The sequence below is a fragment of the Kitasatospora sp. NPDC088391 genome, assembly GCF_044753345.1.
GTDB lineage: Bacteria > Actinomycetota > Actinomycetes > Streptomycetales > Streptomycetaceae > Kitasatospora.
This window is the reverse complement of record NZ_JBIVNB010000002.1, coordinates 94,577-152,247: the sequence shown is the minus strand read 5'-3', so window position 1 is coordinate 152,247 and position 57,671 is coordinate 94,577. Positions and strand designations below refer to the sequence as shown.

Annotated in this window: 33 protein-coding genes and 1 pseudogene (2 of these 34 running past the window's edge); 13 read left to right on the top strand and 21 right to left on the bottom strand. The window is 76.0% G+C overall.

Annotation, left to right across the window (positions count from 1 at the left end; translation table 11 throughout):
- The 5 genes from ACIQBJ_RS05335 to eccD form a co-directional block, all read right to left on the bottom strand.
- Nucleotides 1–45, bottom strand: partial view of a hypothetical protein gene (locus ACIQBJ_RS05335; RefSeq protein ID WP_400703866.1) — the beginning only. 387 nt of this gene lie to the left of the window's left edge; 45 of the gene's 432 nt are visible here — the first part of the coding sequence; it begins with the start codon at nt 43–45; its stop codon lies off the left edge, out of view.
- 5 nt (nt 46–50) lie between these two features.
- On the bottom strand, nt 51–356 hold the full coding sequence (locus ACIQBJ_RS05330; RefSeq protein WP_400703863.1) for a hypothetical protein: 306 nt from the start codon (nt 354–356) through the stop codon (nt 51–53).
- 92 nt (nt 357–448) lie between these two features.
- A complete protein-coding gene (locus ACIQBJ_RS05325) occupies nt 449–805 on the bottom strand; it encodes a WXG100 family type VII secretion target (protein WP_400703860.1) in 357 nt (118 codons plus the stop codon).
- 118 nt (nt 806–923) lie between these two features.
- Complete coding sequence (eccB, locus tag ACIQBJ_RS05320; protein ID WP_400703857.1) at nt 924–2,357, bottom strand: type VII secretion protein EccB; 1,434 nt, start codon at nt 2,355–2,357, stop codon at nt 924–926.
- Between the two features lie 89 nt (nt 2,358–2,446).
- Entirely contained in the window at nt 2,447–3,820 is a 1,374-nt protein-coding gene (gene eccD, locus ACIQBJ_RS05315; RefSeq protein WP_400703854.1) for a type VII secretion integral membrane protein EccD, read from the bottom strand.
- Between the two features lie 168 nt (nt 3,821–3,988).
- Here eccD and eccCa point away from each other — a divergent pair, with 168 nt between their 5' ends.
- Entirely contained in the window at nt 3,989–8,083 is a 4,095-nt protein-coding gene (gene eccCa / locus ACIQBJ_RS05310) for a type VII secretion protein EccCa (RefSeq protein ID WP_400703851.1), read from the top strand.
- A gap of 115 nt (nt 8,084–8,198) precedes the next feature.
- The gene (locus ACIQBJ_RS05305) at nt 8,199–11,042 is read left to right on the top strand and encodes a hypothetical protein (protein WP_400703848.1); all 2,844 of its coding nucleotides are present in this window, start codon (nt 8,199–8,201) and stop codon (nt 11,040–11,042) included.
- A gap of 65 nt (nt 11,043–11,107) precedes the next feature.
- On the opposite strand, the gene ACIQBJ_RS05300 is transcribed toward ACIQBJ_RS05305, so the two are convergent.
- The gene (locus ACIQBJ_RS05300; RefSeq protein WP_400703845.1) at nt 11,108–12,130 is read right to left on the bottom strand and encodes a hypothetical protein; all 1,023 of its coding nucleotides are present in this window, start codon (nt 12,128–12,130) and stop codon (nt 11,108–11,110) included.
- 339 nt (nt 12,131–12,469) lie between these two features.
- On the opposite strand from ACIQBJ_RS05300, the gene ACIQBJ_RS05295 reads away from it, so the two are divergent.
- The 3 genes from ACIQBJ_RS05295 to ACIQBJ_RS05285 are packed head-to-tail and all read left to right on the top strand — an operon-like array spanning nt 12,470 to nt 16,212.
- Nucleotides 12,470–15,007, top strand: a complete 2,538-nt coding sequence (locus ACIQBJ_RS05295; RefSeq protein WP_400703842.1) for a BTAD domain-containing putative transcriptional regulator — start codon at nt 12,470–12,472, stop codon at nt 15,005–15,007.
- Nucleotides 14,964–15,602 carry a ClpP family protease gene (locus ACIQBJ_RS05290; RefSeq protein WP_400703839.1) on the top strand — a complete coding sequence of 213 codons (639 nt, stop codon included), beginning with the start codon at nt 14,964–14,966 and terminating at the stop codon, nt 15,600–15,602. Before ACIQBJ_RS05295 ends, ACIQBJ_RS05290 begins: the two co-directional genes overlap by 44 nt.
- 1 nt (nt 15,603) lies before the next feature.
- Nucleotides 15,604–16,212 carry a ClpP family protease gene (locus ACIQBJ_RS05285; RefSeq protein ID WP_400703836.1) on the top strand — a complete coding sequence of 203 codons (609 nt, stop codon included), beginning with the start codon at nt 15,604–15,606 and terminating at the stop codon, nt 16,210–16,212.
- Between the two features lie 45 nt (nt 16,213–16,257).
- Here the strand turns inward: ACIQBJ_RS05285 and ACIQBJ_RS05280 are convergent, their stop codons facing one another.
- Both ACIQBJ_RS05280 and ACIQBJ_RS05275 read right to left on the bottom strand, forming a co-directional pair.
- Entirely contained in the window at nt 16,258–16,716 is a 459-nt protein-coding gene (locus tag ACIQBJ_RS05280) for a helix-turn-helix domain-containing protein (protein ID WP_400703833.1), read from the bottom strand.
- Nucleotides 16,717–16,894: 178 nt separating this feature from the next.
- Nucleotides 16,895–20,548 (bottom strand): ricin-type beta-trefoil lectin domain protein, encoded by a 3,654-nt coding sequence (locus ACIQBJ_RS05275; protein ID WP_400703830.1) that lies wholly within the window; start codon nt 20,546–20,548, stop codon nt 16,895–16,897.
- A gap of 610 nt (nt 20,549–21,158) precedes the next feature.
- On the opposite strand from ACIQBJ_RS05275, the gene ACIQBJ_RS05270 reads away from it, so the two are divergent.
- The 3 genes from ACIQBJ_RS05270 (at nt 21,159) to ACIQBJ_RS05260 (ending at nt 24,876) form a co-directional block, all read left to right on the top strand.
- Entirely contained in the window at nt 21,159–22,718 is a 1,560-nt protein-coding gene (locus ACIQBJ_RS05270) for a Re/Si-specific NAD(P)(+) transhydrogenase subunit alpha (RefSeq protein ID WP_400703827.1), read from the top strand.
- Nucleotides 22,719–22,724: 6 nt separating this feature from the next.
- Nucleotides 22,725–24,158: a Re/Si-specific NAD(P)(+) transhydrogenase subunit beta gene (gene pntB / locus ACIQBJ_RS05265; protein ID WP_400703824.1), complete on the top strand. Its 1,434-nt coding sequence runs from the start codon at nt 22,725–22,727 to the stop codon at nt 24,156–24,158.
- 121 nt (nt 24,159–24,279) lie between these two features.
- Entirely contained in the window at nt 24,280–24,876 is a 597-nt protein-coding gene (locus ACIQBJ_RS05260; protein ID WP_400703821.1) for an O-methyltransferase, read from the top strand.
- Nucleotides 24,877–25,028: 152 nt separating this feature from the next.
- Here the strand turns inward: ACIQBJ_RS05260 and ACIQBJ_RS05255 are convergent, their stop codons facing one another.
- The 3 genes from ACIQBJ_RS05255 to ACIQBJ_RS05245 form a co-directional block, all read right to left on the bottom strand.
- Nucleotides 25,029–25,295: a hypothetical protein gene (locus tag ACIQBJ_RS05255; protein WP_400703818.1), complete on the bottom strand. Its 267-nt coding sequence runs from the start codon at nt 25,293–25,295 to the stop codon at nt 25,029–25,031.
- Nucleotides 25,295–32,794 carry an RHS repeat-associated core domain-containing protein gene (locus ACIQBJ_RS05250; RefSeq protein WP_400703815.1) on the bottom strand — a complete coding sequence of 2,500 codons (7,500 nt, stop codon included), beginning with the start codon at nt 32,792–32,794 and terminating at the stop codon, nt 25,295–25,297. Before ACIQBJ_RS05250 ends, ACIQBJ_RS05255 begins: the two co-directional genes overlap by 1 nt.
- A gap of 393 nt (nt 32,795–33,187) precedes the next feature.
- Nucleotides 33,188–33,421: a LuxR C-terminal-related transcriptional regulator gene (locus tag ACIQBJ_RS05245; protein ID WP_400703812.1), complete on the bottom strand. Its 234-nt coding sequence runs from the start codon at nt 33,419–33,421 to the stop codon at nt 33,188–33,190.
- Between the two features lie 245 nt (nt 33,422–33,666).
- Between ACIQBJ_RS05245 and ACIQBJ_RS05240 the strand changes: the two genes are divergently transcribed.
- The 4 genes and pseudogenes from ACIQBJ_RS05240 to ACIQBJ_RS05225 form a co-directional block, all read left to right on the top strand.
- Nucleotides 33,667–36,072, top strand: coding sequence for an ATP-binding protein (locus ACIQBJ_RS05240; protein ID WP_400703809.1), 2,406 nt, complete (start codon nt 33,667–33,669; stop codon nt 36,070–36,072).
- Between the two features lie 195 nt (nt 36,073–36,267).
- Entirely contained in the window at nt 36,268–36,639 is a 372-nt protein-coding gene (locus ACIQBJ_RS05235) for a hypothetical protein (protein ID WP_400703806.1), read from the top strand.
- Between the two features lie 88 nt (nt 36,640–36,727).
- Nucleotides 36,728–37,594, top strand: a complete 867-nt coding sequence (locus ACIQBJ_RS05230) for a hypothetical protein (protein ID WP_400703804.1) — start codon at nt 36,728–36,730, stop codon at nt 37,592–37,594.
- 116 nt (nt 37,595–37,710) lie between these two features.
- A pseudogene (locus ACIQBJ_RS05225) lies at nt 37,711–38,832 on the top strand (condensation domain-containing protein); the annotation flags it as partial.
- 45 nt (nt 38,833–38,877) lie between these two features.
- On the opposite strand, the gene ACIQBJ_RS05220 reads toward ACIQBJ_RS05225, so the two are convergent.
- The 10 genes from ACIQBJ_RS05220 to ACIQBJ_RS05175 form a co-directional block, all read right to left on the bottom strand.
- Nucleotides 38,878–40,704, bottom strand: a complete 1,827-nt coding sequence (locus tag ACIQBJ_RS05220) for a hypothetical protein (RefSeq protein WP_400703801.1) — start codon at nt 40,702–40,704, stop codon at nt 38,878–38,880.
- The gene (locus ACIQBJ_RS05215) at nt 40,701–44,513 is read right to left on the bottom strand and encodes a DUF5682 family protein (RefSeq protein ID WP_400705795.1); all 3,813 of its coding nucleotides are present in this window, start codon (nt 44,511–44,513) and stop codon (nt 40,701–40,703) included. The genes ACIQBJ_RS05220 and ACIQBJ_RS05215 overlap by 4 nt, the downstream gene beginning before the upstream one ends.
- 34 nt (nt 44,514–44,547) lie before the next feature.
- The gene (locus ACIQBJ_RS05210; RefSeq protein WP_400703798.1) at nt 44,548–45,684 is read right to left on the bottom strand and encodes an AAA family ATPase; all 1,137 of its coding nucleotides are present in this window, start codon (nt 45,682–45,684) and stop codon (nt 44,548–44,550) included.
- A 49-nt stretch (nt 45,685–45,733) separates the two neighbouring features.
- Nucleotides 45,734–50,845 (bottom strand): hypothetical protein, encoded by a 5,112-nt coding sequence (locus ACIQBJ_RS05205; RefSeq protein ID WP_400703795.1) that lies wholly within the window; start codon nt 50,843–50,845, stop codon nt 45,734–45,736.
- Nucleotides 50,842–51,696, bottom strand: coding sequence for a DUF4132 domain-containing protein (locus tag ACIQBJ_RS05200; protein ID WP_400705792.1), 855 nt, complete (start codon nt 51,694–51,696; stop codon nt 50,842–50,844). The genes ACIQBJ_RS05205 and ACIQBJ_RS05200 overlap by 4 nt, the downstream gene beginning before the upstream one ends.
- Nucleotides 51,697–51,853: 157 nt before the next feature.
- Nucleotides 51,854–53,131: a JmjC domain-containing protein gene (locus ACIQBJ_RS05195; protein WP_400703792.1), complete on the bottom strand. Its 1,278-nt coding sequence runs from the start codon at nt 53,129–53,131 to the stop codon at nt 51,854–51,856.
- Entirely contained in the window at nt 53,128–54,363 is a 1,236-nt protein-coding gene (locus tag ACIQBJ_RS05190) for a hypothetical protein (protein ID WP_400703789.1), read from the bottom strand. The genes ACIQBJ_RS05195 and ACIQBJ_RS05190 overlap by 4 nt, the downstream gene beginning before the upstream one ends.
- Nucleotides 54,360–56,792: a DUF4135 domain-containing protein gene (locus tag ACIQBJ_RS05185; RefSeq protein WP_400703786.1), complete on the bottom strand. Its 2,433-nt coding sequence runs from the start codon at nt 56,790–56,792 to the stop codon at nt 54,360–54,362. The genes ACIQBJ_RS05190 and ACIQBJ_RS05185 overlap by 4 nt, the downstream gene beginning before the upstream one ends.
- 71 nt (nt 56,793–56,863) lie before the next feature.
- Complete coding sequence (locus tag ACIQBJ_RS05180) at nt 56,864–57,031, bottom strand: hypothetical protein (protein WP_400703783.1); 168 nt, start codon at nt 57,029–57,031, stop codon at nt 56,864–56,866.
- A gap of 127 nt (nt 57,032–57,158) precedes the next feature.
- On the bottom strand, nt 57,159–57,311 hold the full coding sequence (locus ACIQBJ_RS05175; RefSeq protein ID WP_400703780.1) for a hypothetical protein: 153 nt from the start codon (nt 57,309–57,311) through the stop codon (nt 57,159–57,161).
- A 290-nt stretch (nt 57,312–57,601) separates the two neighbouring features.
- Here ACIQBJ_RS05175 and ACIQBJ_RS05170 point away from each other — a divergent pair, with 290 nt between their 5' ends.
- Nucleotides 57,602–57,671 carry the start of a hypothetical protein gene (locus ACIQBJ_RS05170; protein ID WP_400703777.1) on the top strand. It continues 200 nt past the right edge of the window, so the window shows 70 of its 270 coding nt (coding positions 1–70); it begins with the start codon at nt 57,602–57,604; its stop codon lies off the right edge, out of view.

The window sequence follows — 57,671 nt, the reverse complement described above, 5'->3', positions numbered from 1 at the left end:
GACCTTGCCGCCGCCGTGCTCGTCCTCTTCGTCCTTCTTCGCCACCGCGATCAGCCCTTGGCGTGGTCGAAGTGGGTGCTGGCCAGCATGTCGGCGTCGCGGATGGTGTCGCGCATCTCGCCGAGCTTGCCCTGGGCCTCGCCGATCTTGACGCCCATGTTGGTGTCCGCGTCGCTGAGCTTGCGGGAGAACTCGTCGGCCGCGCCGGAGAACTGGCCGATCAGCTCGACGCCCAGGTGCTGCTTCAACTGCTGCATGGTCTGCTCGTTCTGCTCGACCATGTGCCGGAAGCTGGTGCCCAGGTCTTCGATCGCCTTGTCGAGGTTGGCGTAGTGGAGCTCCATGTCGCCGCTCATGGTCCGGCCCTTTCGTTCGAGGTGCTCGGCCGCCGCCCGTCGCGGCGGCCGGTCCGACGGTGGATCAGCGGCCCGTCGCCGGGCCGGGACTGCTACGGGTTCAGCACGCCCTCGATGTAGCCGGGCAGGGTGCTGCCGCCACCGCCGTTGCCGATGCCCATGGCGAGCTTCAGGCTGTGGTCGCCCGCGTTGGAGAGCTGGCTCTTGCCGGCGTTCAGGCTGGCCTCGAACTCCCGGTACGCGGCGGTGACCTTCGCGTACTCCTCGCCCCACTCGCGCATCTTGTCCTGGAAGACGGTGCTGGCCGCGCCCTGGAAGCTGTCCCGGACGGCGTCGGTGATGCCGTCGATGTGCATGCGGGTCTGCTCCATCGCGGTGTACTGGCCCTCGACCCAGGCCACCACCTTGTCGATGGCGGCATCGGTGTTCTTGAACGTCGGCGTGCTCAACGCTGTCCCTCCTCGCGTGGCGCCGGCCCGGGCGGGCGGCTGGACGTGTCGCGGGGCCGCGCCGGAACCCGGCCCGCCAGGGTGAACGGCCCGCCGCCGCCGGGCGGTTCACCGCCGGTCACTTCGCGCAGCGGCCCTCCGCCGCCGCCGGCGGCTGGACCACGCCGCCCGCCAGCGGGCCCGGGTCGAGGCTGGGTCCGGTCGGCAGCAGCGACAGCAGGCGGGACGGCACCCCGGGCGGCGCGGCCTTGCCGTAGCCGAGCTGCTCGGCGACCGCCGGCGAGGCCAGCGGGTACTTCACGCCGGTGTCGGTGACCAGGTACAGCGTGCTGCCGTAGCCGCCACCGGCCAGCGCCCGCACCAGGGCGCCGCCGCCGGGCCGGACCGCGATCCGGTCGGCGGGCGTGCAGGACGGCAGCACGCCCGGCTGGATCGCCGGGGGCAGGCCCAGGACGGTGGCGGAGTCCGGGACGGCGAGCGCGAGTTCGCCGTCCTCGCCGGGGCGCAGCGCCGCGCACAGCGCCCGGTCGGCGGCGGGCGCCAGCAGCTCCGGGGGGCGGGCGGGCAGCCCGGCCGGGTCGGCGGCCTTCGCGGCGGGCGCGGAGTGCGCGGCCAGGTCGGCGGCGCCGACGGAGGCGGCGGCGACCCGGCCGCCGCCGTAGGCGTCGCGCTGGGTGCGCGGGTCGCCGAGCAGCAGGGCGAGCTGGGTGGCCGTCAGCGGGGCGAGGCCCTGCTCGGTGAGCAGCCAGCGCTCCTCGCCGAGCCCGGCGAAGAGCTGGCCGACCCGGGTGGGCTGCCCGGACAGCACCGGCCCGGTGCCGCCCCGGCCGGGCACCTCGGGGGCCCGCAGGTCGGGGCCGGGAGGGAAGGCGGTGAGGAAGGCGGCGGTGACCGGCACCGGTGTGGCGGCGGCCCAGCCGAGGGCGTGCACGGCGGCGGGGTCGACGGCGAAGCGGCGGCCGTGCCAGAGCAGGTGCAGGCCGCCGTCGGGGGCGGTGGCGAGGACGCCGCGCTCGCCCGCGTCCCGGCCGGCCTGCCGCAGGCCGACGCCGACGGACAGCAGCGGGGCGGCGGTGGCGGTCCCGGCGGCGCGGACGCTGCACACCTGCCAGTCGGCGCCGCCGACCGCGTCGGCGGCGGGCAGGCCGTCGGGGGCGCCGACGATGCCGACCGGGACGCCGCGGCCGGCCCCGGCCAGCGAGTGCTCGGAGACCTGCTCGACCCGGAGCCGGTCGCCGGCCAGCAGCCGGGCGCTGGCCTCGTTCAGCACGGGGTGCAGCAGGCCGTCGGCGTACAGGTAGCGGGCGCCGCTCTCCTTGGCCACCACCAGGGTGCCGGGCTGCTTCCAGCCGGTCGCGCCGCCCGGCTTGACCAGGCCGTAGACCCCGGCCCCGGCGCCGATCAGCAGGGCCAGCACCAGGCCGGTGGCGGCGCCCCGGTTGGTGCGGCCGACGGGCGTGTCGGGGGCGTCGGGCTCGGCCCGGAGCACGCCCGCGGCGACCCGGCCCATCACGAAGAGGTGGGCCTGCACCTGGTCGCGTCGGGACTGCATGCGCTGCTCCTCCTCGGTTCCTGGGGGACGACCGGTCGGGGACGGCCGGTCGGGGACGGCTGCTGACGGGGACGGCTGCTGACGGGGCGTCAGCCCGCCAGGCCGCGCATCCGCGCGTAGAAGCCGAGCACCTGGAGCGCCAGCGGCAGCAGGGCGAGCGCGGTCAGCGAGTGCAGCAGGTCGCCGGCCCGGCCCCAGTACGGGAGCAGCCGGCGGCCGGGCACGGTGCGGGCGACCACGGCGAGGACGGTGGCGACGGCCAGCAGGGCCGCGAACAGCACCAGCCGCCCGGCCGGGTCGGTGTCCCGGCCGACGTGCAGGGCGAGCAGGGCCAGGCCGAGCGCGCCAGGCAGCAGCAGGGCCAGGCGGTGCCGGACGCCGCCGATGTCGCGGGCGTGCAGGAGCAGCAGCACCGACAGGTCGGCGGCGGTCGCGGGCACGCCCCAGCCGCCGCCGCGCGAGGTGGCGAGCAGGGTCAGGGCGGCGGCGCAGACGGTGCCGACGGCGAGCAGGAACCCGGCCAGGTAGCCGTCGGCGACCAGGCTGCGGGAGAGCACCTGCTCGGCCGGGAACGGCTCGATCTCCTCCTGGAGCTCGTCGGCGTTGCGGGGCAGCGCGGGCAGCCGCAGCCCGGCGAGCTTGAACGACAGGCCGGGCACGAACGCGCCGAGCAGCACCGCGAAGGCGGCGGTGACGGCGGCGGCGTGCGTGACGGGGGCGCCGGAGGCGGCGACGGCGCCCGCGACGCCGGAGGCGACGGCGACCACCAGCAGCCCGGCGAACACCGGTCCGGCGCCGACCAGGGCGACTGCCAGCACGGTCGCGCCGGCCCCCGCGGAGCCGCCGGCCAGCAGCCGGGCGGTGCCGGTGACGCCGGGGACCAGGGCGGCGGCCGCGGCGGCGTGCGCGATGCCGGCGACCGCCAGGGCGAGGCCCGCGGCGCGGTCGCCGACCAGCCGGGCCACGGCGGCGGACCCGGCGAGCAGCAGCACGGCGGCGGCCGCGGCGGCGGCGCAGCGCGGGGCGGCCGGGCCGGGCCGGGCGAGCAGCAGCAGGCCGCAGGCGAGCGCGGCCAGGGTCAGGGCGAGCGCGAAGCGGTGGGTGGTGGCGGGGCGCCAGGAGTCGCCGCGGGCGGTGGTGCCGGTGCGGACGCCGTCGACCAGGTCGTCGAAGTGCACCTCGGGGAGTTCGCCGAGGCCGGGGCGGAGGAACAGTTCCTCGCCGTCGTGCAGGCCCAGCGCCTCCAGGGTGCGCTCCTCGTCGAGCGGCGCCCCGCCGGCCCGCTGGAGCACCCAGCCGCCGTGGTCGCCGCCGCTCTCCTCGGCGGCGGGCCCGGCGTGGCCGAGCACCGCCGGGAGCAGGTCGGCGAGGACCACGTCGCCGGGCACCGCGAGTTCGAACGCCGCGTCGGGCGCCCGGAACCTCAGTCGGACGAGTCCTTGGGCCGCCGTGCCACCGCTCACCTGTTCGTGCCCTCCCGCGGAGTCCGGACCGCCCGGCCTCCCGTGGGACCAGTACGGACGGCGGGCCCCGGACGGTTCACCGGGCCCGGCTGAACCGTCCGGGGCCCGCGGCCCGTACGCCTGGGTGGGCCCGGCCGGTGGGCGGGCCCGGTGAGAGGAGAGCCCCCGTTGAGCGTGGTCCTGGTCGACCGTCCGCCCCGGCGTCCCGGGCCGGCGATGCCGGACGGGGAGCTCCAGTTGCAGGAGCCGCCGGTGCTGCCGGAGCAGCAGAGCGGCATGTCCAACATGATCGCGATGGCGCCGATGGCGCTCAGCTCGCTGTCGATGGTGATGATCTTCCTGAACCCGCAGTCCGGGGGCGGGCCGCTCACCTACGTGGCGATGGGCATGATGGGCCTGTCGGCGGTCGGCATGCTGGTGACCCAGCTGATCCGGGGTGCGGGCGACCGCAAGCGCCAGCTGCGCGCCGAGCGCCGCGACTACCTGCGCTACCTGGCCCAGATGCGCCGCCAGGTCCGCCGCCACATCGGCGGCCAGCGCAAGGCACTGGCCTGGCGGCACCCGGCGCCCGGGGCGCTGGCCACCATGGTGCGCTCCTCCCGGCTGTGGGAGCGCCGCGCCTCCCACCCGGACTTCGGCGACGTCCGGATCGGGGCGGGCCCGCAGCGCCTGGCGGTGCGGCTGGCCCCGCTGTCCACCCAGCCGGTGGAGGACCTGGAGCCGCTGTGCGCGCACGCGCTGCGGCGCTTCATCCACGCCTACGGCACCATCGACGCGCAGCCGGTCGCGGTGCACGTGCGCGGCTACGCGCACGTGCTGCTGCGCTGCGAGCGGCCCGCCGCCGAGCCGTCCGCGGAGGGCGCGGCGGTGCCGGAGGCGGAGCCCGCCGACCCGGGCCCGGCGCGGGCGCTGGTCCGCGCGATGCTGGCCCAGCTGGCGTTCTTCCACGCCCCCGACGAGCTGCGGATCGCCGCCGTGGTCGCCCCCGGCCTGCGCGCGGACTGGTCCTGGCTGAAGTGGCTGCCGCACGCCCTGCACCCGACCGAGAGCGACGGCGCGGGGCCGGTCCGGCTGGTCGCCGACTCGCTGCTGGAGCTGGAGCAGCTGCTCGGCCCCGAGTTCACCGACCGGCCGCCGTACGAGCCGGACACCCAGCCGGGCCGCGACGAGCCGTTCACCGTGATCGTGCTGGACGGCGTCAAGCTGCCCGCGGGCAGCCGGGCCGCGCTCGCCGGGTACCGCAACGCGGTGCTGCTGGACCTGGCGGGGGCGCTGGAGTGGAAGCACGCCCCGCACCGGCTGCGGCTGCGGCTGACCGGGGGCGACGGGGCCGCGGAGCCGCTGCTGGAACTGGTCGCCGCCGACCGCAACCGGCAGGACGGGGCGACCGCGCTCGGCCGCCCCGACGCGCTCGCGCCGCCCGCGGCCCGGCGCTTCGCCGCCGTGCTCGCCCCCTACCGGCTGGGCGACGCCCGGGACACCGCCGAACCGCTCGCCACCGACTTCGACCTGACGGCGCTGCTGGACATCAACGACCTGTACCGGCACGACGTCGCGGCCCGCTGGGCGGCCGGGACGGGCGGGCGCCGGCTGCGGGTGCCGATCGGCCTCGGCTCCGACGGCACCCCGGTCGACCTGGACCTGAAGGAGTCCGCGCAGGGCGGCATGGGCCCGCACGGCATGCTGATCGGCGCCACCGGCTCCGGCAAGTCCGAGCTGCTGCGGACCCTGGTGCTGGCGCTGGCGCTGACCCACTCCTCGGAGACGCTGAACTTCGTCCTGGTCGACTTCAAGGGCGGCGCGACCTTCCTCGGCCTGGACGACCTGCCGCACACCTCCGCGGTGATCACCAACCTGGCCGACGAGGCCGCGCTGGTCGACCGGATGCGCGACGCCCTGCACGGCGAGCTGAACCGCCGTCAGGAGCTGCTGCGGGCGGCCGGCAACTACAGCTCGCTGCTGGACTACGAGACCGCCCGGGCCGCCGGCACCCCGCTGGACCCGCTGCCCACGCTGTTCGTGGTGGTCGACGAGTTCAGCGAACTGCTGTCCGCGCACCGCGACTTCATGGACCTGTTCATCATGATCGGCCGGCTCGGCCGCTCGCTGGGCGTGCACCTGCTGCTGGCCTCGCAGCGCCTGGACGAGGGCCGGATGCACGCCCTGGAGTCGCACCTGTCGTACCGGATCGGCCTGCGCACCTTCTCCGCGATGGAGAGCCGCGGCGTGCTCGGCGTCCCCGACGCCTACCAGCTGCCCTCGCAGCCCGGCAACGGCATCCTGCGCAGCGACACCGCCACCCTGACCCGGTTCAAGGCCGCCTACGTCTCCGGCCCGTACCGCCGCCGGCGCGGCGCCGACCGGCAGGCCGTCGCGGCCGGGCAGGTCGTCGCCTACGGCACCGAGTACGTGGTGCCGCGCCCCGCCGAGGCCGAACTCCCGGCCCCGGCGGCCGAGGTCGAGGACGAGCCGACCGAGACCCTGCTGGAGCTGGCCGCCGACCGGATGCGCGACGCCGGACCGCCCGCGCACCGGGTCTGGCTGCCGCCGCTGGAGACCCCGCCCACCCTGGACGAGCTGCTGCCGCCGCTCACCCCGACGCCCGCGCACGGCCTCGCCCCCGACGGCCGCCCGCCGGTCGGCGGCCTCACGGTGCCCGTCGGCGTCGTCGACAAGCCGTTCCAGCAGCAGCGCGACCTGCTCACCGCCGACCTGTCCGGGGCCGGCGGCCACGTCGGCATCGCCGGCGGCCCGCAGAGCGGCAAGAGCACCCTGGTGCGGACCCTGGTGGCGGGCCTGGCCCTCACCCACTCGCCGCGCGAGGTGCAGTTCTACGGCCTCGACTTCGGCGGCGGCACGCTCTCCGGCCTGCGCGGCCTCCCGCACGTCGGCGGCATCGCCGGCCGGCACGAGCCCGAGCGGGTCCGGCGCACCATCGCCGAGGTCGCCGCCGTCATCGCGCACCGCGAACTGCTGTTCGCCCGGCTGAACATCGACTCCGCGACCACCTACCGGCGCCGCCGCGCGGCCGGCGACCCGGCGCTCGCCGAGGAGCGGCACGGCGACGTCTTCCTGGTCGTGGACGGCTGGAACACCGTCCGCGAGGAGTTCTCCGACTGCGTGCCCGCGCTCGCCGTGATCGCCGGGCGCGGCCTCAACTACGGCGTCCACCTGATCGGTTCGGCCGCCCGCTGGACCGACTTCGCCAGCGGCCTGCGCGACCAGCTCGGCACCCGCTTCGAGCTCCGGCTCGGCGACCCCACCGACTCCGCCATCAACATGCGGGCCGCCCAGGGCGTCCCGCGCGTCCCCGGCCGCGGCCTCACCCCCGATCGGATGCACTTCCTCACCGCGCTGCCCCGGATCGACGGCCTCGGCGACAGCGACAGCCTCAGCGACGGCGTCGCCGACCTGGTCGACGCCGTCGACGACCACTGGGACGGCCCGCGCGCCCCCCAGGTCCGGATGCTCCCGGTGCTGCTCGACGCCGCCGAACTCCCCGCCCCCGAGGGCCGGCTGCGGGTCGCCCTCGGCCTGGAGGACACCGCGATCTCGCCGCTCTGGCACGACTTCGAGGAGTCCCCGCACCTGCTGGTCGTCGGCGACAGCGAGAGCGGCAAGACCAACCTGCTGCGCCTGGTCGTCGACGCCGTCACCACCGCGTACACGCCCGCCGAGGCCCGGATCATGCTGGTCGACTTCCGGCGCGGCCTCTACGAGAGCGTCCCCGAGGAGTACCGCCTCGGCTACGCCGTCGCCGTCGACGTCCTCAAGCAGGTCGTCACCGGCGCCGCCCGGGCGATGACCGCCCGCCTGCCCGGCGAGGAGATCAGCCCCGCCCGGCTGCGGCTGCGCGACTGGTGGACCGGCCCCGAACTGTTCGTCCTGGTCGACGACTACGACCTGGTGCCCGCCCAGCCCGGCGGCGCCCACCCGTTCGCCCCCGTCCTGGACTTCCTCGCCCAGGGCGCCGAACTCGGCCTGCACCTGATCGTCGCCCGTTCCGCCAACGGCATCGGCCGCGCCTACAACGACCCGCTGCTGCGCCGCCTCCAGGAGATCAACACCCCCGTCACGCTGCTCTCCTGCCCGCCCAGCGAGGGCACCCTGTTCGGCAGCGTCAAGCCCCGCCAGTTCCCGCCCGGCCGCGCCCTGCACGTCACCCGGCGCCGCACCGTGCAACTCCAGACCGCCCTGCTGCCGCCCCCGGAGTCCGAGGACGACCCCGACCCCGCCACCACCACCGGGGCGGGCGCCCGGTGACGCCCCGTCAGGGCCGCTCCGGCACCGCTCCCGGCACCGCTCCCGCCGCCGTTCCCGGCCCGGGCGGCGGCCCGCCGGTGAACCCCCGGGCGGTCCTCGGCCGTAGAACCCGGCGATGAGCCTCTCCCGTTCCGGCTCCGCCACCGGCGGCGCCCCGCAGCCCGCCCCGCCCCACCGACGGTTCGGCCGCCGGCGGGCCACCGCGGCGGCCGCGCTGCCCGCCGGGACCGACCCGGCCCCCGCCGCGCCCCGGCCCGCCGCCGTGGCCCGCCGGTCCGAGCTGCGCGAACTGGGACCGCACATCGTGATCGCCCCGGCCTCCGCCGGGTACGACGAGCTCTGGGCCGCCCTCGGCGCGCTCCGGCCCGTCCCCGACAGCCTGGTCGTGGTGGCCGCCGCCGACGACGCCGCCCCCGTGCTGCGCGACCGGATGGGCGAGCTGGGCGAGCTGGCCCGGGCCCGCGGCGCCGGCGTCCTGGTGCTCGCCGCCTCCGGCCTGGCCGCGCTCGCCCCCAACGGCCGCCGCCCCGCCGAGGTGGTCGCCGCCCGGGCCGGACTGCCCGTCATCGCCCCCGACGGCCTGGTCGAGATCACCGCCGACGGCGACCTCGACGTCCTCGCCCCCGACGGCGCCGTCGAAGCCGCCTCCTGGTGGTACTGCGCCCCCGGCGCCGAACCCCGCCGGGCCCGCCGGGCCGCCCGCGCCCCCTCCGCCGTCCCCGCGCCCGCACCGGCCCCCGCCGTCCCGCCGACCGTCCGGGTCCGCCGCCTGCCCGCCGGCTACTGGCTCACCCACGCCGCCGCCCCGCCGCCCGGCCCGCTCCCCGGCCTCGCCCTGGCCGCCGGGCCGCCCGGCGGCACCGTCCTGGTGGTCGGCACCCCCGCCGCGCCCGTACTGCTCCCCGAGGACTTCGTCGCCGCCGCGACCGCGCTGCCCGTCGACCCCGACCGCATCCTGGTCAGCGCCCCCTGGGCCGCCCCCGACGAACTCGCCGCGCTCACCGCCGCCCTGACCACCCGGCTCGACCGGCCCGTGCACGCCGCGGTCGGCGTCCCCGTGCTCGGCTCCACCGGCCCCACCTCCCGCATCCTCGACGCCCACGGCCACCCCCGCTGGGAGCCGTTCCTGCTCCGCCTGGCCGCCGTCCCCGGCGACGCCGTCTCCCCCGCCGCCTGGCACAACGGCGGCGCCGACTGGCGCACCGAACGGCCCGCCGTCTTCACCGCCTTCCCCTACTGGGCCCTGGAGGCCGTCCCCGCCGGCCTGTGGCTGCGCCCCGAACCGCCGCACGTGGTCACCCCCCGGTTCCGCCGCCCCGAGACCGCCCGCCCGCTGCTGATCGTCGGTGAACGCGACCGCCCGGTCGCCCCCGACGTGTTCGAGGAGCTCGGCTGCCTGCTCGACCGCCTGCCCGCCGCCGGCGTGCACGGCTTCGGCCTGCTCGTCCACGGCCTGCTCGACCCCGCCGCCGCCAGCGTCGCCCGGTTCGTCGCCCGCACCCACGACCTCGACTGGCTCGGCCCCGAACAGCCCGTCGGCGCGCCGCCCCAGCCCGCCCCCGTCTCGTACGGCACCGTCGCCCCGCCCCCGCCCCGCCACCACTACCGCCCCGCTCCCCCGCCCACCCTCCACCCGCACCCGCACCCGGCCGCCGTGCCCGGCCCCGGGACGGACCCGGGCCCCGGGGCGATCGAGGCCCCGGTGTCGGCACCTGACGCCTTGTCGGGCCCCGACGGCGTCGCCCCCATCGGCCCGCCCACCCGGACCGCGACCTCCAGCGGCCCCGACCTCGGCGGCCCGGCCGCACCCGCCGTCACGGCGACCGCCGCCGCCCCCGAGCCGTACCCGTCCACTCCCCCGTGGGCCGACGCACCGTCGGACCCCCGCCCCGACGCGCCCTCCTGGGCCGACGACCCCGACCTCGCACCCCGGCCCTACCCGACGCCCGAACCGGACGACGACCCGGACCTCGCACCCCGGCCGTACCCGACCCCGGAACCGGACGACGACGACCCCGACCTCGCGCCCCGGCCCTATCCGACGCCGGAGACCGAGCCCGCCCCCTGGCCCGACGAGCCGTCGGAGCCCTCGCCCGACCCGGACGCCGCTCCGGACACCGGTTCGGACACCGGCCCGGCCCCGGTCGCCCCCGCCCGGCTGCGGCTGCTCCGGCCCGCGGACCTGCCCGCGCCCGCCGCCGCGACCGTCAGCACCCCGGCGGAGCGGGACGCCGTCCGGGCGCTGCTCGGCGAGCACTACCACCGGTGCGCGGGGCGGGTGGACCAGGTCTCGACCCGGCTGCCGGGCGTCCGGTCGACCGCCAAGGACGACATCAAGCCGGACCTGGCCGCCGTCCTGCTGCACCACACCGACGCGGGCGTACCGGTCGACCGGGACGAGCTGGTCGCAGCGGCCCGGTCCGGCGATCCGCTGCTCGCCCCGTACCTGCGGTGCCTGGGCTCGGGGCTGCGCCGGCTGCCGAGCCACCACGGCGCGGTCCTGCTGGGCGCCCCGCCCGGGCCCGACCCGGAGGACCTGCTGGCGCTGTACCGGGTCGGCGAGCAGCTGACGGAGCCCGCACCGGTCACCGGCCTGACCGCCTCCTCGGTCGAACTGCCGGGCACCCGGCTGGAGTTCGTGATCTGGTCGGTCACCGGTCGGCGCACCGCCGCGTTCTCCGCCGGTCCGGACGAGGCCCGGGTCACCTTCCCCCCGGGCAGCGTGTTCACCGTCCTCGCGGCGCTGTCCGGCGAGGCGACGGGCAGCCCGGCCCGGGTGCTGCTGCGCGAGTCCGGCGGGCCCGCGGACGCCGATCCGGCCACCCGCGACCGCAACACCCTGACCCGCCTGCGCTCCTGGCTGGACCGCCGGGACCGGCTCGGCCCGGCCGACCGCCGGACGATCGAGCACCCCGAACGCTTCCACCTCACCCCCGGCGTCGAACTCCTCCCCGCCTGACCCCCGCCGGCCGGGGCGGTCCCGGACAGCACCCGGAACCGCCCCGGCCCGGCGGGCCGTACGGGTCAGCCCTGCGGGTAGCCGTGCTCGGCGCGGTGGACGGCCGGAGCGGCGGTGTCCGCCGCGGCCGGGCGGGTCGCCTCCGGCGGGCCGGCCGGGCGGAGGGCGCGTTCCGCGGGGCCGCTGTTGGCGGTGCGGCGCAGGGCGGGCGCGTCCCGGCCCGGCCAGCCGCCGGTGGTCTCCGGCGCGTCGTCCTCGGCGTCCCAGAGCGCGGGCGTCGCCCGCGGCTCGGGGGCGGGCGCGGTGTCGGCGTCCCCGTCGTACGCCGGGGCGGGCCGCCGCCCGCGCGCCGGGGCGTCGAGGACGGCCGGGGTGTCGAGGACTGCCTCCCGTTCGGTGTCCTGCCGGACGGGCCGGGCCTGGAGGCGCTGGGCGGACAGCCGCCCGTTGAGCACGCCGGGGTTTTTGGGGCGGATCGCCCGGACCTCGCCCGGGCCGAGCATCCAGTCGGGGACGGGCACCTCCTCCCACCCCTCGGGGATCGGCGGCGGCAGGTACCCCGTCGCGGGGGCCACCGTCTCCTCCTCCCGGCGCTCCTCCCGGCGTCCGCCGGGCACCGGCGCCGGCCCGGCGCCGACGCTCCGGACCGGCACCGGGCCCGACACGCCCGACCGGCCCTCCTCCGGTGCCCCGCCGCCCCGTCCCCACGCCGGACCGGCCGCCCCGGCCGCCCAGCCGGTCCCGGCGGTCCCGGCGCCGCCCGGCCCGGCGGAGGTCCGGAGCAGCGGCCCGGCGGCCGGGGGCGGCGGGGCGGCCGGGGCGGCCGGGGTGTCGAGGCGCTGCAGGCGCAGGGTCAGGCCGCCGCTGCGGACGGTGCCCGATCCCGCGTCCTGCCAGGGGGCGGGCACCCATCCCGAGCCGGGGGCGAGGCGTTCGGGCACCAGGTGCCACTCGGCGGCGGCCGGCACCTCCAGCACCGCGCCGGTCCGGCCGGGCAGCACCCAGGTGCCGTGGGGGGTGCGGGCGACCGCGCGCCGCTCGTGGTCGGCGTCCGTGCCCGCCACCGTGATCCGCCATGCTCCGCTCATCCGCAGCAAGGATGTCCTCCCCGAGGTCCGCCCGGGCGGACGGCCCGCCCCGCACCCTGCTCGACGGCCCGCCGGACACCCGGGGTTCAGCCGACGGCCGCCGGGGCGGGGCGACGGGTCTTCGAACACCTGACGCACCGTCGGCGAATTCTGGTGGAACGCAGACTGGACGAGAGGTGCCACCGTCCGGGGGCGTCCTGGAACAACCAGCAGGACAAGGGTCGTTCGTTGGCGCACCGACCTCCCGCAACGGATCGGGCACGTCGAATTCGTGTGGCAGACTGCCGCGCGGGACGTGCGGGGAAAGCTGGGACGACCGCCCTTCTACCTGGGGAATCCGTGTTCATTCGACTTCTGGGCCCGGTCGAGCTGAGGGCCGCGAACGGCACCGTCACCGCACCGGCCGGCGCCAAGCGGTGCGCCGTCCTGGCCCTGCTGGCGCTCGAACTCGGCCGGGTCGTCCCGGTGGACCGGCTGTTCGCGCTGCTCTGGGGCGAGACGCCGCCCGCCCAGGCCCGGGCCGCCCTGCAGGGACACGTCGCCGCACTGCGCAAGCAGCTCGCCGGGTCGCGCTTCACCCTGCTGACCCGGGCGCCCGGCTACCGGCTCGACGGCCCGGCCGACCGGGTCGACGCGCTGCTCTTCGACCGGCTCGCCGCGCGGGCCACCGACCCCGCCGCCGAGTCGGCCGCCCAGGGCGGCGACGAGGCCGCCGCCGCCCTGCTGCGCGCGGCGCTGGACCTGTGGCACGGCCCGGCCGCGCTCACCAACCTGCCGGACACCGACCTGCGGCGGCTGGCCGCCGACCGGCTGGAGCGGCACCGCACCCGCGCCCTGGAGGAGTGGGCCGAGCGGCTGCTCCGGCTCGGCCGGGGGGCCGACGCCGTCCCCGAACTCGACCACGCCGCCGCCGCGGACGGGCTGTACGAGCCGGTGGCCGCGCTGCTGGTCCGCTGCCTGCACCAGGCCGGCCGGTTCGCCGACGCCGTCGCCGCCTACCACCGGGCCCGCCGCCTGCTGACCGAGGAGCTGGGCGTGCCACCGGGTCGCGCCCTGCAGTCCGCGGTGGACGACGCGCTCGCCGCGGTCCCCGCCCCGCCGCCGCCCCCGCCCCGGGCCCCGACCCCGGCCCCGCTCCAGGTCCCGGACCAACTCCCCCGCAGCACACCGGGGTTGGTCGGCCGCGCGGCGGAGCACCGCAGGCTGCACACGGCCTGCGCCGAGCCCGGCGGCGGGCGGCTCGCGGTACTGGTCGGCCCGGCGGGCGTCGGCAAGACCGCCACGGCGCTGCGCTGGGCGCACGAGGCCGCCGGACTCTTCCCGGACGGGCGGCTGTTCGCCGACCTGAACGGCTTCGGCCCGGGGCCGCGCACCGCGCCGGCCGAGGTGCTGGCCCGCTTCCTCGGGGCGCTGGGCGTGCCGGCCGCCGAACTGCCGGACGGACTGCCCGCCCGGGCCGCGCTGTTCCGCGCGCTCAGCCGGGACCGCCGCCTGCTGGTGGTGCTGGACGACGCCCGGGACGCGGACGGCCTCGCCGACCTGCTGCCGGCCGGGCCGGGCTGCGCGGCGGTGGTGACCGGCCGCGGCGCGCTGGAGGACCTGGTGGTGACCGAGGGCGCGGCGCTGCTGCGGCTCGGCCCGCTGCCGGGCCCGGACGCGCTCGGGCTGCTGGAGCACCTGCTGACCCCGGCCCGGGTGCGGGCCGAACCGGCGGCGGCGGCCCGGGTGGCCGCGCTCTGCGAGGGCCTGCCGCTGGCGCTGCGGATCGCCGCCGCCCGGCTGGCCGCGCAGCCCGGCTGGGCGATCGCCGACCTGGTCCCGGAGCTGGCCGACGAGCGGACCCGGCTGCGGGCCCTGGAGACCCGGGGCGCGGTCGGGGTGCGCGAGCGGATCGCCCTGACGGTGCGTCGGCTTCCGGCCCGGGCCGCCGAACTGCTGTGCCTGCTGGCCGTCCGGGCGGTGCCCGAGGCGGGCGCCGGGGACGCCGCGGCGCTGCTGCGCTGCGACCCGGCCGGGGCCCGCCGGGCCCTGGACGTGCTGGCGGCCCACCACCTGCTGGTCGAGGACAGCCCGGGCCGCTACCGGCTGTCCGACCTGGTCCGGCTCTGCGCCGCCGAGCACCGCGTCCCCGAGCAGCCCGGGCCCCCGGACGCGCCGGTCGTCGCACCCTCCGCCGCGCCGGTCGTCGCGCCGTCCGACCCGCCGGGCGCGCCGGGCGTTCCTCAGCGCGACAGCTCGGCCACCAGCTCCTGCACGCCGTCCTCGCCGAAGCGGTGGACCAGCAGCGCGACCCAGTGCACCGCCTCGGCCCGTTCCGCGGCCGTCCAGTACGGGGCGGACGGGTGCTCGTCGACCACCAGCGCCTCGGCCAGCGCGAGCAGTTCGGGCGGCGCGGCGGCGGGCGTGCCGTCGGACTCGCGCCGGGCCAGCCGGCGGGCCGCCGCGGCGACCTCGGTGCCGGTCGCGGGCGGCACCGGCAGCCCGGAGCCGCCCTCGTCCGCGCGGGCCCCGGTCGGCTCCGCCGCCTCCTCCGCCGCCAGCCAGCTCCCGATCAGTGCGCGCATCTCCTGCTCCCCCGTCATGCCCACCAGGATGCCAGCACCGCCGCCGGTCATCACCACCGTCTCCGTGGACGAGAACGGCTGTGCCCTCGTCCAACGTTCAACCGGTGGCGGACGGCCCGCGGACCCGGCCGGGCCGCCGTCGCGGGCGGTCGCTCTGCCGTCGGCGAATCTGCCCCGGGCAGACCGGGCTCCCCGGCGGGCCGTCCGGGGCCGAGGGTGGAGGGGAGGGCCTTCACGGCCGACCGCCCCCGTCCGACAGGGAGTTCCCGATGAGTCCACTCGCCCCCCGCCGTCCGCACGCCGAGGACGGTGACACCCCGCCGAGCCGGTTCGACGACCACCTGGCGGCGCAGCTGCTCGCCCAGCGGATCGTGATGCTCGGCACCCAGGTCGACGAGGTGTCGGCGAACCGGGTGTGCGCGCAGCTGCTGCTGCTCTCCGCCGAGGACCCGCGCACCGACATCGGCCTGTACATCAACAGCCCGGGCGGGTCGGTGACGGCCGGGCTGGCGATCTACGACACGATGCGGCTGATCCCGAACGACGTGGCGACGCTGGCGATGGGGTTCGCGGCCAGCATGGGCCAGTTCCTGCTGACGGTCGGCACGCCGGGCAAGCGGTACGCGCTGCCGAACGCGCGGATCATGATGCACCAGCCGTCGGCGGGCATCGGCGGTTCCGCCGCCGACATCGAGATCCAGGCGGAGAACCTGCTGTACACCAAGCGGGCGATCGAGCGGATCACCGCCGCGCACACCGGGCAGAGCGAGGAGACCATCGCCCGGGACGGCGACCGGGACCGCTGGTTCACGGCCGAACAGGCCCGGGACTACGGGATGGTGGACCACGTGGTGGAGTCGCTGGCCGACATCCGCCCGGCGGCCTCGCGTCCCCGCGTGGGGCTGTGACATGGCCTCCTACCCGATTCCCTACGTGATCGAGCGGACGGCGCACGGCGAGCGGACCTACGACGTGTTCAGCCGGCTGCTGAACGAGCGGATCGTCTTCCTCGGCACCGAGATCGACGACGGCGTCGCCAACACGGTGATCGCCCAGCTGCTGCACCTGGAGTCCGCGAACCCGGGCGAGGAGATCTCGATCTACCTCAACTCGCCCGGTGGGTCGTTCACTTCGCTGATGGCCATCTACGACACGATGACCTTCGTGCAGTCGCCGATCTCGACCTTCTGCGTCGGCCAGGCCGCGTCCACGGCGGCGGTGCTGCTGGCGGGCGGCGACCCGGGGCGCCGGTTCGTGCTCCGGCACGCCCGGGTGCTGCTGGGCCAGCCCGCCAGCAGCGGGCGGCAGGGCACGGTCTCCGACCTGAGCCTGGCCGCCAAGGAGATCGCCCGCATCCGCCACCAGGTCGAGGAGGTGCTGTCCCGGCACACCGGCCACGACCCGGCCAGGCTCCGCGCGGACCTGGACCGGGACAAGGTGCTGGACGCGGCCGAGGCCGTCGCCTACGGCCTGGCCGACCACGTGGTGAGCCACCGTCAGGTCCCGGCCGCGGCCTGACCCGCCGTCGGACGGGGGCGGCCGGGGCCGGGACGGGGGTCCGGCTCAGGCCGCCAGGCAGAGCCCGTCGTACGGCGCGGCGGCCCGGGACGCGGCGGCCCGCGGCGCGACGGACGAGGTCCGGACGACGGACGAGGTCCGGACCGGGCGGGCGCGCAGCACGGGGCGCTCCAGGTCGTCCTGGACCAGCCGGAGCACGTCGCCGAGGCCGAGGCCGAGGGCCCGGGCGGCGGCCGCGAGCACCTCGGAGGAGGCTTCCTTGCGGCCGCGCTCCAGCTCCGACAGGTACGGCACCGAGATCCGGGCCTGCTCCGCGACGTCCTTCAGGGTCCGTTCCTGGGCGAGGCGTTCGCGCCGCAGCACGCCGCCGACCAGGTCCCGCCAGAGCGGTTCGCGCGGGGCCGGGGCCGCCGGCCCGGCCGGGACGGCGGTCGGGGCGCGGTGCGGGGCGCCGGGCGGGCGCAGCGGGATGACGCGGGCGTGGTCCGGCGCGGGAGAGGTCATGGTCCCAGCCTAGGCACTCCGCGCGGCGGGGGAAGGGCGCGGCGCTCTGCTCCCGGCGAAACCGGCGGCACCCGACAACGCCCGACAACGCCCGACAACGCCCGACAACGCCGGAGCGCCGGCCCACCACCCCGGGAGGGGATGGCGGGCCGGCGCTCCGTCGGTGCGTGGTGCCGGGTCAGCTGCTGCGCACCGGCAGCACCCACTTCTGGGCCGCGGTCCCGTTGCAGTCGAACAGCTCCAGCCGGGCGCCGTCGGAGACGGCGTTGTTGGGCAGGTCGACGCAGCGGCCGGAGCCCGGGTTGTAGAGGCTGCCGTCGGCGCGCGGCAGGAAGATCTGGTTGTAGGCGCCGGTGGCGCAGGGCCAGATCTCCAGCAGGGTGCCGTTGGTGGTGCCGCCGCCGATGGCGTCCAGGCAGCCGCCGACCGCGCGGAGCGAGCCGTCGGCCTGGAAGGACCAGGTCTGGGCGGCCCCGGTGTTGCAGGTCCAGAGCTGGACGGCGGTGCCGGGCGCCGGGTTGGCGTGGTCGACGTCGATGCAGGCGGTCGGGGTGCCCGCCAGCTTGATCTGGTCGGCCTTGCCGTAGGTGCTGCCCACGGCGGTGGGGCCCTCCACCCAGGTGTAGTACGGCGCGGTGGCACTGGACTTGCCGGTCCAGATCTTCACGATGCCGTTGGCGTCCAGGCCCCACAGGGTGGGCGAGCCGATGCCGGTGAGGTCGCCGTTCGAGCCGAGCGTCGGCCAGCCGCCGGCGGGCGCGGAGGAGACGTTGCCGATCAAGGTGTTCTTGTCGAGCGCGGCGAGCGTGGTCACCGGGACGCTGCCGCCGAAGCCGTCGTCGACGCTGATGGTGCCGGTGGTGAAGGTGTAGCCGCGCAGGTCGCCGTTGGAGCGGTTGCGGGCCCAGAGGCCGGGCCGGCCCTGGCCGGCCCAGTCGCCGGGCGACAGCAGCTCCCAGCCCTTCCAGCCGGTGGCGGAGAGCTTGGTCGGCGAGCCGAACACGGCGTCGCCGACGGTCGGGTAGAACCAGAGCGCGCCGTCGCCGCCGGGCTCGTTCTCGATGGTGAACAGGCCGGTCCGGTTGAGGAACTTCTTGCTCGGGTCGAGGTTGGTGGTGCCGGGGTCGCCGCTGGCGGAGATCTGCTGGACCGTGGTCCAGTCGCCGGTGCGGTAGCCGGTGCAGTCGGTGACGGTGCTGACGCAGGCGGGCTTGGCCAGCGTGCTCTTGGTGTCGAAGACGCCGGAGACGCCGGTGTTGCCGGGGTTCTTGTAGTAGTAGAGCGCCGCGTCGCCGGTCTTGTGGACGATCAGGTCGTCGACGTTCTTGCCGCCGCTGAGGCTGCCGCGGTGGGTGACGGCGTAGTTCGCCCAGGAGTCGCCGCCGGGGGACTTCGCGGCGGGGGCGGCCAGCGGGGCGGTCAGGCCGTTGCCGGGCATGCTGTAGTCGCGCAGGTCGCCCTTGGGGTCGGCGGCCACGATGTCGGGCTTGGCGTCACCGGTGACGTCGCCGAACACCGGGGCCGGGCTGTTCGGGTTCCACGGCACGTAGAAGGAGTAGGAGTTGACCGGCGAGATGTTGCCGGCGTTGTCCTCGGCCTGCACGTACAGGATGTTGGTGCCCCAGCGGCCGGGCTTCACCGGGATCTCGGTGGTGGGCCGGTTCGCGCCGCACTGCCAGGCGGCGTCGGCGAGCTGCGGGTCCCAGCTCCAGCGCAGGCAGGCCAGGCCGGAGGTGTTCAGGCCGGACGGGTTGGGGTCGTTCAGGACGATCGGGACGGCGCCGTTCTGGCCCGCGTAGATCAGCGGGGTCTGGCCGTTGCCGGACGGCGGGAACTGCTTGCTCGGGTCGGCGACGGTGCCGGGGAAGGAGACCGTCGGCGGGGTCAGGTCGACCTTGAAGAAGCAGGTCGGGGTCGAAGCGGACCAGGGCACGCCGGGGAGCTGGTCGCTGGCCATGATGCCGTAGCCGTACGAGTGGCCGTCGAGGATGGCACTGCCGGGCACGGAGAAGCTGGTGGTGCCGCCGTTGCCGACCAGGTCGGAGTAGCCGGAGGCGACGTCGGGGACGCCGGAGAGCTGGTAGTCCCAGATGTGGTCCCAGGACCAGAGCTGGCCCTGGGTCGGGCTGGAGACGGTGGCGTTCAGCCAGACCGCGCCGTTCTGGTTGGTGCCCGCGCCGAGCCAGCCCCAGTTGTTGGAGTTGCCGTCGCCGCAGGACTGGGTGGTGGTGCCGGTGCTCGCGATCTGCGGCCGCGGCCAGACCCCGGGGTTGGTCGGGGTGTTGGGCGCGCGGTCGTACTCGATGTACAGCGAGGGGTGGTAGTCGAACCGCTTGAAGGCGTTCTGGTTGCTCTCGTTGCCGTACAGGCCGAAGGTCAACTGCCGGTTGTTGGTGTACTGCTGGAGGGTGCCGGTGATGGTGTAGTTGAACGGCACGTTGTTGTAGCAGCCGGTGTGGCCGGAGCCGCCGACGGTCTGCTGGCCGAGCGAGCCGCCGACCTGGCCGGGCTGGTTGTTCCAGTTGGTGCCGTCGTAGATCGCACCGGTCAGGTACAGGTCGAGCGGGTAGGTGGTGCCGCAGGACCAGTCCGCGGAGACGTACTCCTGGAAGTTCAGCGTCGCGTAGTGGACCACGGCGCCGTAGATCGGGTTGATGTCGTACTGGAAGAACGAGCGGTACTTGCTGGACGGGCTGCAGGAGCCGCCGTTGGGGTAGTAGCCGCAGACGCCGACGCCCGGGTGGTCGCCGTCGGCGCTGCCGGAGCGGTTCCAGTTCGGGGTGGTCGGGTACGCGGACTGGACCCAGGTCCAGGCGTTGTTGCTCTGGCTCCACGGCAGCCAGGCCGGGTCGACGTAGAACGGCGCGGTGCCGTTGGCGATCAGGTCCTGGTCGGGCGTCAGGTCGATGCCGTCCTTGCCGGCCTTGACCGGCATGGCGGCGACCTTCGCGGTGCGGCCGGGGCCGGCGGCGTCGCTGCGCTCGTGGCCGGACTGCGGGGCGGCCTCGGCCGTTTCGGCGGCCGCGCCCTGGGCCTTCGGGGCCTTCGCCGGCGCGGCCGCGGCGCTGTCCCACATCTGCGGGGTCGGCGCGGTCCAGCGGGCCTTGCCGTCGGCGCCCTTGGCGGCGAGGTTGCCGCCCGCGTCGGCCTCCACGGTGACGCCGTCGGTGACGGTGCCGAAGTGCAGGTTGCGCAGCGCCGGGGAGGCGGCGGCGGCCTTGGTGTGCAGCACCAGGACGGTGGTGAGGCCGCCGGTCGCGGTCGCGGTGACCTTCAGGTCGGTGTCGGGCGCGACCGACGGGTAGGTGACGCTGTCGCCGTCGAGGACCGGGGTGGTGAGCCGGAACGGGGCGGTCAGGCCCAGCTTCTTGCCGTCCGAGCTGGTCATCGTCGCCAGCGGGCCGTCGCCGCCCTTGGAGAGCACCAGCCCGGAGGCCGCCGCCTTCGGTGAGAAGGTGCCGTCCTGATTGGCCGTCAGGGTGGCGTCCAGCGCCCGCCAGGCGCCGTCGCGCTTGACCCGCTGCTGGTCCGGGTGCCCGGTCAGCGCCAGGTGGCCCTCGGGCGTGGCCACCGTCTCGCTGAACTCGGTGGTCAGCGATGCCACCGGCACCGGCTTCCCGGTCGCCTTCGCCTCGGCGAGCGCCCGGTCGGTGTCGTCGCCGGGCGGGCGCTCCTTCATCCGCTCCGCGGTGGCCGCCGCGATCTCGGCCGGCGTCGGGAGGGTGCCGCCGGCCGCCGCGGCGGCCGGGACCACCGGCGTGCCGAGCACCGCGAGCACCACCGCCGCGGTCAGCGCCCGCACGGGCAGGCCGCCGGGTCTTCTTCTGCTCATCAGTTCTTCCCCCAGGATCGTTCCGGCCTCCGGCGCACTCCGCACGGAAGCCGACGCCACGGTCCCGGGTTCACCCGGTCTCGGCAAGCGGGATTCCGCCACCGGTCATCCGAATTGCGCCGACCGAACCGAAATGATCGACAGTGATATGCGTCACACCGAGATCCGACGGGGCGTCAATAACCTCCCCTTAGCCTCCTCTTGCGCCCAAATCGGTCCATCGGGCCAGATGTCCGGCTCCGACCGGATCGACCCGGCCCGATCGGGTCGGCGAATTCGGAATTGTCCCCGCGACCCGCGTGGCGCTTCGCCGAAACATTCCGCACACGAGGAAAATTGCATTCGCCGGGAATTCCTCCGGAATTCCGCCCGCCGGCCTCCCCCTCGACCTCCCGCGACCTCCGGCGGCCTCCCCGGCAGACTCCGGCGGCCGGCGGGGGCGGCGGGGCGGGCGCCCGCCGGGGCGGGCCGCGGTGTGGTGACACATTTCACGGCCCGCCCCGTTCTGCCGAAGGGGGTGGGGAGTCTAGGTTCCTGCGGTCAGAGGGGTTGCTCTCCCCGGTACGCGGAATGTGACCCGCACCATCCCTTCGACGAGAGAGAACGAGCGATGTCTGGATACGACTCCTCGCCGCGCCCGCCCCAACGGGTCGGCGTGGTCGCCGAGTCCGCGCCCGGGGAGACCCGGGTGTCCGCCACGCCGTCGAGCGTGCGCGGCCTGCTGGCCCTCGGGTACGAGGTGCTCGTCGAGCCGGGGGCGGGCGCGGCGTCCGGCTTCGACGACGCGGCCTACACCGCGGCGGGCGCGGAGCTCGGCAACGCCTGGTCGGCCGACGTGGTGCTGAAGGTGGAGGCGCCGACGGCCGCCGAGGTCGCCCGGCTGCGGGACGGCGCCACCGTGATCGGCCTGCTGGCGCCCGCCCAGCGGCCGGAGCTGCTGGCGCTGCTGGCGGAGCGCCCGCTGACGGCGCTGTCGCTGGACGCGGTGCCGCGGATCTCCCGGGCCCAGTCGATGGACGTGCTCAGCTCGATGGCGAACATCGCCGGGTACCGGGCGGTGATCGAGGCGGCGCACGCCTTCGGCCGGTTCTTCACCGGGCAGGTCACCGCGGCCGGCAAGGTCCCGCCGGCGAAGGTGCTGGTGGCGGGCGCGGGCGTGGCCGGGCTGGCCGCGATCGGCGCGGCCTCCAGCCTGGGCGCGATCGTCCGGGCCACCGACCCGCGTCCCGAAGTGGCCGACCAGGTCAAGTCGCTGGGCGGCGAGTACCTGCCGGTGGAGGCGGCCCAGGAGGCGAGCACCGACGGCTACGCCAAGGCCACCTCGGCCGACTACGACCGGGCCGCCGCCGCGCTGTACCGGGCCCAGGCCGCGGACGTGGACATCGTGATCACCACCGCGCTGATCCCGGGCCGCCCGGCGCCGAGGCTGCTCACCGCCGAGGACGTGGCGGCGATGAAGCCCGGCAGCGTGGTCGTCGACATGGCGGCCGCCCAGGGCGGCAACGTGGCCGGGACGGTGGCGGGCCGCACCGTGGTCACCGACAACGGCGTGACGATCATCGGCTACACCGACCTGGCGTCCCGGCTGGCCGCACAGGCGTCCCAGCTGTTCGGCACCAACCTGGTCAACCTGCTGAAGCTGCTCACCCCGGGCGAGGACGGGCAGTTGACGCTGGACTTCGAGGACGTGGTGCAGCGCGCCGTCACCGTGGTCCGGGACGGCGGCGTCACCTGGCCGCCCCCGCCGGTCGCGGTCTCCGCGGCCCCCGCCGCCGCCCCGGCCGCGCCCGCCGCGCGCCCGGCCGCGCCGGAGCCGTCCCGGCTCACCCCGCCCGTCCGGTTCGGCCTGATCGGGCTCGGCATGCTGGCGCTGTTCCTGCTGGTGGCCTTCGCCCCGGCCCAACTGGCGGAGAACTTCACGGTGTTCGCGCTCGCCGTGGTGATCGGGTACTACGTGATCGGCAAGGTCCACCACGCGCTGCACACCCCGCTGATGTCGGTCACCAACGCGATCTCCGGGATCGTGGTGATCGGCGCCCTGCTGCAGATCGGCCACGAGAGCACCCTCGTCACCGTGCTGTCCTTCGTCGCGATCCTGCTGACCAGCGTGAACATCTTCGGCGGCTTCGCCGTCACCCGCCGCATGCTGAGCATGTTCTCGAAAGGCTGAGCCCCGATGACTTCCCTCACCGCCGCGCACGCCGCGGACCTGGTCGCCGCCCTGCTGTTCATCCTCAGCCTGGCCGGGCTCTCCCAGCACCGCACCTCCCGGGCGGGCGTCGCCTACGGCATCGCCGGGATGGCGCTGGCGCTGACCGCCACCGTCGTGGTGGCCTCCCGCAGCATCGACGCCGGCGCGGTCGCGCTGATCCTGCTGGCGACGGCGATCGGCGCCGGGATCGGGCTGTGGCGGGCCCGCCGGGTCGAGATGACCGGGATGCCGGAGCTGATCGCCGTCCTGCACAGCTTCGTCGGCCTGGCGGCCGTCCTGGTCGGCTGGAACAGCTACCTGGAGGTGGAGCGGCACGGCGCCGCGCAGACCGCCGTCGCCGCCGACCTGCTGACGATCCACCACGCCGAGGTGTTCATCGGCATCTTCATCGGCGCGGTGACCTTCACCGGCTCGATCGTGGCCTTCCTGAAGCTGTCCGCCCGGATCGCCTCCCGGCCGCTGGTGCTGCCGGGCAAGAACGCGCTCAACCTGGGCGCGCTGGGCGGCTTCGCCGCCCTCACCGCCTGGTTCACCGTCAGCCCGAACCTGGGCCTGGTGGTCGCCGTCACCGTGCTGGCGCTGCTGCTCGGCTGGCACCTGGTGGCCTCGATCGGCGGCGGCGACATGCCGGTGGTGGTCTCGATGCTGAACAGCTACTCGGGCTGGGCCGCCGCCGCGGCCGGGTTCCTGCTCGACAACAACCTGCTGATCGTCACCGGCGCGCTGGTCGGCTCCTCCGGCGCGTACCTGTCGTACGTGATGTGCCGGGCGATGAACCGGTCCTTCGTCTCGGTCATCGCGGGCGGCTTCGGCATCGAGGCGCCGAGCGGCGGCGAGCAGGAGCACGGCGAGCACCGCGAGATCCGGGCCCGGGAGGCCGCCGAACTGCTGGCCGACGCCAAGTCGGTGATCATCACCCCGGGCTACGGCATGGCCGTGGCCCAGGCCCAGCACCCGGTCGCCGACCTGACCCGGCGGCTGCGCGAGCGCGGCGTCGAGGTCCGCTTCGGCGTCCACCCGGTGGCCGGGCGGCTGCCCGGGCACATGAACGTGCTGCTGGCGGAGGCCAAGGTGCCGTACGACGTGGTGCTGGAGATGGACGAGATCAACGAGGACTTCGCGAACACCTCGGTGGTCCTGGTGATCGGCGCCAACGACACCGTCAACCCGGCCGCGCTGGACGACCCGGCCAGCCCGATCGCCGGCATGCCGGTGCTGAAGGTCTGGGAGGCCGAGCAGGTGGTCGTCTTCAAGCGCTCGATGGCCTCCGGCTACGCGGGCGTGCAGAACCCGCTGTTCTTCCGCGAGAACAGCTCGATGCTGTTCGGCGACGCCAAGCAGAGCGTCGAGGAGATCCTCCAGGCCCTGGACGCGCTCGCCCCGGCGGGCATTCGCTGACGGGCCGTCGGTGGCGGGCGGACCGGACCGCCCGCCATCGGCGTTCCCCCTCCACCGACCCGAACCATGTCACATACTACGGACGACTCCTTCTCCCCCGTCCACGACAGCGAGGTCGCCCGTGTCCGTCCGAGGAACCGACAGCTACACCGACACCGACCGGCTGCCCGAACCGGTCGCCCGGGCCGTGGCGCTGGCCCGGCGGGCGGGCTTCGAGAAGTCCTGCCGCCCCGAGCAGGGGCGGCTGCTGCAGGCGCTCGCCGCGGGCGCCACCGGGGCCGTCGGCGAGACCGGCACCGGCTGCGGCGTCGGCCTGGCCTGGCTGCTGGCCGGCCGCCGGCCCGGGACGCGGATCGTCAGCGTCGAACGCGAGGCCCGGCTGGTCGGGCCGGTCCGCGAACTCTTCGCCGACGTCCCCGACCTGGAGATCGTGCACGGCGACTGGACCCTCCTGCACGGGCACGGCCCCTTCGACCTGCTGGTCCTGGACGGCGGCGGCAACGGCAAGCAGACCGCCCCCGCCGACCCCGAACTCCTCCTCACCCCCGGCGGCACCCTGGTCGTCGACGACCTCACCCCCCTGACCGCCTGGCCCCCCACCCACGCCGACCGCCCCGACACCGCCCGCACCCACTGGTACGCCCACCCCTCCCTCCTCACCACCGAGGTCCGCCTCGCCCCCGACCTCGCCACCCTGCTGGCCACCAGGCGCCCCTGACGGACGGCGCACTGCAGCCTCCGGGACCAGGGGCCGGGACTTTTCCGGAGCCGCGGTCGACCGTCGCCGCCGAAGCGGGAAAGGGCCCCGCCGGAACCGTCCCGGCGGGGCCCTGCTGTCCGTCGGACAGTCCCAGCACAGTCCGACCGGTGTCAGCCGGCCGACTTGTCGATCACCAGATCACCGGATCCGGCTTCGAGTTCGACCGAGTCCGTGAGGTGAATATGGCTCCCGGGCGGGACCGCGTCCTGGGCAAGGGTGAGGCAGTGCCGCGCGAGCGAGATCAGACCGGCGGCGTTCGCCCTGATGGTGACTTCGGATTGCGCCCGGTCGACGAGGATCTGGAACCCGTCGTCCCAGGCGAAGGTCAACCGCCGGTCCGGACCGTACGTCGGCACTTCGAGGCTCACCTCAGCCATCAGCACGCACCTCCCTTGAAGTAGACATGATCATTCTGGACAACCTGCATCCTCCCGGTATTCGGGTTTATTTCCATGCGCTCGAAATTCGTGTGCGGCCCACCACCGTGCCTCCCCGTGATATCACTCTCGCCCATCCTGAAAATGCGGGTTCCGTCCTTCGAAACGTAACGACCGCTACCGGGAACGGGTTCCGTGTAGCCTTCGCCGAGCCACTTCAAGCCCGCATCGAGCGCCTCGTCGACCGTGACGTAGGAATTGTTTCCCGGTGTCGTGTAGCCACCGTCATTGTGCACGAGGACCGGCGCGCTTCCGGCGAGCACATAATACGTATGAAGTTCTGCAACGGTGAGGTTGTAGGCCGAAGTGGGCGCCGAGCGGTAGGACCGGAGCGATTCCACCCGGACGGTGCCGGATGTGGTGCGCAGGTCGTCGCCCGGCCGGAGGTCGGCCGCGAGGGTCCACTCCTGGGTGGTCTCGTCCCAGTAGGGGTGATTGGACGTCGACACCAGTTCCGCGGTCGCGGAATCGGTGCCGCGGACCGTGAGCACCGTGAAGTCCCGGTCGTCCGGCGTGTGGATCAGCCGGACGACCGGCTCCCCCGCCGTCACCCCGGTCTCCGGGTCGGCCGCCAGCACCGAATCACCGGGCACGATCAGTTCGATCGGCTTGGTCGTCCCGTCGGAGAGCAGGACGGCCGTGCCCGGCGGGAAGCTGTTCCTGCAGCTGGTCGGCCGCGAGTCCCAGGCATTCTTCGCGTTGCCCTCGGTCCAGACCCGCCCGCCGGTTCCCTTGACGATTCCTTCGGGGGTGCTCCTGCCACCCTGGAAGCGGGCGCTGCCGTGGCCGCCGTCGTTGCCGAAGGCCAGGCCCTCCTCGACCCCGGCCTGGACCAGGGCCTGGAAGTCGGTGAGCTCCTTCGGGCACTTGCCCTTGCCGATGTCCATGCAGGCGCCCATGACGGTGTACTTCAGCTGGTAGTCACTGACCGGGTAGTCCGGGTTGGTGAACGGGCAGCTGAGCTTGCCGTAGTCGCCGTTGCAGAAGTTGCGCATCCGGCTGTAGAGCGCGGCGATGAACGCCGGCCCGTCGGCCCAGTCCTCCGGGATGGCGACCTTCGGGTAGACCAGCACCTTCTGCACCCGGCAGCAGTCGCCGTTGCTCTTGGTGCCGCGCTTCTGGAAGCCGGTGCCGTCGGCGTCGTGGTTGTTGGTGGCGGTCGCCGTGGTCGAGAGCCCCATCAGGGAGGGGAAGTTCATCCCGACCTGGGTTCCGCCGTCGCACTCGTCGGGCGTCCGGCAGGCCATCAGGCCGCTGGGGTCGCTCTGGTTGACGGGATCGTTGCCGCTGTAGGCGTAGCCGTTCCACTGCTGGGGGTTGCCGGTGTTGAGCAGCGGGTCGGGGCTGATGAAGCGTCCGGTGCGGGGGGCGTACTGGCGGGCGCCGAGGTTGGTGAGGCCGGTGGTGTCGTCCTTGGTGCCGCCGACGAAGCCGTGCGAGCCGGCCCAGGTGGCGGGTTGGGTGCCGCGCGGGTTGCCGAACGGGTCGGCGGGGCGGCGGGTCTCGGCGAGCGTGGTGCCGTCGAGGGCCAGGTTGCCGCTGCCGTGGTGGTCGCCGATCTGCCAGGTGTTGGTGGTGCCCTGGCGGACCAGGGTGAGGCCGCCGGGCATCTGGTAGTAGCGGGTCGCGGTCTTGGTCCTGGCGGCCGTGTCGTAGGCGAGTTCGTCGCCTCCGAGGGTGATGGTGGTCTTTCCGGGGTTGTGCCGGATGAACTGACCGCCGTCGGCGTCGTAGACGTAGCCGGTGGCGTTGTCGGGGACGGTCCACTTCTGGCCGGCCGGGATCGTGGTGGTGCCGCAGGTGGCGACCACGGTGTCGGTGCCGGAGGTGGTGACGTCACCGGGGACGGCCAGGCAGAGGCCGCTCGCGCCGTTGGTGATCGTGCCGTTCGGCTGCGGGGTCCACTTCTGCGCCGAACTGCCGTCGCAGGACTGGAGCTTGACCGCCGAGCCGGGAGTGCTGCCGGTGGCGGCGAGGCACTTGTCCAGCGCCTTCAGCAGGTTGGCGGTGGTGGAGAACTTCTGCGCACCGCTCGCGCCGCACGCGGAGATCTCCGCCGGAGTGCCGTCCGAACTCGAACTACCCTGTAGATAAAGGCAGTTGCCGCCGATGCCCTGGATCTGCACCGGCGGGGCAACGCGGTCGATCCTGTTGTCGGCGGTCCACTGGTAGGTGGTGGTGCCGGTGGCCGCGCCGGTGCTGGAGACGGTGTTGCCCGCCGCGTCGTAGCCGGTGGCGGTCTGCGTGCTGCTCGCGCCCGTGACAGCGGTCGCGGAGATCAGCGCGTGCGGGCCGCCCGCGCCGTTGCCGTTGTTGACCGTGCCGGCGGGGGTGAAGGTCTGGGTGGTGACGGTGTCCTTGGCGGTGTCACCGGACGGGTCGTGGACGGTGAGGCTCTTGCGGTTGCCGGTCAGGTCGTAGGTGTAGTCCTGCCAGTAGGGGACGCTGCCGCCGACGGTGTTGGTCGCCGGGGCCGTCGCGCCGCTGGTGGGCGAGGTGTTGGCGCAGGCGCCCTGCCCGCCGACCGCCGGGTTCGGGGCCATGGTGAGGGCGCCCTTGTCCGTCCACGCGGTGGTGAGGCGGCTGAGGTAGTCGTAGGAGAAGCACTGCAGGTCGGTCGCCGACGGCGTGTTGTCCGGGATGCTGCGGATGCCGGTGACCCGGCCCGAGGCGTCGTAGGCGTAGGTGGTCTGCTGCACCGCGCCCGTCGACGCGGTCTGCTTGTCGACGAACTGGGAGAGCTGACGGCCCGTCGGCTCGTCGTAGACGTTGGTCAGGACGATCTGGGTGCCCCACGGGTTGACCGTGGTGCGGATCGGACGGCCGTAGGCGTCGTAGTCGTTGGACAGGTCGTACGTCGAACCGCCGAACGCGCCGTAGCCGATCGGCAGCCCGTACGTGTCGTAGGTGTAGTCGAGCCGCTCCGCGGCCATGGTGTCCAGCTGCGGCCGGTTGTCGCGCAGCAGCAGGCCGGTGACCTGGTCGTAGACCGCCTGGTAGGTGTAGACGAGCGGGCTGGTGGCGCCGATCTCCGATCCGGGGACCGTGGTGGAGATGCTGGTCCGCCGGTAGCCGGAGTCGTAGGCGTTGACCTGGCTGGTGTAGGCCGTGCCCGAGGCCCCGCCCACGTACCGGGTCGCGCCCGTGGCCTGGCCCTTCATGACGGTGTCGTAGGTGCGGGCGGTCAACTGTTTGGCCGGGTCCGCCGACAGGCCGTCGTAACTGGCGGTGGGACGGCCCAGCAGGTCGTAGCTGGTGGACACGGAGCGCCCGCGGGCGTCCGTGACCGAGGCGACCCGCCCCGCGCTGTCGTAGGAGACGGAACTGGTGCCGGTGTCGGGGTCGGTGGTGGAGGTCTGGCGGCCCCGGACGTCGTAGCCGTACGACCAGGTGTTGCCCGCCGCGTCCGTGCGGGTCGCGGGCTGGCCGCCGGGGTTGAAGGTGTAGCTGGTGACGTCCGCGTCCGCCGGGTTGCCGGTCGCGGTCGGCGTCCGGTATTCCCAGAGCTGGACGGTGCGGCCGCGCGCGTCGGTGACGGTGCTCGTGGGCGTGGTGCCCTTGGGCGGGGTGATGTCGGTGCGGTCCACGCCCGGGTAGGAGGCCGTGCTGGTGGTCTGGACGGTGCCGTAGGCCACGAACTCGGTGGTCACCGGGCGGGAACGGCCGTCGTAGACGGTGTGGGTCTGGTTGGGGATCTTCTGGGTGTTGCTCTCCTGGTAGAGCACGGTGCCCGGGCGGGCGGCGCTGTTGTACCAGGTGTTGTTGGAGCGGATCACCCGGCCCTGCGAGTCGTAGGCGGTGTCGGTCAGCAGCCGCCCGGAGTACGCCGACAGGGCGGGCGGGGACTGGGTCTGGATCGTCCGGCCGGTGCCGTCCATGATCGCGGTGGACGTCACGGCGGTGTACACGCCGTTGGTGCCGACACCGACCAGGGTGGTGGTGCTGGTGCTCGGCGGGACGACCTGGCCGTTCACCACGCCCGGTACCGCGTACGCGTAGGCGACGTTCGGAACGGCCGTGGTGGGACGGCCCGGCGACCAGAGGGCGACGGTGCGGCCGAGGGCGTCGTAGCCGAAGGCGGTGGTGAGGTTGTTCAGGTCGGTGCCGGCGGTCGGCAGGCTGCGGGCGGTGTCCAGGGTGGTCACCTTGGTGCGGCCCGCCGCCGCGTCGGCCGCCCCCGCCGGGGCCGGGCTGTTGACGGTCACCTGGTACGGCAGTTCGCCGGCCTGGCGGGCCGTGTAGGTGGTGGTGACGGTGGCGCCGCCCGGGTGCGCCTGGTCCTTGATGGTCGGGTTGGTGCTGGTCAGGACCCGGCCGTACGCGTCATGGGTCCGCACCGACTCGGTGCTGAACACCGGGGTGGTGCCGTCGAACCGGTCCAGGGTCTCCTGCGCGGTCACGTCCGCCTTCGCGGCGGCCGTGCCCACGTCGGTCCGGCCGTCGTAGCGGGTCCGGGTCCAGCCGAGGACGTTCTGCGCGGTGGGCACGGCCGTGCAGGCGTTCGCGCCGCTGACGGTCAGCGACTCCGACACCAGCGCGACGACCTGCGGGTCGGGACCGGTCGCGTAGGCCGGCCGCGAGCACTGGTCGGGGGTGCCGTCCGCCTGCGACAGCACGGTGAGCGGGCGGTTGGAGTGCGCCGGATCGGTGGTGGAGGTGGAACTGCTGGTGCGCCACGTCCCGTCCGCCTTGAGCGACTTGGTGACGGAGACCGCGCCGGTCGCGTTGTACTGCGCCTTCAGGTCCGGCAGACCGGTACGGGCGTGGGTGGCCGTGACCACCGGTCCGCTGCTGGTGTTCACCGTGTAGCCGACCAGGCTGCCGCCGGCCTGCGTCCAGGCGTCGGTCTCCAGCACCTGGCCGGAGAGCCAGTCGGAGTCGGTGACCTGACCGCTCATCGGCCCCGCGATGCTGACGCTGCGGGCCGTCCCGTCGGCCTTGACGTCGCCGTCCATGCCCTGGTGGTAGGTGGCGGTGCTCTGCGCCTTCGGCCCGTCGTTGCCGTTGCCCGCCACCGCCGTGACGGTGGCATAGCCCCGGAACTGGTTCCAGGTGCGGTCCTTCGCCTCGACGAAAGGCGAGTCGTTGCGGTGCCAGGCCGCGCTGCCGTACGTGTAGGCGGTGGTCATCGGCGCGGAGCCGGGGGTGCCGGGCGTCACCGTGACGGTCTTGGCGGGGTAGCGCTGGAACCAGTCGTCGACCGGGTCGGCGCCCTGCGCCTCGTTGGGGGTGTGCCACTTGACGTTGTAGCAGGAGCGGGTGTTCGTGTCGGCCGAGGCCGGCATCGAGTTGTTGACCCGGGAGCAGTCGGCCGGGTAGTAGTCGACGCCGATGGTGGAGCCGGTCTCGGTGGTGATCAGCTGGATGCGCGGCCGGTTGTACGCCGGGCGCGACGGCACCAGGTTGGTGCCGTCGACCCGGTTGGGCAGCAGCATCTCGGTGAACGACACCGGCGGCAGCGTCACCGGGGTGGACGACGCCTGGGTGTCCTTGCCGGTGTGCTGCACGCTCGCCAGCCACGGCACCTGGGTGTTCTCGGTCGCGTTCTGCACGTTCACGAAGCGGTGCGACAGCGCGTAGGAGTCCACGTCCTGGTAGGCGCCGTTGTAACGGACCTGCGTGGTGATCGAGTTGAGCCACTTCGTGGACCAGAACGTCGGCCCGTAGACGGTGCACGCGCCGGTGCTCGCGCACTGCTGGTCCAGTGGCACGTCCGGCCAGTCGCCCGCGTGCGCCGAGGTCCGGTTGACCGGGTCGCACGCCAGGATCGACGTCACGCAGCGCTCGCCCGAGGCGAAGACGACCTTCGCCGCCGGGCTGTAGGAACCGTTCGCCGCGATCTGGTCCGACAGCAGCTGCCCGTACCCGATCGACTGGAGGACGCCACCGCGCGTGTACGGCGTGAGCGTCCCGGAGCCGTTGTTCTGCGCCCCGCCCCGGGAGTAGGAGTTCGTCTCCGGGGTGTAGGTGTAGGTGGTCAGGTTGCCGTGCGGGTCGACCACGTAGTCGAGGTTCCAGCGCCAACCCGTCTGGCACCACGACGCCTTGCCCTTCGCCGCGTCGTAGCAGGGGTCCCCGGCGTTCGGGGAGTACACCGGCACCGTCCACGCCGAACCCGAGTCCGGGCCCTTGGTCGAGGGGTTGCCGGACGCGTCGGGCAGGTGGTTCAGGCCGAAGTAGTAGACCGTGCCCGAGGTGTCGGTGACCTTGATGTAGGAGCCGTTCCAGGTGCCGTTGGTGGCGCCGGTCAGGAACTGCACCTTGCTGCCGTCGTCACCCTTGATCCGCCAGGTGCAGGCCGACTGCTCCATGGTCGCGGCCGCGCCGCTCTGGCAGGAGGCGTCGTCGGGCACCAGTTCGCCGGAGTGGCCGCCCAGCGCCAGCACGAGGTTGGCGCCCGCCCAGCACTCGTCACCGGAGTTGGTGATCCCGGCCTTGGAGCACGGCCGGTAGGTCCGCTCGACGAAACCCGAACCGTACTCCCAGCCGTCACCGATCCAGGACGCCTGCGCGTTCGTCGACGAGGTCTTCCCGTCCACCGCCGCCGAGTCGTAGGCCAGCGAGACCTGCGGGGCCCCACCGCCGAGCGCCGCGGGCGTCTCGATCGGGTACGAGTAGGCGAACGCACCGGAGGAGGTGCCGGCGCTCCACGCCTGGGAGATGTTCAACGAAGTCGCGGAGAACGTTCCCGCACCGCTGGACGCGCCGGACACGGCCGCCAGCACCACGCCCTGCTGCGCGGAGGCCGCGCCCACACCCTGAATCTGCGTCCGGGCCGCGCCGTCACCACCGGGCAGCACCACATCGGCCGTCAACTGCCCCGATGCGCGGTCGAGTTGCGACTCCACCGGAGTCTGCTTGCGGCACTCCGCGTCCTGCGGCGTCGTCAGCGCACACGCCGGCAGCGCCACCAGGCGCACCCGCGAAGCCCAGTCCGCGCCATAGGCCGGGGCGAGCTTCGCCAGGTCGAGCGAGACCCGCACCGGACCCTCCCCCGACGCCCCGGCCGCCCGCGACAGCGCCACCACCGGGCCCGGAATCCCCACCGCACCGGCCGCCTTCGGATCGACCACGTCGACCCCCACCGACTGCTCCGCCACCGCCGAACCCACCAACGGCGCCAACGCCACCGGCAGACCCGCCGCCCGCGCCGCCTCACCCGCGGAACCGCTCCTCCCCGCAGGGGCCTTCGACAGCCTGACGTCCGCGTGCCCCTTCGGCACCGCCACCGGCTTCGCCGGCTGCCACACCGGCGGCACCGGATGCGCCGGCTTCACCGCTCCCAGCAGCGCCGCATCCTTGCCGTCCACCGACGCCGTCTTCGCCAACGGCGTGTTCGGCGGCGACCACTTCCGCGACCAGTCCGGCCCCGCCGCGGCCGCCACCGAGATCGGCGCGAGAAGCGAGGCCAGGAGTCCGGCCGCCGTGACGGCGGCCATTCTTCGGAATCCCGGTGGAGCAGCAGATCTCAGACCACTGCGGGTCAATTGCGACATTGGGAATATCCCCCCACTGTTCGGCCCGAACTGCCTGACTGGCAGTCAGAAATGGCGCGCGAGCATAGCAATCTGCTTTATGAGTGGGTCAAGCGAAAATCAAGCGCGGGGGTTCTCTGTCGACGGAACGCGTGGCTAATTGCCGCACCCCGGCGCATTGCGCGCACGGGGCGGGAAAAGCCGCAAGAGGTGCAGGAGCCGCACGGCCCCGGCCGGGCCGTCAGCCGGCGTCGGTGAGGGTGGCGGCCACCGTCCCCGGGGCGGGGGGTCTGCTGCTGTGCGGGCCGGCCGTGCTCTGGGCGGTGCTGCTGCCGACGGCCTTCGCCTGACGGCCGGTCAGATCCAGCGGCGGCGGGCCGCGCGGACGCCGGCGTCGAAGCGGCTGTGCGCGCCCAGGCGGTGCATGAGTTCGGCGACCATCCGGCGTTCGGTGCGGACGGAGACGCTGAGCCGCCGGGCGACCGCCGCGTCGGTCAGGCCCTCGGCGAGCAGGGCGAGCAGTCGGCGTTCCAGGACGTTCGGTCCGGCCGCGGACCCGGGGTCCGCTCCGGTGCTGCCCGCGCTGCGCATGACGGTCCGCCCCCTCGGAGAGTGTCCGCGTGCGGCCCGGCGCCGCTGCCGGGGCGACGGGTCGGCGCAGGAGGCGGCCCCCGGTGCGGCGGGGCACCACACCCCCGTACCGCGTCCCCCGTGTCCCCCGTGGACCCGGGGGCCGTCCTCGCTGCACCGGGAAGTCTTCCGGTCGGCGGGCCGCCCGGCGGGTTCTCCGGACGACCCCGGACGATCCCGGACGGTCGGGTAGCCTGCGCGCAGGAGTGCCGTGGGACGACCGGGAGGTGGGGGCGGTGGCCGGACAGGCCCGCGCGGACGGGGTGCCGGAGCCGGGCCGGGAGGCCGCGCCGTCGCCCGAACGGGCCCGGGACGCCGCCGAGTTCATCGCCCTGCTGCGCTCGCTGAAGACCTGGGCGGGCAATCCCTCCTTCCAGGAGCTGGCCCGGCGCAGCGGCCTGGCCCGCAGCACCCTCGCCGACGCGCTCCGCCCGGACCGGCCGGGGCTGCCCCGGCTGGAGGTGGTGACGGCGCTGCTCGCGGCCTGCGGGGTGCCGGACCGGCGGGCGGCCGCCTGGCGGCAGACCTGGCGCGCCCTGCAGGACGCCGAGGACCGCCGCCGGACCCGGCGGCCCGCCGCCACCGCGCCCGACCCCGGACCGGCGCCGTCCGCCGTCCCGGTGCCCGCCGAACTCCCGCGCGTACCGGCCCACTTCACCGGCCGGTCGGCCGAACTGCGGGGCCTGCGGAGCCTGTTCGCCGCAGAGGGGGCGCTCGGCGACGGCGGCACCGTGGTGATCTCCGCGATGACCGGCGCGGGCGGTGTCGGCAAGACCTCGCTGGCGCTGCACCTGGCGCACGAGGTCCGCGGGCGGTACCCGGACGGCCAGCTGTTCGTGAACCTGCGCGGCACCTCGCCGACCCCGCTGCGCACCGGCGAGGTGCTGACCCGCTTCCTGGTCGCGCTGGGCGTGCGGCACGAGGCCGTCCCCGAGGGCGAGGACAGCAAGGCGGCGCTGTTCCGCAGCCTGCTGGCGACCCGCCGGGTGCTGGTCGTGCTGGACGACGCGCGGGACGCCGCCCAGGTGCGCGCCCTGGTCCCGGGGGCCGGGCCGCACGCCGTCCTGGTGACCAGCCGCAGCCGGCTGCCCAGCCTGGAGAGCACCCACCGGGTCGCCCTGGACGTGCTGGACCCGGCGGAGGCCCGGGAGCTGCTCGGCCGGCTGGTCGGCGAGGAGCGGCTGCGGGCCGACCCGGCGGCCGCCGAGGAGGTGCTGCGCTCCTGCGCGGGCCTGCCGCTGGCGATCCGGATCGTCGCGGGCCGGCTGATCGCCGCCCCGGCGATGCGGCTGCGCGCCCTCGCCGACCTGCTGGCCGACCAGCACCGCCGGCTCGACGAGCTGCAGATCGAGGACCAGGCCGTCCGGGCCGGCTTCGGCGCGGGCCACCACCTGCTGGACGCCGACCAGGCCCGGGTGTTCCGGCTGCTCGGCCTGTGGAGCGGCCCCACCGTCGGCCCGCTCGCGACCGCCGCGCTGTGCGACCTGCCGCCGCGCCGGGCCGAGGCCCTGCTCGGGCAGCTCGGCTCGCTGCACCTGCTGGGCGCCGCCCCGTCCGACGGCTACGCGCTGCACGACCTGCTGCACCTGTTCGCCGCCGAGCGGGCCGAGCAGGACGAGCCCGCGGCGGAGCGGGACGCGGCCGTGCGCCGCCTGGTGTCCTGGTACCTGGCGGCGGCGGCCGCGGCGAGCCGGATGCTGAACCCGGACGCCCAGCTCCCGCCCGTCGAGCCGTTCGCCGCGCCCGGGCTGGCCCCGGAGCTGGGCCCGTCCGCCGAGACGGCGCTGCGCTGGTACGAGGCGGAGCGCGCCAACCTGGTCGCCGCCGTCCGGCAGGCCGCCGGGGCCGGGCTGCACTCGCTCGCCTGGCGGCTCGCCAAGTCCCTGTGGGCGTTCTTCAACCTCCGCAAGCACTGGGACGACTGGGCGGAGACCGGCCGGCTCGGGCTGGCCGCCGCCCGGGCCGCCGGGGACCTGTCGGGCGAGGCCGTGATGCTCAACCACCTGGGCGTCCTGGCGCACGACCTGCACCGCTTCGCCGACATGGAGGAGCACTGCCTGGCCGCACTGGAGATCCACCGCCGGCTCGGCGACCGGACGGCCGTCGCCACCGCCCTCGGCAACCTCGGCGTGGCCTACCGCAAGCTCGGCCGCCTGGAGGACGCCTACCGGAACCAGTTGCTGACCCTGGAGTCCTTCGTCGAACTCGGCGACACCTACAGCGAGGGCGTGACCAGGCTCAACCTGGTGCGCATCCTGCAGGACCTGGAGCGCCCGGAGGAGGCGCTGGAGGAGTGCCTGCGCTCGCTGGCGGTCTTCCGCGGGCTCGGCAACACCTACGCCCAGGGCGGGGCGCTGAACACCGCCGCCGCGACCTGCCTGCTGCTCGGGGCGCACGAGCGGGCGATCGGCTACGCCGGCGAGGCCCTGGAGATCCGCACCGCGACCAACGACCAGCACGGCCAGGCCCGTTCGCTGGACACGCTGGCCCAGATCCTGCGGGCGCTCGGCCGCGAGGACGAGGCCCGCGCGCACTGGGCCCGCAGCCTGGAGCTGTTCACCGCGCTCCACGACTCCTACGCCGACACCCTGCGGGCCCTCCTGTCCGTCTGAACGCACCCCCGCGATCCGGTCGATCCAACGTCCCGGCAAGGGAGTTCGGAAGCCTCCCGCCCGTTCCCGGCAGCATGCTGCCAGGCTCCCCGGCGATCCGTTGACCCGCCCCGGTGCCGCTCCCAGGATGGGCGGCGCGCCGGTCGCCGGGCACCCGGCCCGCGACGACGCCGCTTCGACCACGGGGAGAACAGCATGACCCACCTGCGCAGGAAGCTCACCGCACTCGCGGTCTCCGCCGCCGCCCTCACCGGCGGCCTGGCGCTGGCCGCCCCGGCCGGCGCCGCCACCGTCAACTGCTCGTCGGCGCGCGGCGTCGAGGTGTGGGAGTACGCCAACTACGGCGGCGGCTGCCGGATGTTCACCGCGAGCACCGCCGACACCCGCGGCGACCGGTACCCGTCCGGGAACAACGTGTACGCCTTCGCGGGGACCGCCGAGAACAACTACCCGTGGACGGTCAAGCTCTGCTACGACACCAACGGCGGCGGGGGCTACCAGTACTACGGCCCCGGCCCGTACTCGGCCAACCTGCAGTTCCAGGGCGTCGGCTCGCTCTACATCTGATCCAGCACCGGTCACCGCCCAATCGGCGGGTCGGCCGCGGGAGTTCGCCTCCCGCGGCCGGCCCGCCCCGGAACGGAAAGGAACTCCCGTGCGGCGAATCCTCGCGTGCGGTGCCGCGGCGGTCCTGGCCGCCGTGCTCGGCGGCTGCGCCTCCGGGGCCCCGGACGGCGGAACTCCCGGGCCCGCGGCGGCGCCGGTGACGGCGACCGCCCCGCCCGCCGGACTGTTCACGGCGATCCCGCTGCCGCTGGACGCCTACGCCGAGACCGGCGACCAGGTGGGCGTCCTCACCGCCGGGTTCAACGTGCTCGACCACGCCTGCATGGCCGCCAAGGGGTACGACTACCCGCCGGCCCCGTACCTGCGGCCGCTGCCGCCGCCCGCCCTGCCCGCCAACGCGATGCGCTACGGCGAGGACACCGAACAGGCCGCCGCCCTGACCCGCGAGGACTTCGGCTACTACCAGACCGGCCACCGCGGCGACCCCGGCGGCCTCACGCTCTCCGCCGCCGCGCACGACGCCCAGGCCGGACGGCCCGGCGACGGGGCCGGCGGCTGCGCCCGGCAGGCCGCCGACCGGCTGTCCGCGAACGGCGGCGACTACACCCGGCCCGCCGCCGTCGTCGGCGACCTGGACCGGCGCTCCTACCTCGCCTCGCTCGACGACCCCCGGGTCAAGGCCGCGTTCACCGCCTGGTCGGCCTGCATGGGCGAGCACGGCCACCCCGCCGCGGCCCCCGCCGGACAGCGGACCGACACCTTCGGCTGGCCCGCCGGGCAGCGCCTCGCCGACGTCGCCTGCAAACGGCAGGTCGACCTGCTGCGGATCTGGTCCGAGGTCGAGACCGTCGTCCAGCAGCGCCTGATCGACGAGAACCGCGCCGCCCTCGACGCCGAGCAGCAGCGCCGCGCCGCCACCCTCCGCAACGCCTCCGCCGCCCTGGCCGCCCCCTGACGGTACGTCAACCACCTTTCTCCCCAAGGGTTCCAGCCCTCGGACAGCCCCTGCCGGGGCGGGGCGGGCGGGCGCTGGTCCGACCGCCCCGCACCCGACCCCTGGAGGCACCGGCGATGCACCCCGGCGACGCGGATCCGGCCCGCCCCGACCTGCTGCCCGGCGAGGGCCCCGGCCCCGGACTCCCGCTCTCCGCCGCGGAGTCGGCCGTCCCCCACGCTGTCCCCTTCGCCAGCCCCGGCGGCGGCAGCGGGCCGCTGACCTGGGGCCAGTGGTCGATCTGGGAGGCGATGGCGCGGCACCGCTCCTGGATGCCGCTCGGCGGCACCAAACCGCTGGACGCCGGCACCACCCTCGCCGAACTCGCCGAGGAACTGCGCTGGTTGATGTCCCGCTACCCGTCGATGCGGACCAGGCTGCGGTTCGACACCGGCCCCGAGCCCGTCCAGGTCGTGCACGGCGCGGGCGAGGCCGTCCTGCACGTCCACGACGCCCCCGCGGACGCCGACCCCGCCGCGTTCGCCGCCGCCGTCGAGGCGCACCACCGGCACGCGCCGCTGTCCCTCACCGAGGACTGGCCGGTCCGGATGGCCGTGGTCCGGCAGCACGGCGCGCCCACCCACCTGGTCGCGCTGATCTGCCACCTGGTGACGGACGGCGGCGGCGCCCGGGTGATGCTCCGCGAGGCCGCCGCCCGCCCCGCCGAACCCCCCGTCGGCCCGCAGCCGCTGGAACAGGCCGCCTGGCAGCACTCGCCCGCCGGGCAGCTCCAGGACGCCCGCGCGCTGCGCCACCACGAGAAACTGCTCGCCGCCCTCCCGCCGCGCCCCGCGCCCGCCCCCACCGGCGCCCCCGGACCGCGCTACTGGACGGCCGAACTGCGCACCCGCGCCCTGCGCCCCGCCGCCGCGGCCCTCGCCGCCCGCACCCGCGCCAGCACCTCCAACGTCCTGCTCGCCCTCTACGCGAGCGCCCTCGCCCGGCACACCGGCGCCGACCCGGTGGTGGTCCGCCCGATGGTCGGCAACCGCTTCCGCCCCGGCCTGGCCGACGTCGTCTGCATGCTCTCCCAACTCGGCCTCTGCGCCCTGGAGGTGACCGGCGGCACCGTCGACGAGGCGATCGCCGCCGCCCGGCGCGGCGCCCTGAACTCCAACAAGTACGGCTACTACGACCCGCGCCGGTTCACCGCCCTGGTCGACCGGACGTCCCAGCACCTCGGCCCCGGCTTCGACATCTCCTGCGTCTTCAACGACCGCCGCCCTCGACCCCGCCACCCGGGTCTAGACGCCCTCCTCCTCCCGGTGCCAGGCGGCCGCGCACAGGGCGGTGGCGAGCTCCTCGGCGTAGGTGGCGGCGGTCGACCAGGCGGTGGCGTAGGCGAGGCGGTCGTCGGTGCGGAGGCGGCCGAAGACGTCGCGCTCCTGGTCGGCGGCGGCCGCGCGGAGGGCGGCGAGCAGGTGCTCGGCGGTGGCGAAGCCGACCGCGCGGAGGCGGGGGCCCTCGGTGGCGCCCGCGGCGAGGCGGGCCGCCAGGCCGTCGCGGCCGGTGGTGACGGCCTGTTCGAGCGGCCGGGACAGCAGGTGCAGCGGGGGCTGCGGCGGCAGCCCCGCCGGTACGGGGACCGGGCCGCCGGCCGGAGGCAGGTCGGCCTGCTGGAGCTGCTCCAGGCCGAGGCTGATCCGCTCCCGGTACTCGGGGCGCAGCGCGAGCCCCGACTCCGGCCCCGGCGCGGCCGCCAGCAGCCGAAGCCTCGGGTGCGCGGCCCGCTCCAGCCGGCCGACGACCCGCAGCCGCAGGCCCGGCGCCCCGGCCAGCAGCGCCAGGTTCGCGCCGTACGCCAGCCGCGGGTGGTCCAGCGCCGGGAGCAGCGCCACCGTCCGGCCCGCGCAGTCGGCGAGCAGCTGCGGGGCCGCGACCCCGGGCACCGTGCCCGGGCCGAGCACGGTGACGTCCAGGAACAGCAACTCCGCCCCGGCGGGCCGCAGTTCGGCCGGGGTCCGGTCGGCCCGCAGCGCCCGTTCGACCTGGGCCCCGACGGGCTCCGCCCACAACCGGGCGACCGGCTCAGCGGACCAGTCCGCCCCGGACGCGCCCGCCGCCCGGACCTTCGCGCCCGCGCCCAGCCGCCCCGAGACCGTCCGGGTCGCGCCCTGCACGACCAGCCCGGCCCGGGCCAGTTCGCGGTGCGCGAGCGAGGCGTCCCCCAGCCGCACCGGCCGGCCCGCCGCGGCCCGGGCGAGCTGTGCGGCCTCCGCCGGGTCGGCGTGCGGCAGGACGTCGGAGACGGTGGCGAGCGCCCCGTCCGCGTCCACCGTCCAGACCGTGACGCCCGCGTGGGTGGCCGTCACCACCGGTTCGGCGAACAGCCCGTACAGCCGCAGCGAGCCCGCCTCCCGGTAGCTCTGCCGGGCGGTGCCGCGCAGGGTGTCCGGGTCGGCGGGGCCGGCCGTGACGGCGTCGAGGAGTTCGCGGTGCGCGGCGACCAGGTCGGCGAGCCGGTGCCCGGGCGCGCCGGAGCGGGCGGCCCGCAGCCGGGTGACCACGGTCGTGGCGAGCGCGGCGGGCCGGTGCAGGCCGAGCAGCCGGGCCCGGTGGGCGGTGCGCAGCAGCTCCGCCTGCAGGACGCTGCCCGCCCCGCCGATCCCGGCCGCCAGCGCGTGGGCGGCGGTCAGCCGGAGCCGGTGCACGGCCGCGAGTTCGGCCTCGGTGAGCGGCTCCGCCACCGGCTCCGGCCCGGTCTCCTCCCGCCGCCCGGACGGTTCCGGCCGCTCGGGCTGCCCGGGTTCCGGGGCGGTGTCCTCGGCGAGCGGGGCGAAGGTGACGGCGGCGGCGCGGTGCAGGCAGCCGGGGGCGAGCAGGCAGCCGCAGCGGACGTCCCCGGCGGTGCGGACCACCCCGGCGGGGGCGTGCAGCACCAGCTCCGTCTCCTCGTCGATCCGGACCCGCCACTCGTCGCCCGCCCGGACCGGCTCCCGGTCGGCGAGTTTCGCGGCCGCGCCGTCGAGCCGCTTGCGCAGCCGCTCCGAGAGCGCCGACACCACCTCGGCGACCACCTCCGGCGCCACGGCCGGCCAGCGCGCGGCGGCGGGTTCCCGACGGTCCGTCATGCGATCTTCTCCCCCACCCAGCGGGCCAGTTCCAGCGGGCTGAGGGCCGCCACCGGCATGCCCGCCGCCACGAGTTGTTCGGCGACCGCCTTCGAGTAGCGGGGCTTGCCGGTGTCGTCGAGCGCGGCGCAGCCCAGCAGCCGGCAGCCCTCCCCGGCCAGCGACCGGGTCTCGGTGAGCAGCCCGCCCAGCGGGTAGCCCTCCTCGAAGTCGCTGACCACCACCACCATGGTCCGGGACGGCACGGTGACCAGCTCGCGGGCGTACCGCAGACCGGCCGCGATGTGCGTGCCGCCGCCGACCCGGACCTCCAGCAGCAGGCCCAGCGGGTCCTCGACCTGCCCGCTGAGGTCCACCACCTCGGTGGAGAACGCGACGAAGTGCGTGGTCAGCGACGGCACCCCGGCCAGGACCGACGCCGTCAGCGCCGCCCAGACGGTGGACGCCTCCATCGAGCCGGAGACGTCGACCACCAGGACCAGCCGCCAGTCGTTGGCCTTGGCCGCCCTGGTCCGGAACACCGGCCGCTCCGGCACGATCAGCGTCGAACCGTCCGGCCCCGGACGGGCGGTGGCCAGATTGGCCCGGATGGTGCGGTCCAGGTCGAGCCGCCCGCCCGGACGGCGGCTCGGCCGGGGCAGCGTCACCCCGGTCAGCGCGGGCCGCAGCGTCGTCGCCAACTCCTTGGCCAACTCGTCCACCAGGCGCTTCACCAGCGGACGCAGCGCCGCCACCCGCGACTCCGGCAGGCCGCCGGCGTGCTGCAGCACGGTGCGCAGCAGGTCGACGGACGGGCGGACCGCCTCCGGGTCGACGGCCTGCAGGACGTCGGTGCGGCCGTGCGCGACGGCCGCGGCCAGCACCTCCTCCCGCACGCCCGGCCCGAACAGCGCCGCCAACTCCTCCGACCACTCCCGCACCCCGGGGAACGGCGCCTCCCGCCCGCCCCGCCCCCCGCCGTCCAACCCCGGCCCGGAACCCTCGCCCCGGCCCGCCCCGTACAACTCGTCCAACGCCGCCGCCAACCGCCCGGCCCGCCCACCCCGCCCGGCCCCGGGCCGCCCCAACACCAACCGCCAACGCTCCTCCGGAGCAAGACCGTTGGGCAGAAGCACACCCCCGGAAGGAAGCTGACGACCCGCCAGGCCGTCCGCTCCCGCAGCCCGCCCCGACGAGCCCCGCTCCACGGGGTCGGCCCCGGCCTGCGGCAGCGAGCCGTCCTCCCCCGGGGTCCGACGGGCCGTCAGGCCCGGCTCCGTTCCGCTCTCCGGCGTCTGCGGCAGCGAGCCCCGCTCCGCCGGGTCGGCACCGGCCTGCGGCAGCGAACCGTCCTTCCCCGAAGCCCCACGGGCCGCCGGGCCCGACTCCCTCTCCCCTTCCGGGGCCTGCGGCAGCAAGCCGTTCTCCCTCGAAGCCCCACGGGCCGCCAGGCCCGATTGCTCCTCCCCTTCCGGGGTCCGACGGGCCGCCAGGCCCGAATCGACCCCGCCCTGCGGCAGCAGGCCGCGGGTCGTCAGGGCGTGGCGGGCGGCGAGGTCGGCTTCGGCCCAGGTGGCGAGGGTGGTGGGGGCGAGGTCGGTGGGGAGGGTGTCGACGTGGGTGCCGAGGCGTTCCTCGATGACGGCGAGGAGGCGGTCGCGGGCGGCGGGGCTGAGGGTGTCGAAGCCGCCGCGCAGGGCGGGGAGGCGGGACAGGAAGGCGTCGTCGGGGAGTTCGGCGATCCGGGTCAGCAGGGGGTCGAGGGCTGCCGGGGCCGCGCCGAGCAGTCCTTCGGTGGCGGTGAGCAGGCCGGTGAGGGCCCGGCCGAGCGCGGTGCGGCCCGCCGGGGAGCCGGCCGTGTCGACCCAGGAGGCGACGCGTGCGCCGAGTTCCCGGGGCGGCTGGTGGCCGAGCAGGACCCGGGCCGCCCCGGCCGCGCCGCGGATCAGCGGTGCGCCCTCGTCGGCGAGGCGGCGCAGCGTGCTGCCGAGCCGGAGTCCGCCGTCGGGGTCGGCCCGGCGGGCGAACTCGACCAGGGCGCGGGCGTCGGCGGGGTCGTCGGAGCCGGTCAGGCCCTCCAGTCCGCGGACGGCGGCGGCGGTGAGCGGTCCGATCGCCCCGGCGGCCGGGCCGCGCAGCGCGGCGGTCTCCTCGCCGCCGGTCGGCCGGTCGGTGGTCAGCCGGTCCAGCAGGGCGAGTCCGTCGAGGAGTTCGGGGAGGGTCGCGTTCCCGGGCAGCTGTTCGGCGAGCTGGTCGAGCCTGGTCCGGGCGAGGCCGGGGAGCGCGCAGTCCGCGGCGGCGGCCAGGCCGTCGAGGATCTGCCGGGCGGTCGGGCCGCCGTCCGCCTCCTCGCGGCGCAGCCGTTCCCGGAGGGTGCCTTCGGCGGCCTGGGCGGGTGTCACGCCGCGCAGGCCGGCGACGGTCAGCATGGCGGCGGTGGCGGGCGTCCAGCGGACCCGCCAGCGCGCGCCGAGCGCCTCGGTGCCGCCGGCCCCGGTGACGGCCACCGGCTCGCCGTAGGGGACGCCGCACACTTCCAGGCGGCGCAGCAGCAGGTCGCGGCGGGCGTCGAGGGGGGTGCGGAGCGGGTCGAGCCGCAGGTCCCGGGGGGTCGTTTCGGCGGTGTCGGCGGGGCCGGGCAGGCCGAGTCCGGCGAGTTGCGCCTCGACGGCGGGTCCGAGGCCGGTGCGCGGCGCAGCAGGGGTGGGCCGGCCGGTCCGGGTGCCGACCAGGACCTGTTCCAGGGCGCGGGCGACGGCCCGGCCCCGGCCCAGCGGCTCGCCCTGGGCGAGGACCGTCTGCACGGCCTCGATCAGTTCGCCGCGGCCGGGCGCGGGCAGTCCGCGCAGCCGGGCCAGGTCGCCGGCCAGCCGGACGATCTCCCGTCCGTCGGCGGGCCCGGCCGGATGTCCCTGTCCGCGCAGCGCCTCGCAGATCCGCACCGCGGCCCGGGTCGTCTCCTCGGCGAGCCGCTCCGGGTCGCCCCCGGCGGCGAGCACGGCGTGCTGCCACTCGGGGTCCCGGATACCGGCGGGGTATCCGGAGCGCGCGTCGAGCAGGGGGTAGGTGTACGGGATCAGCGAGACGACGGCCCCGCCGGCCGATCGGTCCTCGACTCCCTTGTCCGGCAAGCCGGTTGCACCGGGGACCGCACCGGCCGCTTCTTCGGCGTCCGGCAGCAGCGCCGGGGCGTGGAAGGCGCCGATGACGGCGGTGACGCGGCGGCCGCCGGCGGCGGCGTCCCGGATGCGGGCGCGCATCCAGGCTTCGCGGCGGAGGTCGTACGGGTCGACGGCCGCCGTGTCGTGGCGCAGCGCCCAGCCGACCAGGAGGGCGGCGCGGCGGACGGCCTCGGGGGTGCAGCCGGGGGCGGGGGCCTCGACCAGGCGGTCCCACAGGTCCTCGTCGGGGCGGCCCGTCAGTCGGCGGCGCAGTGCTTCCGCGAGGCCCGCCCCGCCGCTCCCGCCGCCGTCGCGGCCGTCCCCGCCGCGCTCGCCGAGCGGCAGGTCGCAGGCGACGGCGGGGACGCCGTGGGCCGCGGCCCAGCGCAGGGCGGCGAGTTCCGGGGAGAAGTCCGCGAAGGGGTAGAACGCGGGGGCGGCGCCCTCCTCGCCGGTGGCGGCGGCGAGGGCGACCGGGGCGTGGGTGGCGGGGTCGGCGAGCAGGTCCAGCCAGGGCTGGAACTCGGCGGGGAGTTCGACCAGCAGGACGTCCGGCCGGGCCGCGGCGAGCAGGGCGGGCAGCACGGCGGTGATCGACGGCGCGTGGTGGCGGACGCCGATCAGGTACGGGCCGGGCCGGTCGGTGCCGGAGCCGGCCAGCGCGTCCATCTGCTCGGCGGGAGCGGGAGCGTGCACGGTGGTGTCAGTCCCCCAGTTCCGGGCGCAGGTCCCAGAGGGTGCGCCAGGTGGTGGAGCCCTGCTCGGCGCGGCGGCGGACCGCGCCGTCCCAGTAGCCGAGCAGCCGGGCCGCGTCGGCGGGGTCGTCCTTGCGGACCACGCCGACGAGTTGGCCGGGGAGGCGGCCGAGGACGTCGCCGTCGGTGTCCAGGTAGGCGGCGGTGACGCCGAGCGCGGTGGCGACCGAGACGGCCTCGGCGGTGCTCATCACGGTGGACGGGCGTTCGACGTCCCAGCCTTCGACGGAGCGGCCGGTGCGCAGGTCGCGGAAGGCGGTGACCAGGGCCTCCAGCACGGTGTCGTCGACGGCGTAGGGGGCGCCCGCGCGGGCGACGGCGGCGGTGGACTGGCGGCGGACCAGGTCGATCTCGGCGGCCAGGTCGCCGATCGGGCCGACCGTCTCGAAGTTGAAGCGCCGCTTGAGGGCGGCGGACATCTCGGAGACGCCCTTGTCGCGCAGGTTGGCGGTGGCGATCAGGGTGAAGCCGGGGGCGGCGTGCTGCTGGGCGTCGGGGGTGCCGGCGAGTTCGGGGACGGCGATCCGGCGCTCGGAGAGCAGCGAGACCAGGGCGTCCTGGACCTCGGGCAGGCAGCGGGTGACCTCCTCGACCCGGGCGACCGCGCCGGTGGTCATCGCGGTGAGCACCGGCGAGGGGACCAGGGCCTCCCGGCTGGGGCCCTTGGCGAGCAGCAGGGCGTAGTTCCAGCCGTACTTGAGCTGGTCCTCGGTGGTGCCGGCGGTGCCCTGGACGGTGAGCGCGCTGGTGCCGCAGACGGCGGCGGCGAGCAGTTCGGAGAGCATCGACTTGGCGGTGCCGGGTTCGCCGACCAGCAGCAGGCCGCGCTCGCCGGCCAGCGTGACCACGCAGCGTTCGACCAGGGCGCGTTCGCCGACGAACTTGCGCTCCACGGCCATCGACTTCCGGCCGTGCTTGAGCTTCTCGCCGTCGCTGCCGAGCACGAAGGTGACCACGGCGCGCGGGGTGAGCCGCCAGCCGGGCGGGCGCGGGCCGCTGTCGTGGGCGGCCAGGAACTCCAGCTCGGCCGCGTGCCTGTCCTCCGGCGGCACGATCTGCCGGTCGGGCGCGGGGGCGGTGCTCATGCCTGGTCCTCACTGTTCCACGGAGACGTCAAGTGGGTGATTCGGGGGCTCAACTGCGCTTCCTCCCCCGGGTGTGGGTGACGAGCTGCTCGTAGCCGGGGCGGTCGCCGCCGGTGGTCCGGCGCCAGGCGCGGGCGAACAGTTCGGGGGCGGCGACCGGCGGCAGGACCACCCGGCCGGCCGGGATCTCGTACAGGCCGGCCTTCCAGACCTCCACGGGCAGGCCGGGGGCCTTGGCCTCCTGCCAGCCGCCGGGCAGGAAGAGGCTGCGGCCGGCCCGGGACCGCTTGGCCTCCAGCACCAGGTCGGTGGCGGCGAGTTCGGCCCGGGCCCGCTTGGTCCGGGCGGGCTTCCAGCCGGTCCAGCGGACGGTGTTGCGGTCGGTCGGGTCGGGCAGCGCGAGCAGCTGCAGGTACAGCGCGGCGGCGTCCGGGCCGAGGCCGGTGGCGGCGGCCACCTCGGCGACCAGCTCGGGGGCGCTGCGCTGCGGGTCCTGCGGCCAGCCCGCCGGCTCGTCGGCCGAACTGCCGTGCGCCACCAGGCCGTTCAGGTCGTCGCCGAGCAGGGCGCGGAGCGCGTCCAGGTCGTCGCCGCCGTAGTGCCGGACGGTCAAGCCGTCCAGCAGGTCGAGCAGCGGGTCCGCGGGGCCGGTGAGCGCGGCCGGGCGCAGGTAGGCCCGTTCGCCGTACGGGTGCGGGGCGAGCACGACCGCCTCGCCGCACTCCACGAGCTGTTCACTGCGCGCGGCGCCCTGCTCCGGCAGGCCGAAGTGGGCGCGCAGCACGTCGGGGAGGGTGCGCTCGCGGACGCTGGAGTAGGAGCCGAGGTCGAGCAGCAGGCCGGGGTCGGCGATCCGGGCCCGGACCGCCGCCAGCGCGCCGGGCAGCAGCGGGCGCAGCTCCGAGCCGTACGGCAGGTGGTGGGCCAGCCAGCGCAGCGCCTGGACGGCGCCGGACAGGGTGCGGGCGTTGGGCAGGGCCCGCGGGTCGTCGGCGGCGAGTTCGAGCCCGGAGCCGGTGGTGCGGACCCGCTGCACGGTGGTGCGGGCCAGCCAGGGGGTGGCGGCCGGGTTCAGCAGGTCCTCGATCGCGGAGATGCTGCTGCCGTTGACGGTGGCCTGGGCCTCGTCGGGGAGGGTGACCAGGCGGCCGCGGCGGGCGGTCCAGCACGCGGCGGCGGCGTCCGCGTCGAGGCCGGTGGTCCACAGGTCGGCGGGGTCGGCGGGCAGCAGCGCGGCCAGCACGGCGTCCAGGTCGGCGGTGCCGATCCCGTGCAGCCAGCGCCGGGCCGGGTCGACCTGGGCGTTCTTCAGGCCGTACGCGGCGAGCCGGTCGGCGGGGACCGGGTCGCCGTAGCGGCGCAGCCGGCCGGGGGGCGCGGCGAGCAGCAGGGTGGCGCGGGCCAGGCCGATGCCGGTGGCGGCGTCGAAGGCGGCGGCCTGTTCGGGCCGCCACCCGACCGGGCCGCGCTCGCGCAGCAGTTCGGCGAACCGGGCGGCCCAGGCGGCGGGCAGTTCGTCGCGGACCCGGCGCTCCTGGACGACGGTGAAGTGCCCGACGGGGCCGAACGCGCCGGACGGGTCGTGGTCGAGGGCCTCCCACTGCAGTTCCTCGCCGTAGCGGCGGCAGGCCAGCACCACCACGGTGCGCCCGCCGCGGCGCAGCACCTGGCCGATCCGGGCGGTCGATCCGCGCCGGTCGCCCTGCTCGCCGAGGGTGACCTGACGGAACGTCGGGCCGCGGTCGGCGAACGGGCCGGAGGTGAGTTCGGCCAGCATCAGCAGCAGCGAGGCGCGGGCCTTGTCGTCGGTGAGCGGCGAGGCCGCGGCGAGCGCCAGGGCGGCGGTGCGGCCGAGCAGCGGCGCCCAGCCGTAGTGGTCGCCGCCGCCGAGCAGCTTCAGCCGCAGGCCCTCGTCGTCGTGCCGGCCGGGGGGCGCGAGCGGCACCGACCCGGAGGTCCAGTCGGCGGGCTGCTCGGCCGTTGCGGCGGGCTGCTCGGGCGTTCCGGCGGCCAGCAGGTCGGCGACCGTCCGCAGGTTGCCGAGCACGTGCCAGCGGTCGGTGGGGTGGTTCCAGGTCCGGAAGCCGTCGACGTCGCCGTAGGCGTCCTTGAGCGCCTCGCCCAGCTCGCCGTCCCGGCCGTGCTCGGGCCGGTACGCGGGGGCCTCGGCGGGTCGTTCGGCGGCGGGCCCGGACCCGGGCTCGGGCTTCGGCGCGGGCAGCGGGACGAAGCGGGCGGCCTGGGTCGCGGTCTCGGTGGCCATCCGGACCAGGCCCGCGACGCCGGCCAGCAGCCGCGGGTCGGTGAGGCCGGGCAGCAGCCCGGCGGTCGCGGTGAGCGGGACGGCCGTGGCGGCGGAGGTCTGGGCGAGCTGCCGGACGGTGCCCTGGATCAGCAGCCGTTCGGGGCGGCGCGGCTGCTCGACCTCGGGGGCGTCCACCGGCCAGCCCGCGTCGATCAGCTCGAACGCCTGCCGGTCCGTCAGGTCGCGCAGCAGCTTCGAGCCGGACTCGTCGCGGGGGCGCAGCGCGTGCCAGAACTCCAGCGGCGGGACCAGGGCCGTTCCGGCGGCGTCCAGCCGGCCGGGGGCGAGGGGGGTGAAGCCGGACAGCACGTCGCCGGGGCGGCCTTCGCCGTCCGGGTCGATCAGGTCGAGGTCGCGGGCGGCCTGGGCGAGCACGGGGGCGGGGTCGCCGGGCAGGGCGAGCAGGCCGACCGGGACGTGCCGGGGCACGCCGGTCCAGGAGAGTTCGGCCCGGCGGCCGTCGACGCCGCGGAACACCGTCCGGTCGCCGTCGGAGCGGACCGCGCCGCCCAGCACGGTGCCGTCGGTGCCGAGCGGGGTGTGCTCCAACCCGGGCTGCATCGGCAGCAGTCGGGAGCGCTCGGGGCGCAGCGCGCCGGTCCCGCCGTCGGCGGCGAACAGCGGCGGGACGGACGTCCGGCCGCGCTGGCCGGTCTGCGGGTCGTACTCGGCGAGGGCGGGACGGCCGTTGCTGTGGCGCAGGACCCAGTGGCCGGTGCCGTCGCCGTACACCTCCAGCTCGTCGGGCATCGCGGTGTCGCCGGCGTGCAGCACCCGGCCGCCGGTGGCGCGGCCGCCGCCGGGCAGCGGCAGCGAGAGCGGGTTGAGGCTGTGCGCGCCGTAGTAGCCGGAGACGATCCGCTCGCCGGTGAGGGTGAACTGCCGGTCCGGGCGGCCGGACCAGTAGGCGCGCTGCTCGTTCTCCTCGATCCAGGCGACCAGCAGTTCGCCGTCGACGTACCGCAGCCGGGGGCGGTGCCAGCGCGACAGGCCGGCGGGGACCCGCAGGTCGTGCTCCAGCAGGACGCCCTCGGGGCCGACCACGACGGCCTTGTCGTGCCGGACCAGGACCAGGTTCGGCCAGGCGCTCTCGATCTGGAGGTCCTTGAGGGTGGCCCGGCCGGGGGCGCCGGCGCCGCCGTCGTGGCCGAGCCGGCGCAGGCCCTCTTCCAGGGCGGGCCAGCCGAGTTCGTCCAGGATGCCGGCGCGCAGCGTGCGGCCGAGCCGGGCGGCGACGTCGAGGCCGGCGATCCGGGCGGCGGCGGCCGGGTTGGCGAACGCCATGGCGCGGCGGAAGTTGCCGAGGCCGGTCAGCAGGCGGTGCAGGCCGGCCAGGCCGCGGGTGGCCTCCAGCTCCTCGGCCCAGTTGTCCGCCCATTCGACGAACAGCTCGTGCAGCGCCGGGAGTTCGCCGCCCAGCACGGTGAGGCGCTGCGGGTCGGAGCCGCCCCAGACGGGGGCGACGGCCTGCCGCAGGGCGGGGCGGAACCGGGGGTCGGCGGCGACCGCGGCGAGGCCGCGGCGGCCGAGGCGCTCCTCGGCCAGCCAGGGGGCGAGCTGGAAGGACAGGCCGGACGGTGGGTCGGCGACCGGGACGTCCGCGGCGAGCAGCAGGTCGAGCAGCTCCAGCGCGGTCGGGTGGTTCTGCTGGAGCTCCACCGGGACGGCGTCGGCGCGCAGCCGCTCGACCATCCGGGCGGCGAGCTCCACCGTGGGGACGCAGGCGGCGCGGGCCCGCCAGCCCCGGTTCAGGTGCGCCGTCCAGCGCTGCAGCCAGCGCGCGGCGGGCTCCGCGCCGTCCGGCCGGGGGCCGGTCAGCAGGTCCTCGGCGCCGCTGTCGCGCAGGATGCCCAGCCACTCCTCGTCGACGGCGGCGTTGTCCTTCGCCCCGGACGGGTCGGGCAGGACCTCCAGCAGCCGGGCCCGGACGGCCGCGTCCTGCCGGGCCGCCTCGACCAGCGGGGCGCGCCAGGACTTCCAGACGGCGGACGGGGTGCGGCCGACCGCCGAGGAGGACAGCAGCTCGGCGATCAGCGCCCGCTCCTGCTCGCGCTGGTCCAGCCCGGCGGCGCGGATCAGCGACCGGGCGTCCTCGGCGATGCCCGCGTACGGGGCCATGCCGGCCGCCGAGCGCTCGGTGCACAGCTGGCGGAAGCGCTGCCAGGCGGTCAGCGCGTCCGAGCGGGCGGCGAGCTCCTTCACGTACTGGCGCAGCGCCTTGACGGTCAGCGCGCCGCCGAGCGCGAACTCCAGGAAGACGGCGCGCAGCCGCTCCTCGTCGACGGCCAGGCTGAAGGTGCGCTCGGCCTCGCGGGCCTTGCCGAAGAAGCTGGCGGCGTAGGTCTGGTTGCCCTGCTCCAGGAAGATCCGGCCGACCTGCTCGCAGTACGTGGGCAGGAAGTGCGGGACGGCCCGGCCGAGGCGGACGGCCAGCTCGTCGAAGCCGTCCTTGGCGTTGCCGGGCTTCGACTTGACCTGGCGGGTCAGCCGCTCCATCTCCTTGACCACGGCCAGCGCGTGGTGCCCGTTGGCCGGGTCGTGGACCAGCGCCCAGGCGGGGAAGCCCAGCGCCTCCTGGCGGACCTGGCCGACCTCGACCGGGGCGGTGGCGGGCTCCAGGCCGAGGAACTCCACGGCGAGGTCCTCGGCGGCGCCGAGCGCGCCGGGGACCAGCCGGACCACGGTGCGCCCGTCCAGCGCCGGGTGGCGGTAGCCGCGGGCGGTGAGCACGTCCGCGGTGCTGTCGGCGCCCTCGACCGGGGCCAGGGTGCCGACCGGCAGCACCGCCCCGGCATCCAGCAGCCGCTCGGCCTGCTCCTGCTGCTCCTGCGTGTCGGTGGCGTTCTGCCCGCTCATGCCGACTCCTCCCCTTCGATCGTGCGGCCGGCGTACAGCGCGGCGGCCATCCGCATGCCCTCGGACCAGGCCACCGGGCCCACCTCGCCGAGCCGCAGCGTCCGCCCGTCCGCGGCCGTCCAGCCGAGCGCCCCGGTCTCGCACTCGTCGTACTCGTAGTAGTCGCCCACCCAGAGGCGGGCCTCCAGCGTCCGGCCGTCCTCGACCAGCGGGACGGTCGCGTACCCGCCGCGCACCCGGTAGCCCGAGCGGGCGCAGCGGCCGAGCAGTTCGCGCAGCTCCTTGTAGCGGCCGCCGGCGAAGGTCTCCACCCGGACGGCCTCCGGGTCGGTGTCGGCGGGGCGGTGCCAGACCTCCCGGTGCAGCTGGCCGAGTCGCTGCTCGACGCCCAACTCGGCGGCGAACTCCCGCAGTTCCTCCAGGTCCTCCAGCAGGACCGGGTGCGGGAGGCGGATCTCCGGGTCGGTCAGCCGGACGGTGTCGCCGTCCAGGTCGACCAGGCCGAGGCCGCGCTCCGGGTCCGCGTCGCGCAGGAAGCCGGCGACCGCGCCGTCCGCGCCCGTCACCACCAGGTCGCGCAGCACCGAGCGCCACGCCTCGTCGGGCCACACCGCGGCGAGCACCGCGGCCGGCACCGGCAGCGAGCGGACCATCCAGCGCTCCGCGTCCAGCAGGCACTGGCGCTCGTGCGCCTCCAACCACTCGGCGAGCTGCCGCAGCCCCACCACCACCGGGTCGTCCTTCACCTTCGGCGGCACCGCCTTCAACCGCCGCCCGGCCGCGTTCCTGCACGCGACCTTCCCGTCCGCCTCCAGCGCGACCTCGTAGTCGCCCGCTGCCAGCCACCCCACGACGGTGCCTCCCACGTGCCGTTCCCGATCAGAGCAGCAACGTATCCGCCACCCCCGACACCCGGGGCACCCGCCCCCACCCCCGCCCGGAACCGGAGCCTCCGCCCGGCCCGGCCCGCCCCCGGTCGAGGGCCGCGGCGTCCGCCCGCTCCGGGTGCTACCGCTCCCGGGTCAGGGCGCGGAAGGTCTCCAGGGCCTCCAGCAGGCGGCGGGCCTCCGGGTGGGCGGCGGGCGGCAGGGCGGAGAGCAGTTCGCGGACGGGGGTGGGGCGGGTCAATCCGGTGATCAGCCCGGTGAGTTGAGGGGGTGTCAGGGTGCTGCGCAGGAGGTGTCCGTTGGCGGCGCACAGCAGGGTGGCGCCGACCGGCTCGTACAGGATCCGGGCCCGGGACCGGATCGTCGTGTCGTCGGTGAGCGGCCGCGGCGCGGCCGGCGGGGGGACGGGGCACAGTCCGGCCGCGCTCCAGTTGCGGAGGGCGAGCGCGGTGACCCGCTCCCGGACGGTTCCGGGGTCGCGGTAGGCCCGGAAGACCTCCAGGGTCTGCTCCAGTGCTTCGGGGAGCGCCCCGTCCGCGGGCGGTGCGGGGACCGACAGCGGGGCGGTGGCGGCGGGCAGTCGCGCCAGGGCGGCGTCCGGGTCGACCATCGCATCGGGGGTCCGGCCGAGCAGCAGGTCGTCGACGTCGTGGACCGCGCGGTGCGCCTCGCGCGGCACGCCGACGTTGACGCTGGTCGCCGACCCGCCGTCGACGCTCTCGCCGACGTGGTAGTAGCGCGCGGGCCAGTACAGCAGGTCGCCGGGTTCCGGTTCGGCGGTGAACGAGGCGTCCAGGTACGGGTGGTAGTCCAGTTTGGTGGTGACCGGCTCGGTCCACGGGCAGTCCCGCCAGAACCGCATCCGCTTGCGGCCCTCCAGGGCGAACAGGAAGGTGGCGAAGCGGTCCCGGTGGACGCCGACGGGGGTGTGCTCGTAGTTGCCGTGGAAGAGCGTGGTGATCGCCCCCGACACCGGCAGTCCCGTGCGCTCCCAGAGCGGTTCGAAGAACGCCCGCTGGCGCTCCCACTGCCCGGGATGGAAGGCGTGGAAGGCGTGCACCACCAGCGCGTACCGGATCTCCGGCGAGAAGCCCGCCAACTCGGCGTCCAGCCGCCGCCGGTAGCCGTCGAAGCCGCCGTCCGCCGCGCGCGGGAACCAGTCGGCGGGCTCGGACTGCTGGAACCGCCCGACCGCGAACTGGGCGTTCGGCGGCATCAGGTACGGTCCGGGCGGGCGGGTGCCGCGCGCGGTGGCGGCGAAGACCTCGCCGGGCTCGAAGGGCGCCGGGGCGACCGCCTTGATCAGCACCGGCCGCCGGTCCCAGTAGCGTGCGGTGAACTCGTCCCAGTCCAGGGGCCCGCGGACCACGGCCAGGTCGCTCCCGGGTGCCGTCGTCATCCGTCCGCCCGCCCTTCCCCGCCGATCGAATCGGCCGGCTCACCCGGTTCCGCCGGGTCGGCCAGGTCGACCGCCCGCAGGCGGTGCAGCTTGCCCAGCAGGGCGAGGACGGCCGTGTTGCGCTCGTCCGCGCCCACCGCCCGGCACAGTTCACCCACCGTCAACTCCCGTCCCGGCCAAAGCTGTTGGGCGATCCGCTCACCGGCCGCGCCGCCGACCGGGAAGGCGTGCCCGTCCACCGCCCAGATCCGGCGGCCGGGCCCGTCCGGCAGCCGGAGCAGCGGACGCACCACCCGCAGCCGCCGCCCGGGCCCGAGCGGGACTCCGGGCCGGGGGTCGGGCGCGGGCTCCAGCCCGGCCGAGGAGCACCAGGCCGCCCACCGGGTGCGCAGCGCGGCGGGCAGTTCCGGGCCGTCGGCCGCCGCCCGGACCGCCTCGCCGACGGCGAGCAGCGCGGCGGGCGGCCCGGCCGGGGTGCCGACCGGCGGCGGGTAGGGCATGCCGGGCACCGCGCCGTCGTACTCCAGGCGGTCCCGGACGCCCTCGGCCAGCAGGTTCTTGACCGCCCCGGTGGCCAGGCGCCGCGCCCGCGGGACGGAGATCCGCAGCGTCACGCAGCCGTCGCGGTGGTGCTCGCGCCAGCGGGAGCCCTCCGGCCAGTACAGCAGCTCGCCGACCCCGGCCCGCAGGACGCGCGACCCGCCGTCCCGGTCCGGGAGTTCGACTTCCAGGACCCCGGCCGCCACCCAGGTCAGCACCGCGTGCTCGGAGGGCACGGCCAGGCCCCGGAGCCGGGTGAAGCCGTCCCCCTCGGTCAGTTCGGCCTCGACCGGCAGGCACGGCAGGCCGACCCGCTCCCACAGCGCGGCGAGGGCGTCCCGGACGGCCGCCCACAGCACCGGGTCGGTGTGCAGGGGCTGACGGACGCTCAGCAGGAACCCGGCGTCCGGCCCGCTGCCGGGCGGCTCGGCGCGCAGCCGGTCCCGGTAGGCGGCCGGGGTCGGGTCGGCGGCGTCGGGCAGCAGCCGGCCCGGCGCGCCGAGCCAGCCGTACGGGGTGTGCAGGCGGACCTGCGGCAGGGTCCGGAACACCGTCCCGGCCCGGAACGGCCCGCAGGCGGCGACCACCGTGCGGTGCAGGTGCGCCGGGTCCGCCGGGGCGGCCGCCGCCAGCCGGGCCGGCTCCTTCCCCCAGGCCCGGCCGAGGAGTTCGGTCCAGTCGGTCGCGCTCACGCCGGTTCCCCTCCGCCCTCGGACGCCCTTCCGGGCCCGTCCCCTTCCCCGTCGTCCCCGTCCCCGTCCGCCGGTGCCGGGTACTTCTCCGCCAGCAGGGCGGCGTAGTCGGCGAGCGGGCCGAGGCCGACGGCCGCGCGGCGCTCGTCCACCCGGTCCGGGTCCTCGATCGGGCACGGCCGCAGCCCGCCGCCCGCGTCCCGTTCGAACTTCGTGCCGTACAGCTGCGGGCGGCCCTCGTCCCGGCGCAGCGCGTCGGTCAGGTAGGCGACGTCCCGCCGGGGCGTGTCGCCGCGGGCGGCCGCGGCCTCGACCAGGGCCAGGCACGCGCGGCGGAACGGGAGGTCGCCGGTGCGGTGCTGGAGCAGCGCGACCGCCGCCGCGGCGGCCTCCGCGCCGACCAGCGCGCGGCCGGGCCAGCCGTGCTCGGCGACCACGCCGCGCAGCCAGGCCGTCCCGGTGCCGGTCAGCCGGTCGAGCTTCGCCTCCAGCACCGTGTCGGTGAAACCCCCGGCGGCCCACGGACCGCGCAGCGAGGCGTCGATCCGGTCCAACCGCAACAGGCGTTCCCGGACCCCGTCGACGTCCCGCACCGACGGCTCGGCGACGCCGCCCGTGGGCTCGGCGTCCGCGCCGAGCGCGTCGATGCGCAGCCGCAGCCGTGCCTCGTCCCAGTGGTAGGTGATCCGGCGGCCCGCCGCCGGCCAGTCGAAGGACACCTCGCCCTCGCGCGGGCCGCGCCACCCGATCCGCACGCCGCGCCCGGGGTCGTGCCGGCCGCCGGCCCGCCCCGGGCCCAGGTCGCCGTGCACGTGCTCGACGGCGTCGCGCAGCGCGATGCCGAGCCGGGCGAGGTCCAGTCTGCGGCCCTCGCGGACGGCGGCGACCGGCGGCCAGGGGCGGTCCGGTCCCCAGTCCGGGGCGTCGGCCGGGCCGGTGCGCGGGCCGGGGTGCGGGCCGGGGCCGGGCGGCGTCCGGACGGCGAGCAGCGGTCCGCCGTCGGCGGTGCGGAAGAAGTACGGGACGTCGCCGTGGGCGAGCTGCTCCAACTCGCACTCGGTGAAAGGAACTTCGCTCCCACCGGCGTACTCGGCGGTCGGCCGGGCGATCACCCGCAGCACGTGGTCGGCGGCGCGCTCCCCGAGGAAGTCCGCGATCCGGGCGCGGTGACGGCAGATCAGCGTCCAGGCGTCGAACATGCCGCGCAGCATCGACGGCAGGTGGGGGCCGTAGCCGGTGCGGCCGGCGGTGTCGCCGACCACGGTGCGGGTCTCGGTCCGGGTGAGCGACAGCGTGCGCCGCTCCAGCCGGAGCGAGCCGTCGGGTCGCGGGCGCCAGCAGAGCGGGGGGCCGTCCGGTTCGCACCAGCGGGCGGTGTGCTCCAGGCCGACGTGGTGCTGGGTGGAGACGGCGGGGTCGTGGAGCAGCCCGGTCTCGAACAGCCGCTCCAGGTCGGCGAAGTAGGCTTCCAGGTCGACCGGGAACGGCAGCGGTTCGCCGTCCTCGGGGCGTTGGCCGATCAGCACGTTGCCGCCGATCAGGTCGGCGATGCCGAAGGCGAACGCGGCGGCGGCCAGCGATCCGGCGCGGTGCCAGTAGCGGGCCGCGGCGGCGGGGGCGAGGACGGCGCCGCGCAGGGCGAACCGGCCCTCGGCGCGCAGGACGCCCCGGGCGGGCGGCGGCCCGATCCACTCCTGCCAGGAGTAGTCGTCCCGGTCGGGGCCGCTGCCCGGCCGGACCCGCAGCGTCGGCAGCCGGACCGGGCCGGACGCCGGGGGCAGCGCGTTGAGCAGCGCGAACACCGAGTCCTCGGTGGCCAGGAAGAGGCGTTCGCCGGTCGCCGGGCGCGGCTTGTACGCGAGCCGGGTGCCGTCGGCGTACTCGACCCGCAGCACCCGGCGACCGCCGTTGTGGGTCTCGTCGCCGTTCGCCCACAGGCCGGTGACCGGGCCGGTGACCGGACCGGCGGGGCGGTCGCGGGCCAGCCGCTCCAGGAACAGGGTGAGGAAGTCGAGGTACTGGCCGGTCCGGCGGTCGGCGGAGGCGGCGGCCCGCTCGGGCGGGCCGTCCAGGCAGGTCTCCAGGGTCTCGGTCAGCAGCGGCCCGAACAGTTCCGCGTTCTCCGGCCCCAGCACGCCCGGGGCGACCCCGGCCGCCCGCGCGCCGACCCGGTCGGACCACTCCGCGATCCGTTCCAGCGCCTGGCGCAGCGGCGCCCAGCGGGCGTCCGCCAGCCCGTCCGCCAGGGCCCGCGCGTCGGCCGGGCCGCCGAGCAGTCGCTCGACGGCGAGCGTCCCCTCCGGACCGGGGCCGACCACCGGCGGAAACGCCCGCCCGGCCCCGCCCCGGGCCACCTCCGCCAGCAAGCGCCGTGTCCCGTAGGGGAGTTCGCCGCCCCGGGCGGCGTCCCCACGATCACGCAGTTCCATGCGGCCCCCAGCCGGACGGTCGGTGTCCGACACCGCGCGGCCGACCGGCGCCGCGCGGCGTCGCCCCGGCACTAGAAGCAGCAGTAGACGCGCAGACAGGACGACCCGTGCGGGGCGCTGTCCATCCTGGTGGGCCGGTGCTCCGGCACGTCCTGCTCCAGGTCGCCGATCACCAGGTCGAACTCCTCGTCCGCGACGAGGAGTCCGCCCTGCGGCGGCTGCACGGTCGAAGTCTCCATCGGTGTCCCCTGACGGTAGGTACGGCACGGCGAGGAGCGGGCGCCACCAGGTCCGGCGGCACCCGTCCCCGCCTCGAAGGGTGGTGCGGGAGAAGCGGCCGGGCGAGCGGCCGCGGAACGCGAACGCCTACTGCAGCACGCAGTAGAGGTGCAGGCCGCAGGTCGTGGCACTCGGCAGGTTCACCGGCACGTCCTGCTCCAGGTCGCCGATCACGAGGTCGAACTCCTCGTCGGCGGTACGGGTGCCGCTCGGCGGCGCTTGCAGGGTAGGAGCTTCCACGGAGAGTCCTCCTGACCGGGAGAAGCGGCGGTCCGGCAGCACATCCGGCGACCGCCCACCGCCTAAATGATCTGTACCTGTCACGGCCACGCCCGGGCGCGACCGCCAGCCAGTCTTGCCCAGCCGGACCGGTTCGTCAACATAACTTCCGTACCGGAACCGAGACTTGACCATCCCCGCCCCGGCACCCCATTCCGGGCCGGAACAGGCCGCTGCTCGGGCGTTGATCCTCCGTCGATCGGCCCCTGCCAGGCTGGCGGCACAACGACCGGCCGACCGAGGGACACCTGATGACGCACCGGACCTGGCACCGCACCGCTCGCTCCACCCGCCTGCGCGGTGCCGTCCTGGCGCTCGTGG

Bases quoted from the DNA above. Each gene is read 5' to 3' on its own strand.
- ACIQBJ_RS05210 (WP_400703798.1), bottom strand. From the start codon at position 45,684: ATGAGCACCGCCCCCGCGCCCGACCGGCAGATCGTGCCGCCGGAGGAC.
- pntB (WP_400703824.1), top strand. From the start codon at position 22,725: ATGACTTCCCTCACCGCCGCGCACGCCGCGGACCTGGTCGCCGCCCTG.
- ACIQBJ_RS05280 (WP_400703833.1), bottom strand. From the start codon at position 16,716: ATGACCTCTCCCGCGCCGGACCACGCCCGCGTCATCCCGCTGCGCCCG.
- ACIQBJ_RS05255 (WP_400703818.1), bottom strand. From the start codon at position 25,295: ATGGCTGAGGTGAGCCTCGAAGTGCCGACGTACGGTCCGGACCGGCGG.
- ACIQBJ_RS05300 (WP_400703845.1), bottom strand. From the start codon at position 12,130: ATGAGCGGAGCATGGCGGATCACGGTGGCGGGCACGGACGCCGACCAC.
- ACIQBJ_RS05205 (WP_400703795.1), bottom strand. From the start codon at position 50,845: ATGAGCGGGCAGAACGCCACCGACACGCAGGAGCAGCAGGAGCAGGCC.
- ACIQBJ_RS05250 (WP_400703815.1), bottom strand. From the start codon at position 32,794: ATGGCCGCCGTCACGGCGGCCGGACTCCTGGCCTCGCTTCTCGCGCCG.
- ACIQBJ_RS05290 (WP_400703839.1), top strand. From the start codon at position 14,964: ATGAGTCCACTCGCCCCCCGCCGTCCGCACGCCGAGGACGGTGACACC.
- ACIQBJ_RS05215 (WP_400705795.1), bottom strand. From the start codon at position 44,513: ATGGACGCGCTGGCCGGCTCCGGCACCGACCGGCCCGGCCCGTACCTG.
- ACIQBJ_RS05180 (WP_400703783.1), bottom strand. From the start codon at position 57,031: ATGGAGACTTCGACCGTGCAGCCGCCGCAGGGCGGACTCCTCGTCGCG.
- ACIQBJ_RS05220 (WP_400703801.1), bottom strand. From the start codon at position 40,704: ATGACGGACCGTCGGGAACCCGCCGCCGCGCGCTGGCCGGCCGTGGCG.
- ACIQBJ_RS05235 (WP_400703806.1), top strand. From the start codon at position 36,268: ATGACCCACCTGCGCAGGAAGCTCACCGCACTCGCGGTCTCCGCCGCC.
- ACIQBJ_RS05185 (WP_400703786.1), bottom strand. From the start codon at position 56,792: ATGGAACTGCGTGATCGTGGGGACGCCGCCCGGGGCGGCGAACTCCCC.
- ACIQBJ_RS05245 (WP_400703812.1), bottom strand. From the start codon at position 33,421: ATGCGCAGCGCGGGCAGCACCGGAGCGGACCCCGGGTCCGCGGCCGGA.
- eccB (WP_400703857.1), bottom strand. From the start codon at position 2,357: ATGCAGTCCCGACGCGACCAGGTGCAGGCCCACCTCTTCGTGATGGGC.
- ACIQBJ_RS05195 (WP_400703792.1), bottom strand. From the start codon at position 53,131: ATGACGACGGCACCCGGGAGCGACCTGGCCGTGGTCCGCGGGCCCCTG.
- ACIQBJ_RS05275 (WP_400703830.1), bottom strand. From the start codon at position 20,548: ATGAGCAGAAGAAGACCCGGCGGCCTGCCCGTGCGGGCGCTGACCGCG.
- ACIQBJ_RS05330 (WP_400703863.1), bottom strand. From the start codon at position 356: ATGAGCGGCGACATGGAGCTCCACTACGCCAACCTCGACAAGGCGATC.
- ACIQBJ_RS05270 (WP_400703827.1), top strand. From the start codon at position 21,159: ATGTCTGGATACGACTCCTCGCCGCGCCCGCCCCAACGGGTCGGCGTG.
- ACIQBJ_RS05305 (WP_400703848.1), top strand. From the start codon at position 8,199: ATGAGCCTCTCCCGTTCCGGCTCCGCCACCGGCGGCGCCCCGCAGCCC.
- ACIQBJ_RS05285 (WP_400703836.1), top strand. From the start codon at position 15,604: ATGGCCTCCTACCCGATTCCCTACGTGATCGAGCGGACGGCGCACGGC.